Here is a 55984-nt window from a genome sequence, read left to right as displayed (position 1 = left end):
GCGTGCGCTTCGCGGGGGTCATCCTGGGACGGATCGTGCATCTCGCGCAGTTTGGGCTGACGGTACAGGGCGTTGGCGTCGATGTTGATCTTGCCGTCGAGGCAGTGCAGGTTGCCCTTGTCGGTGATGACCAGGGGGTTGATCTCCAGCAGGGCGAAATCGCAGTCCAGGAACATCTGGCCCAAGCCCATGAAGATCTTGGTGAACTGCTTGATCTGATCGCCGACCAGACCCAGCTTGAAGGCCAGCTCGCGGGCCTGATAAGGCTGCGGGCCTACCAGGGGATCGATGGCAGCCTTGTGAATGAGTTCCGGGGTTTCGTGGGCGACTTTCTCAATCTCCACACCACCTTCGGTGGAAGCCATGAAGACCACGCGGCGAGAGCCACGGTCGACCACAGCGCCCAGGTACAGTTCCTTGGCGATGTCGGTGCAGGACTCCACCAGGATCTTGGTAACCGGCTGACCATTGGCGTCAGTCTGATAGGTCACCAGGTTCTTGCCGAGCCAGTTCTGGGCAAAGGCGCGGATCTCGTCCTTGCTCTTGGCCAGCTTGACACCGCCCGCTTTACCGCGGCCACCGGCGTGGACCTGGCATTTGACGACCCAGGTGTTGCCGCCAATCTTGTCGGCCGCTTCGGCCGCTTCCTGCGGGGTAGCACAGGCATAACCTTCGGAGACCGGCAGGCCATACTCGGCAAACAGCTGTTTTGCCTGATATTCATGCAGATTCATAGATGCTCTATCCGTGTTGTAGGTATTTCCGTCCGGGGCTCGTGTTTCTCAATCCCCTGTGAATGGGGGCCTGGGCGGCCCCTCGTTATCTTTCAGTCACGCTTGCTCAGACATCCAGCAGCAGACGGGTCGGGTCTTCCAGGAGCTCCTTGATGGAGACCAGGAAGCCCACCGACTCGCGGCCGTCGATGATGCGGTGATCGTAGGAGAGCGCCAGGTACATCATCGGCAGGATCTCGACCTTGCCGTCGACGGCCATGGGGCGGTCCTGGATCTTGTGCATGCCCAGAATGGCGCTCTGGGGCGGGTTGATGATGGGGGTGGACATCAGGGAGCCGAACACGCCACCGTTGGTGATGGTGAAGTTGCCGCCAGTCAGCTCATCCACGGTCAGCTTGCCGTCACGGCCCTTGCCGGCCAGGTCTTTGATGGCCTTCTCGATGTCCGCCAGGCTCATGTTGTCGCAGTCGCGCAGCACCGGGGTCACCAGACCACGGGGGGTGGAGACGGCGATGCTGACGTCGAAGTAGTTGTGGTAGACGATGTCGTCACCGTCCAGCGCTGCGTTCACTTCCGGGTAGCGCTTGAGGGATTCGACCACGGCCTTCACATAGAAGGACATGAAGCCGAGCTTGATGCCGTGCTTCTTCTCGAAGATCTCGCCGTACTGCTTGCGCAGCTTCATGATGGGCGCCATGTTGATCTCGTTGAAAGTGGTCAGCATGGCGGTGGTGTTTTTCGCTTCCAGCAGACGCTCGGCGATGCGCTTGCGCAGACGGGTCATGGGCACACGCTTCTCGGTGCGACCAGCCAGCGGCGCAACCGGTGCGGCAGCCACGGGAGCGGCAGCAGTCGGCGCAGCCACCGGAGCCTTGCCCAGATTCTTGATGAAGGCTTCCACGTCTTCCTTGGTGACACGACCACCCTTGCCGGTGCCGGTCAGCTTGGCGACGTCGATGTCGTGCTCGGCCACCATGCGGCGCACGGACGGGCTCAGGCCATCGGCAGCGTCATCGGCCACGGCTTCCACCGGCTTCTCGCTGGTCGCTTCACCGGCAACGGGGGCCGGCTTGAGCATGGCGATCAGCTGGCGGGAGAGCACGGTCGCCCCTTCGCTCTGCAGGATGTCGCCCAGTACGCCGGCTTCCGGCGCGGGCACTTCCAGCACGACTTTATCGGTTTCGATGTCAACCAGCACTTCGTCACGGGCAACCAGATCACCCGGTTTCTTGTGCCAGGTCGCGATGGTGGCATCCGCCACTGATTCCGGCAGGTCCGGTACCTTGATCTCGATAGTCATGTAATCAGTTCCTTGTTACTTCTTGGCCAGCAGGCTTGTTCCAGGTCAGAGAGGGTCCCGACACGGGCCCTCTCATCCACAACTCGTTCATTCCAGGGTAAGGGCGTCTTCCACCAGGGCTTTTTGCTGCTTGGCGTGGACGGACATGTAACCGACGGCCGGTGAAGCCGACGCCGGGCGACCGGCATAACGCAGACGGGCATGGCTTGGCAGCACGCTGTCGTAGTGATGACGGGTGCTGTACCAGGCGCCCTGGTTCTGCGGCTCTTCCTGACACCAGACGAAGTCGGTGACATGGCTGTAATCGGCCAGGATGGCGCGCACTTCCTCTTCCGGGAAGGGGTAGAGCTGCTCGATCCGTACCAGGGCCACGTCCTGCTGCTCCGCCTTGCGACGGGCATCGAGCAGGTCGTAGTAGACCTTGCCGGAGCAGAAGACCACGCGCTTGACGCCTTTGGGATCCAGCGCATCGATCTCGCCGATGGCGTTCTGGAAGGTGCCCTCTGCCAGCTCTTCGAGCTTGCTCACCGCCAGCGGGTGGCGCAGCAGGGATTTGGGCGTCATCACGATGAGCGGACGGCGCATCGGGCGCACTACCTGACGACGCAGCATGTGGAACACCTGCGCCGGGGTGGAGGGCACGCACACCTGCATGTTGTGCTGGGCGCACATCTGCAGGTAACGCTCCAGACGGGCGGAAGAGTGCTCCGGGCCCTGGCCCTCGTAGCCGTGGGGCAGCAGCATGGTCAGGCCGCACATCCGGCCCCACTTCTGCTCGCCGGAGGAGAGGAACTGATCCACCACCACCTGGGCGCAGTTGGCGAAGTCACCGAACTGGGCTTCCCAGATGGTGAGACCGGCCGGTTCCGCGCTGGCGTAGCCATATTCAAACGCCAGTACCGCGTTCTCGGTCAGCACGGAGTCGTACACCTCGAACGGGCCTTGGCTCTCGTGCAGGTTGCACAGCGGGGTGTAGGTGCTGGCATCGGTCTGGCTGTGCAGCACGGCGTGGCGATGGAAGAAGGTACCGCGGCCGGAGTCTTCCCCGGTGAAGCGGATGCGGGAGCCCTTGTCCACCAGGGTGGCGTAGGCCAGAGTCTCGGCAAAGCCCCAGTCCACCAGCTTCTCACCGGCGGCCATCAGGCGACGGTCTTCGTAGATCTTCTCGACCTGGCGTTGCAGCACATGGGTGGCCGGGTACTGGCTGATGCGCTCACCCAGGGCCTTCAGATGATCCATGGGCACAGTGCTGTCATAGGCCATGGCCCAGTCGTGACCCAGATACGGCGTCCAGTCCACGGAGTGCAGCTCCATGGGGCGCCACTCCTTGCTCACCCGCTCGCCCCGATCCAGGGTATCGCGATAGTCGTTGACTAGCGTGGTGGCCAGCTCCGGCGCGATGGCTCCTTCGGCGATCAGCTGATCGGCGTAGATCTTGCGCGGGGTCGGGTGCTGCTTGATCTTCTGGTACATCAGGGGCTGAGTCGCGCTCGGCTCGTCGGCCTCGTTGTGACCGTGACGACGGTAGCAGACCAGCTCGATCACCACGTCGCGCTTGAAGGTGTTGCGGTAATCCAGGGCAATCTGGGTCACCAGCACCACGGCTTCCGGGTCATCCCCGTTGACGTGCAGCACAGGGGCCTGCACCGCCTTGGCGATGTCGGTGCAATATTCGGTGGAGCGCAGGTCACGGATATAGGAGGTGGTGAAGCCCACCTGGTTGTTGATGACGATGCGCACCGTCCCGCCCACGCCATAGGCACGGGTCTGGGACATGTTGAAGGTCTCGGCAACGACCCCCTGCCCCGCGATGGCGGAGTCACCGTGGATGGTGATGGGCAGGACGCTGGAACCGTCCTTGTCACCGCGACGGTCCATACGGGCACGCACGGAGCCGATGACCACGGGGTTGACGATCTCGAGGTGAGACGGGTTGAAGGCGAGCGCCAGGTGGACGTTGCCGCCCGGGGTCGCGAAGTCGGAGGAGAAGCCCATGTGGTACTTCACGTCCCCTGTGCCCCAAGATTCGCCGTGCTTGCCGGCAAACTCGTCGAACAGGTCCTGGGCGCGCTTGCCCAGCACGTTGATGAGCACGTTGAGGCGACCACGGTGGGCCATGCCGATGACGGCTTCCTTGCAACCCTGCTCACCGGCGCGGCGAATAAGCTCTTTGAGCATGGGCACCATGGCATCGCCCCCTTCCAGGGAGAAACGCTTGGCCCCCGGGAACTTGGCACCCAGGTATTTTTCCAGCCCTTCGGCGGCGGTCAGGCTCTCGAGGAAGCGGGTCTTCTCTTCGAGGGTATAGTTGCCCTTCCCTTCGATGGATTCCAGCCTGTCTTGCAGCCAGCGCTTCTCCTCGGTGGAGGTAAGGTGCATGTAGTCGGCGCCGATGCTGCCGCAATAGGTTTTCTTCAGCGAGGCATACAGATCGGAGAGCACCATGGTCTCGCGACCGATGGCGTAGGAGCCCACATTGAAGGTGGCCTCCATGTCTGCACCTTGCAGGTTGTGGAAGGCCGGATCCAGCTCGGCGACCGGCTCGCGCTGCCACAGACCCAGGGGGTCCAGGTTGGCGTTCTGGTGACCGCGGAAGCGGAAGGCGTTGATCAGTTGCAGTACGCGAACCTGTTTGGCATCCACCTGGGGATCGGAGACGGGAGCGCTGTAACGGGAGGAGTCCTTGGCCAGGCGGCGGAAATAGTCGCGAACCTGGGAGTGGGGTTGTTCTACTGCATGTCCGTTGACCTGGGGCAGCGACTGGAACAGGCTGCGCCATTCGTCGGCAACGGAGTCGGGGTTTTCCAGGAAGGATTCGTACAAATCCTCAATGTAGCTTGCATTCGCACCAGCCAGGTGAGATGACTCCAACCAGGCCTTCATCACGCCGTTATGCATTTCTATCCCTTGTACATCTTGTTCGCTGCACTGCAGCTTGTAGGGTCATAGCCATCCCGGGGCGGGATGGCTATCCAGAGGTCGGGCCCGGCGCAAGGCGCCCTGGCCCCGATACTACACGGCCCGGTTGAGCAACATCGACTTGATCTGACCGATGGCCTTGGTCGGGTTCAAGCCCTTGGGACAGACGTTCACGCAGTTCATGATGCCGTGGCAGCGGAACACGCTGAAGGCGTCATCCAGGTTGCCCAGTCGCTCACTGGCCGCAGTATCGCGGCTGTCCGCCAGCCAGCGATAGGCGGCGAGCAGGCCGGCCGGACCGATGAACTTGTCCGGGTTCCACCAGAAGGAGGGGCAAGAGGTGGAGCAGCAGGCACAGAGTATGCACTCGTACAGGCCATCCAGCTTGGCGCGCTCTTCGGGGGATTGCAGGTGCTCACGCACGGGCGGCAGTTTTTCGTCGTTGATGAGGAAGGGTTTGACCTTCTCCCACTGGGTGTAGAACTGGGTCATGTCGATCACCAGATCCCGGATCACCGGCAGACCGGGCAAGGGCCGAATGACGACCTTGCTGCCCTTCTTCAAGAGATCCGAGAGCGGCGTGATGCAGGCCAGACCGTTCTTGCCATTCATGTTGAGACCGTCAGATCCACAGACCCCTTCGCGGCAGGAGCGGCGGAAGGCGAGCGTGGGATCCAGCTCCTTGAGCTGGATCAGTGCGTCGAGCACCATCATGTCGGAACCTTCAGGAATATCAAGACGATAATCCTTCATATACGGGACGTTATCAACGTCCGGATTGTATCTGTAGACAGAGAATGTGACGTTCATTGTGCTTGGCTCCGCAATCAGTAAGTCCGGACCTTGGGCGGGAACGCCTCACGGGTCTTGGGTGACATGTTGACAGCGCGACGGGTCATGGACTCGGTGTCCGGATGATAGAGGCTGTGGCACAGCCAGCTCTCATCGTCACGCTCCGGGAAGTCGAAGCGGCTGTGGGCGCCACGACTCTCGGTACGGAAGTTCGCCGCCACCGCGGTGGCATAGGCGGTCTCCATCAGGTTGTCCAGCTCCAGGCACTCGATGCGCTGGGTATTGAACTCCTTGGAGGTGTCGTCCAGACGGGCGTTCTTGAGACGCTCGCGGATGAGTTTCAGCTCGGCCAGCCCTTCTGCCATGGCATCCCCTTCCCGGAACACGGAGAAGTTGTTCTGCATGCAGCGCTGCAGGTCCTTGCGGATCTGGGCCGGGTCTTCCCCGTCACGGTTGTTTTCCCAGCGGTTGAAGCGCTCCAGCGCCTTGGCGATGTCGGCGTCGGTGGCTTCCACGCCGTGCTCCATCGAGCCAAGGGTCTCCACCAGGTGCATGCCGGCAGCACGACCGAACACCACCAGATCCAGCAGCGAGTTGCCGCCCAGACGGTTGGCACCGTGCACGGAGACGCAGGCGATCTCGCCCACCGCGAACAGACCGACCACCGGCACGTCGTTGCCATCCTTGTCCTGGGTCAGGCACTGGCCGTTCACGCTGGTCGGCACGCCGCCCATCATGTAGTGGCAGGTCGGGATGATGGGGATGGGCTCTTTGACCGGATCCACGTGGGCGAAGGTGCGAGAGAGCTCGCAGATGCCCGGCAGACGGGATTCCAGCACCTCTTTGCCCAGGTGATCCAGCTTGAGCTTGATGTGCGGGCCCCAGGGGCCGTCGCAGCCACGGCCTTCGCGGATCTCGATCATGATGGAACGGGCCACCACGTCGCGACCGGCCAGGTCCTTGGCGTTAGGCGCATAACGCTCCATGAAGCGCTCGCCGTCCTTGTTCAGCAGGTAGCCGCCTTCACCGCGGCAACCTTCGGTCACCAGTACCCCTGCCCCGGCGATGCCGGTGGGGTGGAATTGCCAGAACTCCATGTCCTGCACGCCGACCCCGGCGCGCAGCGCCATGCCGACGCCGTCACCGGTGTTGATGTGTGCGTTGGTGGTGGACTGGTAGATGCGACCGGCGCCGCCGGTGGCGAGCACGGTGGCCTTGGCCTTGAAGTAGACGACTTCACCGCTCTCCATGTCGATGGCGGTACAGCCGACGATATGACCATCCTGGTTCTTCACCAGATCCAGGGCATACCACTCGGAGAAGACGGTGGTCTTGTTCTTGACGTTTTGTTGATACAGGGTGTGCAGCAGGGCGTGACCGGTGCGGTCGGCTGCCGCCGCGGTGCGGGCAGCCTGCTCACCGCCGAAGTTCTTGGACTGACCGCCGAACGGACGCTGGTAGACGGTACCGTTGTCAAAGCGGGAGAAAGGCAAGCCCATGTTCTCCAGCTCATAGATGGCCTCGGGGCCGGTCTTGCACATGTATTCGATGGCTTCCTGATCACCGATGTAATCGGAGCCCTTGACGGTGTCATACATGTGCCACTGCCAGTTGTCGTCGTGGGCATTGCCCAGGGCGACCGTGATCCCGCCCTGGGCGGAGACCGTGTGAGAACGGGTCGGGAAAACCTTGGATAACAGGGCGCAGCTCTTGCCGGACTGGGCAATCTGCAGCGCGGCGCGCATACCGGCGCCACCGGCACCGATCACGACCGCATCAAATTCACGAGTTGGAATAGTCACCTTACACACCCCACAGCACGACGAAACCAGTCATCACATAGACAAACAGCACCACCACCAGCACAAACTGCAGCGCACCGCGCAGTCCGACCGGCTTGATATAGTCGGTCAGCACCTGCCACAGACCGATCCAGGCGTGGATCAAGACGCATACGAGCGTCAGCAGGGTGAAGACCTTGGTGAAGGTGTTGGAGAAGAAGCCGGTCCACACCTCGTAGGTGATGTCGTTGAACGCGACAAAGCCAACCAGATAGAGGACGTAGCACGTCATGATGAGGGCGGTGGCGCGGATCAGGATGTAATCATGAACACCGCTGCGCCCGAAAGTTGCAGAATTGGTTACCATACCAGTACCCCCGCCAATACCGCCAAAACCGCGGTGATCACGAAGGCCACACGGGCACTCTGATTACCGGATTCCAGCTCTTCCCAATAGCCCATGTCCATGACCAGGTGCCGCAGACCGCCCACGATGTGGTAAGCCAGCGCGGTCAGGATCCCCCACAGCACGAACTTGACCAGGAAGTTGTCCATGATGGCAACGACCGATTCAAATCCTTCGGGAGAGGCGAGTGAAGTACCAAGCATCCACAGCAAGATGGCCAATGCCACAAAGGTGATGACCCCTGAGACACGATGCAAGATGGAAGCGATGGCGGTGACAGGAAAGCTGATCGTCTGTAGGTCGAGGTTTACAGGTCTCTGTTTGTTTTTCACGGCTTTGCCCACTCAGCTCCATTGAGCACGTTAGTTATTGTTTTCACACGCTTTGAGGGCGAGGAGTGGCATTTGTTAGGTTTTTGTTACCAAAACAACTCAGAAAAGCCAAAAATAACATTTTCGATATCACATCTGGCTTTGCGAAAGCGTTTCAAACACCGACGACCATCACCCACGTGGCGCAGTATATCGGCGGCCTTAACCAATGACAATCAAATAGCTACACAGAAAATCCAAAACCGTAAACCAGATCTCACAACAGCTTTAACAAGTCATTAATGATCATCCAGCAAAATTGACAAAGACATGGTTCTCTGGTTCAAATAAGGCGCTCCAGCCGCCGTGGTACGGGTAAGAACCTTTGCCAGCGTCATAACAGTCGTAATAAAGTAGGGCTGGAACCAAATTATAAAAGAGCAAAGGAGACGTGCTATGGCTGATAAGATAGCCACCCTACATCTGCCCGGAAAAGAGCCGGTTGAACTGCCGATCCTCTCCGGTACCGTTGGACCCGATGTGATCGATGTCAGAAAGCTGGGCACGCAAGGATATTTCACCTTCGACCCCGGCTTCATGGCCACCGGTTCTTGCAAATCTTCCATCACCTACATCGATGGCGACCAGGGTGTCTTGCTGCACCGCGGTTACCCCATCGCCCAGTTGGCCACCCAGGCCAGCTACCTCGAAGTCTGCTACATCCTGCTGTACGGCGAGGCCCCCACCAAGACCCAATATGCGGAATTTGAACGTCTGGTCACCCGCCACACCATGGTGCACGAGCAGATCGCCTTCTTCTTCCGTGGCTTCCGCCGCGACGCCCACCCCATGGCCGTCATGTGCGGCGTGGTCAGCGCACTGTCCGCCTTCTATCACGACGCCCTCGACATCAACAACGAGGAGCATCGCGAGATCTGTGCCTTCCGTCTGCTCTCCAAGATGCCGACCCTGGCCGCCATGTGTTACAAGTACTCCATCGGCCAGCCCTTCATGCAGCCGCGCAACGCCCTCTCCTATGCAGGCAACTTCCTGCACATGATGTTTGGCGTGCCGACCGAAGAGTACAAGGTCAACCCCATCGTCGAGCGCGCCATGGACCGGATCTTCACCCTGCATGCGGATCATGAGCAAAACGCCTCCACCTCCACCGTGCGTCTGGCCGGCTCTTCCGGTGCCAACCCGTTTGCCTGTATCGCTGCGGGGATCGCCTCCCTGTGGGGCCCGGCCCACGGTGGTGCCAACGAAGCCTGCCTCAAGATGCTCGAAGAGATTGGCTCCGTGGATCGCATTCCCGAGTACATCGGCCGCGCCAAGGACAAGAACGATCCGTTCCGTCTGATGGGCTTCGGTCACCGGGTCTACAAGAACCACGATCCCCGTGCCACCGTGATGCGCGAAACCTGCCACGAGGTGCTTACCGAGCTGCAGATCAAGGATCCGCTGCTGGACGTGGCCATGGAGCTGGAGCGCATCGCGCTGTCCGACCCCTACTTCATCGAGAAGAAGCTCTACCCGAACGTGGACTTCTACTCCGGCATCATCATGAAGGCCATCGGCATCCCCATGTCCATGTTCACCGTGATCTTCGCCATCTCCCGTACCATCGGCTGGATTGCCCACTGGAACGAGATGCACTCGGACCCGGATCAGAAGATCGGCCGTCCCCGTCAGCTCTACACCGGTCAGCCCCTGCGCGAATTCGTGCCCCTCGACCAGCGCTGAGCCCGATCTGTCATGGTTTGTTACAAAGGCGGTCATTGACCGCCTTTTCTTTTGCAGGTTTAATCGCGCCCTTTTACGCCAAGGACACTCATCATGAAATCTCCCCTGCTCCTCAGCTCCGCCCTCCTGCTCAGCGCCTGCCAGAGCGCCCCGACTACCGAAACTCTCTATATTCAGGACAAGTTGGCAGACTGCGTCGGTGTCGCCCCCATGAAGTGCATGCAGGTACGCAGTCAGCCGGGCGAGAGCTGGAGCCTCTTCTATCAGCAGATCGAAGGCTTCACCTTTGAACCGGGCTTTCGCTATCAACTGGAAGTGAGCAAGGAGCAACTTGCCGATGTGCCGGCCGATGCCCCTTCCTTGCGCTACCAGCTGATCAAGGTCGTGAGCAAGGAGCCGGTTCGCTGACGAGTCACTGACAGGTGACCCGGTTTCGTTTGTGTGCTCTCTGGGGTATGCTGTCACCCCTTTTTGCCACGGTTTGAGTACGGACCCGACCCGCATCATGATCACGATCCGCACCATCCGCACGCCAGACTGGCCCGCCATCATGGCCATCCAGCACGAGTGTTATCACCAGTTCGAACCCGAGCCCCTCGAGGTGATGCAGAACAAAACCGAGCTGGCCCCCGCCTCCTGCTGGGTGGCCGAGCGTCAGGGCAAGGTGCTGGGTTACCTGCTCTGCCACCCCTGGCGTGCCCACCAGCCCCCGCCCCTCTCGGTGCCGATGAAGGCGCTGGCCGGCCACGACGAGTTCTATCTGCACGATCTCGCTGTCTCGAGCAAGGCACGCGGCCTGGGTGTCGGACAGCGACTGCTGGCAAGGGCGCTCGCTTTCGCGAGCCATGCAGGATATCGCCATGCAGGCCTGGTGGCGGTTCAGGATGCCCCCGCCTTCTGGCGCAAGCAGGGGTTTGTGCCCGCCGACACCGGCAAATCGCTGGTGGAGTATGGTGACGGGGCAGTCTATATGCGGTTGCCCCTGGCTGACAGCGGTCCCAAACCGGGAACCATCAGCAGAATTCAATAAAAAGAGTTCAATAAAAAAGGCGCCTTTCGGCGCCTTTTTCTATTTCGCGTTGCGCTCCCCACAGGGAGATCAAGCCTTGAACTTGCTGAACACCAGAGAGGCGTTGGTACCGCCAAAGCCGAAGCTGTTGGACATGACGGTATTGAGGTCGGCCGCTTCGTATTCACGCACGATGGGCAGGCCCACGGCTTTCTCGTCCAGGTTCTCGATGTTGATGCTGGGGGCGATGAAGCCGTGTTCCATCATCAGCAGGGAGTAGACGGCCTCGTGCACGCCGGCGGCGCCCAGGGCATGGCCGGTCATCGCCTTGGTGGCGGAGAGCTTGGGTGCATTGCTGCCAAACAGGGTCTGAATGGCTTCCAGCTCCTTGGTGTCACCAACCGGAGTAGAGGTACCGTGAGTGTTGATGTAGTCCACCTTGCCGACACCCTGCATCGCCATCTTCATGCAACGCACGGCGCCTTCACCGCTCGGGGCCACCATGTCGTAGCCGTCGGAGGTCGCACCGTAACCGGTGATTTCGGCGTAGATGTGGGCACCACGGGCCAGGGCGTGTTCCAGCTCCTCGACCACCAGAATGCCGCCACCACCGGAGATGACGAAGCCGTCGCGGTCCGCATCATAGGTGCGGGACGCTTTTTCCGGGTTGTCGTTGTACTTGGTGGAGAGCGCGCCCATGGCGTCGAACTGGATGGTGGAAGACCAGTCCAGCTCCTCGCCGCCACCGGCAAAGATGATGTCCTGCTTGCCAAGCTGGATCAGTTCCAGGGCATGACCGATGCAATGGGCAGAGGTCGCACAGGCGGAGCTGATGGTGTAGTTGACACCTTTTATCTTGAACGGGGTGGCAAGACAGGCGGAGGTGGTGGAGGACATGGTACGCGGCACCATGTAGGGACCCACCCGCTTGACGCCCTTTTCACGGGCGATATCGGCAGATTCGGAGGTGTTCTTGCCGGAGGCGCCGCCGGAACCGGTCACGATGCCGGTACGCTCGTTGGAGACCATCTCTTCCGGCAGGCCGGCATCTTCGATGGCCTGCTGCATGGAGAGGTAGGCGTAGGCCGCGGCGTCACCCATGAAACGCATGACTTTACGGTCGATCAGTTCAGACGGATCGAGTTTGATGTTACCCCAGACACGGCTGCGCAGGTTGTACTGCTCGAACTGCTCGGAATAGGTGATGCCGGATTTGCCTGCTTTCAGGGAGGCCAGCACCTCTTCCTTGTTGTTGCCGATACTGGAGATGACGCCGATACCGGTGATCACTGCTCTTCTCATTAATTCATCTCGTCTGGAAAAACTGGCACCGAGTCTACCCGCTTTCGGCTGCCAAACTGGTCTGCTTTCACGTAGAATGCCCGCGATTTTGTGACGCGAGCCGAGGAAAACGTGAGTCAAACATCCTTACATCATGCCCGATTGGACTGGAACGAAGCGGGAACTCCAGTCTCCAGTGAGTTCGGGGATGTGTACTTTTCCAATGATAACGGTCTAAGTGAAACCCGCTACGTCTTTTTGCAGCAAAATCGACTGCCAGAGCGATTTTCGCACCACGATAGTGACAGTTTCGTGATTGGTGAAACAGGTTTCGGTACAGGACTTAACTTTCTTGCCACAATGGCCGCCTTTCTGGAACAGGCCCCCCTGTCCGGCAACGGATCCCGGCTGCACTTCATTAGCGTCGAGAAATACCCCCTTACCCAGGCCGATCTGCGCAAGGCCCTGGCCGCCTGGCCCGAGCTTGCCCCCTTGAGCCAGCCTCTCATCGACCAGTGGCCGTTGCCGGTCTCCGGCTGCCATCGCCTGCTCTTTGCCGATGGCCGCATCCGCCTCGATCTCTGGTTTGGCGACATCAAGGAGATGCTGCCTCAGGTGCCCCATCCGGCAACCGGTCTGGTGGACGCCTGGTATCTGGACGGTTTCTCCCCTGCCAAGAACCCAGAGATGTGGACCCAGGAACTCTTCGACGATCTCGCTCGCCTCGCCCGCCCCGATGCCACCCTCTCGACCTTTACCTGCGCCGGTTTCGTGCGACGGGGGCTGATTGCCGCCGGCTTTGCCATGAAGAAGGTGAAGGGCCACGGCAGCAAGCGGGAGATGCTGGCGGGTGTTCGGGAAGGCAAAGTGCCGCAGCAGAGCATCGCCCCCTGGTATGCCCGCCCCGCAGGGCGGGAGGGAGAGGTGCTCATCATCGGTGGCGGCATCGCTTCTGCCATGACGGCGCTCTCTCTGGTGGAGCGGGGTCGGCACGTCACCTTGCTGTGCGAAGACGGCGAACCGGCCAGCGGCGCCTCCGGCAATCGACAAGGGGCGCTCTACCCCCTGCTCAACGGTGAGCACGATGCCCTGTCGCGCTTCTATTCGCTGGCCTTCGGCTTTGCCAGAAACCGGCTGCTGGCCCTGGCAAAGCACCACCCCGTCGCCTTCTCCCTGTGTGGCGTCACCCAACTCGGTTACGACGACAAGTCCACCGCCAAGCTTGCCAAGATGAGCCAGGGCCCCTTCCCCCCCGAGCTGATGCACCCACTTTCGGCAGCGGAGGTTGAGCAGGTGGTCGGCCTGCCCTGCGATGCGGATGGTGTGAGCTATCCCCTGGGGGGCTGGCTCTGTCCGGCGGATCTCACCCGCGCCGCCATCAGGGAGGCGCAGGCCAGCGGGCGGCTGGAAGTGGTGTTCAATGCCGCTGTAACGCGTATTGCCGAAGAGGCCGATGGCTGGCACCTGGAGAGCCGGGATGGCCGCCAGTGGCATGCCCCCAATCTGGTGGTGGCAGCCGGGCATCAGTTGCCAGCCCTTCTCCCCTTCGCCGAGCTGCCGCTCTATCCGGTGCGCGGTCAGGTGAGCCATGTGCCGACCACGGCTGGCTTGAGCCAGCTCAAGACCGTGCTCTGTTACGATGGCTACCTCACCCCGGCCCACGACAGCGCGCACTGCATCGGCGCCAGCTATGGTCGCAACCAGACCGATCTAGCCTACCGCACCGACGAGCAGGACCAGAACAGGGCGCGGCTGCAAGCCTGTGTGCCCCATCAGCGCTGGCCCGCCGAGGTGGATGTGAGCGGTGCTCAGGCCCGTATCGGGGTGCGCTGCGCCAGCCGGGATCACCTGCCGGTAGCCGGGCCCGTCGCCCGGTTGGCGGCGCTGGCGGATCATGACGTCCACGCCCCCGCGGATCAGCAGAGCGCGCTGCCCCTGCACGCCGGCCTCTACGTGCTGGGGGCGCTCGGCTCCCGGGGTCTGTGCTCGGCGCCCCTGTGCGGCGAACTGGTCGCCAGCGAGATCTGCGGCGATCCCCTGCCGCTGGCCGCCGATCTGCTGGAGGCGCTCCATCCCGCCCGCTACTGGGTGCGAAGGCTGCGCAGGGGCAAGCCACTGCGCGACTAACTCCCCAGAAGCCGGGGCTGCCCGCCTCCACACCATTGGGCGCACCAATAAAAAACGGGCTCAATCAGCCCGTTTTTTATGTTTCCCATGAGCGTCCATGGGCCTGTACACGTGTCATCAGCCAGCCCTGGGCCAGACGACCCCCAGCTTGCGCCCCTGATCGGTCTGGCTGGCCAGGGTGTCGAACCGCGCCCGGGTGGCCTCCAGCACCGCCTGCCCTGCCTGCCAGCCCTGATGCTCCAGGGTTGGGCAATCCCGGGTCACCGGCAACTGGGCGAGGCGCGTGCCAAGCTGGCTCACGCTCTCCAGCAGGATGTCCTTGTGACGGCTCTCGTAGTCAAACATGGCGGCCACCAGCTTGTCCCACTTCTGGCGCTCCTTCGCGGGCGCACGGGCCTTGTCCATCCAGTTGGGCACCCTGACCTGGATGCGGGCACGGACGCTGGCCTGCTCCAGCTCGCAGCGCGCCGCCGTCGCCTTCGTCTGCAACTGCCAGGAGAGCTGATAGCTGGCCTTGCCGATGTGCCCGTCCGCCTGGGTGGGCGACAAGGCGGTGATCTGGCGCATCACGGCCCCCACATCGGCCCCGGAGACCCGATAGAACTGGAAGTCGACCTTGATATCGGGGGCGACCTTCACACCGGCATAGTGGGAAGGTACAGCACCGATTGAGGCGGCATAAATGAGGGCCACCGTCACCCCTGTCTTGCTGAAGAGTCCCATCTGTCCGCGGCTTTGCTCCTTGTGAGTCCCGGCTTAATTTCAATTAATAATCAATGAATTAATAACCCGATTGGGAGATTACCCCTGATCCAGCCCCCTGTCATCCGCTCTTGGCACCCGGTTGCTGCAAACGTGCGAGTCATCACCCCGGCTCAGGCGGGGATTTGCAGTCGAGATCACAAGCTGCCATCGAACGGATGGTGAAATACTCCTTAGTGGGTAATATCCGCAGTGTTTTTGTTGGCCGATGCCGGATAGTCCAGCGCAACCCTCTGGTGAGCCCTGGCAGGCCACCCCCTCATTTCAACTCTTGGGAAGGTTTTATGATAGAACTCCTGATCGGCACCCTGGTCACCCTGGCCGTGGGTCGCTACATCTTCAAGGGCTACTCCGCCACCGGGGTACTGCTCAGCGGCGGCCTGCTGCTGCTGGCGATCACCGCCCTGATGGGCAAGGCGGTGCTGCCGGCGAGCGTCCCCTCCACCGGCCACATGGCCACCGACATCTTCGAATACGTGCGCTTCCTGCTGGTCGACAGGGGGGGTGGCCTCGGCATGCTCATCATGGTGCTGTGCGGCTTTGCCGGCTACATGAGCCACATCGGCGCCAACACCATACTGGTGAAGCTCGCGAGCAAACCCCTCGGTGTCATCAAGTCCCCCTACATCCTGCTGGTGGCCGCCTATCTGGTCGCCTGCGCCATGTCGCTGGCGGTGAGCTCCGCAACCGGCCTCGGGGTTCTGCTGATGGCCACCCTCTTCCCGCTGATGGTCAACATGGGGATCTCCCGTGGCGCGGCGGCGGCGGTGTGCGCCTCGCCGGCCTCCATCATCCTCTCCCCCACCTCGGGGGACGTGGTGATGGCCGCCCAGGCCGCGAACATGGAGCTCATCGAGTTTGCCTTCAAGCTGACCCTGCCCATTTCCCTGGTGGCCATCGCCGCCATGGCGGTGACCCACTTCTTCTGGCAGCGTTATCTGGATCAGAAGGCCGGGGAGCACAACGCCGCGGTCGCCCCGAGCGATCTCGTCACCGACGCCCCCGGCTTCTACGCCATCCTGCCCTTCACCCCCATCATCGGTGTGCTGCTGTTTGACGGCAAACTGGGGCCCAAGCTCGATATCGTCACCATCATCGTCATCTGCCTGGTGCTGGCCGCCCTGCTGGAGCTGGTGCGCAAGCGCAACGGCCGCGAGCTGCTGGACGGACTGCAGGTGTGCTGGCGCAACATGGCCGACGCCTTCGCCGGCGTGGTGATGCTGCTGGTGGGTGCCGGGGTCTTTGCCCAGGGTCTGATGGGGCTCGGTTTCATCGCCAACCTCCTGGATCTGGCCCAGAGCTTCGGTACCGGCGGCATCGTCATCATGCTGGTGCTGGTGGTCATCACCACCCTGGCGGCCTTCACCACGGGTTCCGGCAACGCCCCCTTCTACGCCTTCGTGGAGCTCATCCCCCATTTGGCCACCAGCCTCGGCGTCAACCCGGCCTATCTGGTGATCCCCATGCTGCAGGCATCCAACCTCGGCCGCACCATCTCGCCGGTCTCCGGGGTGGTGGTCGCCTGTGCGGGGATGGGCAATCTCTCTCCGTTCGAGGTGGTCAAACGTACCTCGCTGCCGGTGGCCGTCGGCCTGCTGGTGGTGATCCTCGCCACCCAGATCATGGTTCCCGCCTGACTCTTTACCGGCCCGGCTGCCGCCGGGCTGGTATCCCCCCCACCCCATGCAGTAGACTCGGTGCTCTTTTTTCCTAAGGAGGACCGAGCCTTGAGTATGACGGTTCAACTTGCCCACTTCAGCGACTGCCACTCCCATTTCGATGGTGCCCCCATGCGCTTCTCCCCCGATGGCGAGTCCGAATGGCGCACCCAGTGCGGCGGCTATGGCCGCATCCTGACCCGGCTCACCGCCCTGCGCCAACAGGCCGAGGCAGCCGGCCAGACCTGCCTGCTGCTGCATGGCGGCGATACCTTCCAGGGGTCACTTTACTTCAACCGCTTCAAAGGGCGGGCCAATGCGGACCTGCTGGCCCTCTTGCGACCGGATGCCATGGTGATCGGCAACCACGAATTCGATCTGGGCAACGGGCCGCTGGTGGAGTTTTTGCGCCAGCTCGATTTCCCGGTGCTCGCCGCCAACATCGACAACCGTCAGGAGCCCGCCGATGCCCCGCTGCGGCTGCAGGGGCTGCCGCAGCTGTTTGACGCGAGCCGCCCCTGGCACAAGCGCGTCATCGACGACGTGCCCTTCGCCCTGCTCGGCATCACGCTGCCGCAGATGGCCGCCATCGCGAGCCCCGATCCCCACACCCGTTTCCACGGTATCGAAGAGACCTTGAGCCGCGCCCTCGTCGAGATCAAGGCCGCCGGCATCCAGCACATTATCCTGCTCAGCCACCTGGGTCTGGCGCAGGACAAGCGACTGGCGACCCGCTTCCCCGAGCTCAGCCTCATCGTCGGCGGGCACACCCACAGCCTGCTGGGGGATCTGGCGCCGCTCGGGCTCGACAGCGAAGGCAACTATCCCCTCATGGTGAACGGGGTGGCCATCCTGCACGCCGCCCACAGCGCCCTCTGTCTCGGGGTGTGCGAACTCACCTTCGACGAGCAGGGACGCGTGTGCCAAAGCCGCGGCCAGCTGGAGTGGTTACCCTGGGATCCCTGGCCCTTTGCTTCCCCGCCTCCTGCGGGGCTGCACTTCTGCGAACCGGCCCCCGAGCTCGAGCAGCATCTGACCAGACGCTATCGCCCCGAGCTCGAAACCATGACCCGGCGCGTGGTGACCCGGCTCGCTGATCCGCTCCATCACCAGCGCCTGCCCGATGCCAGCCTGCCCGCCGGCAGCCAGGTCGCCCCCCTGGTAGCGAGTGCCATGCTGGCCAGTGCCCGCGAACAGGTGGGTCAGGTGGACTTTGCCTTGCACAATGCCGGGGGCGTGCGCTGCTCCCTCGAGCCCGGCCCCCTGACCGAAGCAGACGTTGCCGGGCGCCTGCTGCCCTTTGCCATTCCCCTCACCCTCTACCGGGTGCACGGCCATGAACTGGCCGAGGCGCTGGAGGGGGCCATCGACAACGCCACCAACAACGGGGTGACGGGCAATGGCAGCGGCAGCTTCCCCTATACCGCCGGGGTGCGCTTCTGCTATCAGGCCGACAGGCCCAAAGGGGAGAGGATCACTCGCCTGGAATGGGAAGTCAGCCCGGGTCAGTGGCAGCACGTCGAGCCGGATGCCATCTATCGCGGGGTCTCCAGTGCCTATACCGCCTCCGGCAAGGAGGGCTACACGGCCCTTGCCCGTACCCTGACCCAGCACAATCAGGAGCTCGGCATTACCCTGGCGGATGCCTTCCTGCGCTGGGCACGCCACCTGCCGGAACTCAGCCCCCTGCCGGCCCTGGTGGAGTATCACGGCCAGTGAATCTGGCACCGACCCATCCCGGGTCGGTGCCGCCTTTCCCCCGCATAGGGGCATCCTGATCCGCTCCCAGGCGCAGGCCCCCTACCATGCAACCTCAGGCTGTGACGCCCGACTGCGCCAGCCCTGTCTTGTGATGGGGCCTGCCAGTGCAGCCAGAGGCGTGAAAACGATACTTTTACGAATTATTTCAGGTGCCTACACTTCTTCCATTGCATCGTGCAGCCCGGCTCGGCAAGATAAGCCCGCTTTTTCAGTCTTTCCCGCAGGAACAGGTCACCCATGAATCATGCCATCCGCTTTACCCCGCACCGCCACAATCCCGGGATCAGGCCGTCGGTCATCTTGCTCACCGCCCTGATGGCTCTGCTGTTCTGTCTGCGCAATCCGCTGTTCCACGGCATGGCCCCGGGATTTGATGCCTCCCTGTTTGCGGTGATGGGCAAGATGTGGAGCGAGGGGGGCGTACTCTATCGGGACATGATCGACATCAAGGGTCCCATGATCTTCGCCCTCGATGCACTGGGCTATGGCCTTGGTGGCTTCTTCGGGATCTGGCTGCTGGAGTGGGTGCTCTGCTGGCTGGGCCTCATGGCGAGCTGGCAGGCTTTTTCGCAGCTCGGGCTCTCGGTGCGGGCGCGACTTGGCAGCATGCTGGCCCTGCTGGCGCTCTACAGCACTCGCTACTACTACGGCAACATGACAGAGGACTGGACATTCCATCTGGCCCTCATCGCCCAGTGGGCTTTCATCACCATGCTGCTGGACAAGCGATTCAGCTGGGGACCGGCCCTGGTCGCCGCACTCACCTTCGCCATCGTGGCCTGGATGCGCACCAACAACGGCGCCTTCTGGGGGGCCTGGTATCTGGTGCTCTTCTGTCACTGGTGCCTGCGTGAGCAGTGGCGCTGCGCCTTTGCCCTGCTCTTTTCCAGCCTGCTTGGACTGGCCCTCGTCGGCGGCCCGCTCTATGCCTACTTCCAGCACCACGACGTGCTGGCCGAGTTCAAATACTACGCCTTCGGCATCTTCTTCGAAGGGAGCTACGGCAACGGCTTCTCTCCTGGGGTGGGCGCCGTAGGTCTGCTGCGCACCGGCCTCATCATGCTGCTGCCCGCCTTCCTCGTCCTGATGCTCGGGCGCCGCCAGGAGTGGTATCTCCCCGCGCTGTGCGCCACCCTCCTGGGTGTGCTGTTCACCCTGATCGCCAACTCGGTCTCCGGCCATGTGTTCGATCACTATGACGTGCTCTATCTGCAGCTTGGCCTGCTGCCGCTCTCCTGCCTGCTGGATAGAAGCGAACAGCGATCCGATGGCCTGGGGCTGCTTTGCATCTCCCTGGTGGTGCTGACCGCCAGCTGGCTGCTGGCCCAACAGCTCGGTTACGGCTGGAGCACCAAGGAGTGGTCTCTGGAGCGGGTGCGCGAGGTGCTCGGCAACAGCCTGCTGTGGGCCTTGCCCGTACTCATTCTGGTCCCGCTCTGGCGCGCCTGGGACGTGCGAAGCGCCACCCCCTGGCTCGCCTCGCTGGCCATGCTGGTACTGTTGGTCAACAACGCCTGGGAAGGCAATCTCAAGGGCAGGCCGTTCAATCCACCCGCCCAGGTCAGGGTTGACCGTATCCTCGCCGAGACGGCGCCTACCGACAAGATCTGGGTCGATGGCATCCAGCCGCAATACTACCTCTGGACCGATCGCCAGCCGGCTTCCGCCTATCTGTTTTTTGCCAACGTCAACCCGCCCTACGATGTGCGCGAGCGGGTGCTGGCTGACATCCAGCGCCAACAACCCAAATTCATCATCGCCAAACCGGAGCGGGTGGCACAGGAGCTCAAGACTCCGACCTCCCCCTCCCACCTTGCCTTCTACCAGTATCTGGCAGGTCAGTATGAAGAGGTGGACCCGGGCCTGTACCGGCGCCGCTAATCAGGCACACAGAAGGGGCCATCCTGGTGATGGCCCCTTTTCGTTGTCGTCATAAAGAGGGGGCCGACCATGTTCAAGGGGCCCCATCCTGACTACAATGGCGCTCTTTTTTGCGGCAGAGGGAAGAATCATGGCGGAGCTGACTTATCTGGGGGGCTATCCGGAGCCACTCAAGGCTCAGGTGCAGCAGTTGATTGCGACGGGCAAACTCGGCGAGATGCTGGCCAAACGCTACCCGCAAACCCACCTCGTCCAGAGTGACAAGGCGCTGCTCGCCTATACCATGGAGTTGAAGAACCGCTACCTGAAAAGCTCGGCGCCACTTTCCAAGGTGATCTTCGACGGCAAGATCAACGTGATCAAGGATGCCCTGGGACTGCACACCTATGTCAGCCGGGTGCAAGGCAGCAAGCTCAAGGCCAAGAACGAGATCCGCATCGCCGCCCTGTTCAAGGAGGCCCATCCCGCCTTTCTCAAGATGATAGTGGTGCACGAGCTGGCCCACCTGAAGGAGAAGGATCACAACAAGGCTTTCTACCAGCTCTGCCAGCACATGGAACCGGACTATCATCAACTGGAGTTCGATCTCAGGCTCTGGCTCACCTGGCGTGATATCGAGCGTACCACCCGCTGATCCCCTTGCAAGGAGGCAAGATGCGCCCATGGCACACACCTCTCCAGTCCGTTCGCCATGGGCACTGGTTGCTCCCGGGGCTGATGCTCTGGCTCTTCTCCCTGCCGCTGTCGGCCACCGAACGCTGGCAACGTGATGACTACCTTGTCCAGAGCTTCATGGAAATCGCCATGAAACGGGAGTATGGCCATGAACAACAGGAGCACTTCTCCCGCTGGCCGGGCCCCGTGCGTCTCAAGCTCGTCAACGAATTCGGCGACAAGCCGCTACAGGCCGAGGTCGTCAAGGTACAGACCCGTCACCTGAGCAGGATCACCGGTCACCCCATCGAGATTGTCAGCGACAACCCCAATCTCACCCTCATCATGACCCAGCACAAACAGATGGCGAGCTGGGCTGCACGCACCATGCGCCAGGACGAGTCGGTGCGCATCGCCCTCAAGGAGGGGATCTGCCTGGCCAATTTCGCCACCAACGCTCGCTACGAGATCACCCGTGCCACCATCATCATTCCGGTGGATTACAGCCGGGCAAAGGGCCGTTTTCTGGATTGCGTGGTGGAAGAGCTGAGCCAGGTGATGGGGCTGCCCAACGACTCGGACAAGGTGTTCCCTTCCATCTTCAATGACAGCAGCATCGACAGCTTTCTGACCGGGCTCGATTATGTGTTGCTCAGGCTTGCCTACCACCCGGCATTGCAACCGGGCATGACGGCGGACGAGGTACGCGCGGCGCTCCCCACCGCCCTCAAGGCACTGCGTGCCAATGGCGACATCGCACAGGCCACCCAACGGGTGCAGGTCGACAGCCTCAAGCGTTGGGCGGGACTCTGAACGCAGCCAGAGACATTACTCTTTCGCCTTTCGCCTTTCGCCTTTCGCCTTTCGCCTTTCGCCTTTCGCCTTTCGCCTTTCGCCTTTCGCCTTCATGGTCATGCGCTTACCCCATCAACGCAACACGCAGCCCATGGCTGCGTGTTTTGAAGAGCGGTTCGGCAAAGCCGGTACAGGGATCATCACCCGACTGGAGGTTCCTCCTCGCGCCCTGGTGGATCACGACGATGTTTGCCGCTGAGAGCTTATCTTCAGGCCTCCAGAGCCTCTTCTTCCGGCATCCAGCTATCGGCGTTTTCCCACACCTCCTGCACCATGGCTTCGGCCAGCTCCTTGTCTTCCTTGCTGGCGCGACTGACCGTCAGAGCCATGGCACTACCCGGTGCCACCCGCACATGCAGATCGGGAAAGCGCTCACCCAGTTGCTTGAGCAGCTCCTGGCGCAAGGCCTCCATGGTCGAGGTGGGGATCTGGTGTTTTCTGTCGATGATGATTTCCAGGCGCATAGGGTACGTCTCCATGATAGTTTACTGTATTTTTATACAGTAATTTTAAAAAGTAAAGATGGTGGCTGCACATAGGCCCTCACCGCTCACACCTTCTCGCTGACGATGTGCAGCCGAACGGCCCCGATTTTCCCCCATCGCTGTCATCATGGAAAAAACAGTTGATATTGATTCTCATCCATCGCATTATCCACCACTTGTTATAACATAACAAAAGAGGCAATCATGCGCCCCCATATTCACCCTGAATACCGCAAGGTTCTGTTCCACGATCTCGCCAGCAATACCTACTTTCTGATCGGCTCCACGCTGGCCACCGATCGCACCAGAGAGTGGGAAGATGGCAACACCTACCCCTATGTGACGCTGGATGTCTCCAGCGCGTCCCACCCCTTCTATACCGGCAAACAGAAGCAGGTCGGCAAGGAAGGTCAGGTCGCTCGCTTCGGCCAGCGATTCGGTCAGTTCTTCAGCAAAGGAAAAGAGAAACAATGAAAGTCCTCGCCTCCCTGAAATCCGCCAAGTCGCGTCACCCGGACTGCCAGATCGTGCGTCGTCGCGGCAAGCTGTTCGTCATCTGCAAGAGCAATCCCAGGTTCAAGGCTCGTCAGGGCTGATTGCGCATCCGCCCCTCATGGATAACAAAAGCCCTCGTCATGAGGGCTTTGTCATCTCTGGGCTCTGCTCACAGCGGGGTGGCGCACTTGCGGTATTCGGTGGGGCTGACCCCCACCCGCTTTCGGAATACCCGCGAGAAGTAGAGCTGATCGTCATAGCCCACCTGCTGGCCTATGGTGGCGACCGACAGCGGCGTGGTCTGCAGCAGCAGCTTGGCCCGCATGATGCGCTGATCCTCGCGCCAGCGCACTATGCTCACCCCCACCTGCTCGCGAAACAGGTGCGCGAGGCGCGAGGGGGACAAGAACACCTGCTCCGCCAGCGCTTCCACCGAGATCTCGGCCGAGAGGGACTCGCTCAGGATCTGGCACGCCTCGTGGACCCGGTGATCGATGGCTGGATAGGCATTCTGGGACGATGCCTCGTAGCAGCGGATGAGCAACCGCTCCAAGAGGTTCATAGCCAGTTGCTCCGACATGGGCCGCAGCTGCTTGTGGGTCTCCTCGATGTCGAGGAAGAGGGTGTCGAATTCGGTGAGCAGCTGGTTGTCCGCTAGTTGCAGTCGCCCCACCTGCTCCGTCACCTGGGGCCACTTGAGCCAGTCAGCCCAGTAGGCCCGCGGCCGGAAATAGACCCAGCGGTGATACCACTCCCGGGCATCCGGCGCCCGGCCGTAATGGTGCACCGCCGCTGGTGGAAAGAGCAGCAGGTCGCCGGGTTCCACGGTGAAGGCCTTGTCCCCCTGAAAGATCTGTCCCTTGCCCTTGATGGTCAGATTGACGATGAACCCCTTCATGCCGTGGGGCCTGTCGATGGTGAAATCCAGCGCGCTCCCCTGCTCGATGGGAGTCATCCCCGAGACCAGGAAGACGTCGAAGGCGTAGCCAGGCAGCAGGGGATTGAGTTGTTTCGGCTTCTCTTTTTGCATCGAGGACATGGCGGAAAACAGGGTTTCGGTAAAAAAGTCGACATGGGCCATTGTAGAGATCCGGCGTAGGAACCCCCTATGTTCGCAAGCTGTTCGTTGTGAAATTGTTGAACTGGCTCACAGCTTGCCGGGGAAAACACCGGGCCGGCGCGAGGCCGGCCCGGTGACGAGGAAAGACATTGCTCAGATACGGGCTTTGCGCACCTGCTTGTAGCGGTCGAACAGCACGGCGGCGAGCAGGATGAGGCCACGCACCACGTACTGGGCAAACGGGGAGATGTTGAGCAGGTTCATGGCGTTCTCCATCAGCCCCAGGATCAGCACCCCGGCGATGATGTAGGAGATCTTGCCGATCCCCCCCTTCATGGAGACCCCACCCAGCACGCAGGCGGAGATCACCACCAGCTCGAAGCCGATGGAGGTCATGGGCTGACCCGAGGTCATGCGGGATGCGAGGATGATGCCGGCGAGCGAGGCGATGAGCCCGGTCATGGTGAAGATGATGATCTTGGTGCGCACCACGTTGACCCCGGCCAGACGTGCCGCTTCCTCGTTACCCCCCATGGCCAGGGTATTGCGCCCGAAGGTGGTCTTGTTGAGCAGCAGCCCGAACAGCACGAAGCAGACAGCCGTCAGCCAGATGGGCGTCGGGATGCCGAGCAGGGCGGAGTTGCCAAGCTCGAAGAAGCCCTCCTCCACGATGCCCACCGCCTTGCCGTCGGAGATGATGTAGCCCACCCCGCGCGCCATCTGCATGGTGGCAAGGGTGGTGATGAGGGCGTTGATCTTGAATTTGGCCACGACGATGCCGTTGATGAGGCCAAAGACAAGGCCCACCGAGAGACCAGCCAGAATGCCGAGGGGGATGCTCTCGGTGGCGTTGATGCCCACCGCGCAGGCAACCCCGGAGCAGGCCACCACAGAGCCCACCGACATGTCGAACTCGCCGGAGGCGAGGCAGAACAGCATGCCACAGGCCACCATGCCCGACATGGAGACGGCAAGCCCGAGCCCCCGCATGTTGATAAGGCTGGCGAAGTTGGGGACCAGCACGCAGGCGAGCAGGAACAGGATGGCGAAGATCACCAGCATGCCGTACTGATCCCAGATGCGGGTCAGTTGCAGGCGGGTACCGCTCGCCGCGGTGTCGTTGGCGGCTTGGCCGACCGAGGTAGTAGTTGTCATGGTATTTCTCCTGAAAATTCCGGGTGCTATCTCGTTGCGGTCAGCAGATCAACGGGCCGGCATGGCCAGATTGAGCGCCTTGACCTCGTTGGCCTCGTCGTGGGAAAGCTCGCCGGCGATCTCCCCCTCCCGCATGACCAGGATCCGATCCGCGATGCCCAGCACCTCCGGCAGCTCGCTCGAGACCACCACCACGGCAATGCCCACCTTGGCCAGATCGTAAATCACGTTGTAAATCTCGTTCTTCGCCCCGACGTCGATGCCCCGGGTCGGCTCGTCGAGCAGGATCACTTTCATGTCTTCCGACAGCCAGCGCCCCAGAATGGCCTTCTGCTGGTTGCCGCCGGAGAGGTTCATGATGGCCTGCTGGGGAGACGGGGTCTTGACCCGCATGTCGCGGATCCGCAGCCTCGCGTTCTCGTCTTCCCACTTCTGGTTGATCCAGAAGCCTCCCCACGCGTGGTGGCGGCGGGCGCTGATGTTGATGTTCTCCTGCACCGAATGGATGGGGATGATGCCGAGCGCCTTCCTGTCTTCGGTGCAGAGCATGATGCCGCTGCGAATGGCGTCGATGGGGCTCTGAATGACCACCTGTTTGCCAAACACCGATATCTCGCCCCCTCGAGGTGTCTCGGCGCCGAAGATAAGCTTCATCAGCTCGCTGCGCCCGGCCCCCACCAGCCCGAAGATGCCGAGGATCTCCCCTCTCTTTACCTCGAGCGACACCGGCGCCTTGAGGCCGGGCCCCATCAGGTGCTCCACCTTGAGGCCCGCCTCGCCGAGCGGCCTTGGGCTGTAGCCATAGATGTCGGTCAGCTCGCGCCCCACCATGGTCTTGACCAGCAGATCCCGGTCCACCTCGGCCATGGAAGCGAAGGTGCGCACGAACTGGCCATCCTTGAACACCGTGATGGCATCGCACAGGGCGAAGATCTCATCCATGCGGTGGGAGACGTAGAGAATGACCTTGCCCTCGTCCCGCAACTGGCGGATGACCCGAAACAGCTGCTCAATCTCGCGGGACGACAGGCTGCTGGTCGGCTCGTCGAAGGCGATGACGCTGGCGTCCCGGGTCAGGGCCTTGGCGATCTCCACCATCTGCCACTGACCCAGGGACAGGTACTTGAGCGGCGTCTCGGGGGAGACATCCATCCCGAGGCGTGCCAGCTGCCTGGCTGCATCCTGATAGAGCTTCTCCCGATCGATGACGCCGCGCCGGGTCGGCAACTGCCCCAGGTAGATGTTCTCCGCCACGCTCATTTCAGGGACCAGGTGCAGCTCCTGATAGATGATGGCAATCCCGCTCTCAAGGGCATCGACCGTGTTTTGGAACACTTTCTCCTGACCCGCCAGCTTCACCACCCCGCGGGTGGGCGCCTGAAAACCGCTCAGGATCTTGAGCAGGGTGGACTTGCCGGCCCCGTTCTCTCCCATCAGCGCGTGTACCGTGCCCTGCTGGCAGGCGAAGGAGACGTTCTGCAGCGCCTTGACGCCGGGAAACTCCTTGCTGATGCCGCAAAACTCCAGATATGGAACTTGATTCATGAGATGACTCCAGCCAGCCGGCACGGCGCACTCCGCCATGCCGGCATGGGTATCAAGGGATGGGGATCACAGCCCTTTCTTTTGCAGCTCGGCCTTGAAGTTGTCGCGGGTGATGAGCACCACGTCGGTCACCTCGGTGAACTTGGCTGGCTCGGCGCCGTTGACGACCCAGTCATGGAGCATCTGGATGCTCTTGTAGCCGTGTACGTCCGGGCTTGGCAGCAGGGAGCCGAGGAAGCCGGTGGCGCTGGACTTGGAGAGCTCGTTCACCGCATCCACCCCGTTGATGCCGATGCCGATGACGTTCTCCGCTTTGAAGCCCTGCCCTTCGGTGGCGCGCACGCCGCCGAGCACCGTGTTGTCATTCATGCCGACGATGAGCCAGTTCTTGACCTCGGGGTGTTGCACCAGCATGGAGTTGGCGGCATCCAGCGCCCCTGGAATGTCATTGCTCTTGGTGGGCGCGCGGAAGATCTGGCCCTCGGGGAAACCGGCGGCCTTGAGCGCGCTCAAGGAGCCCTCGACCCGGCGACGGGCGGTGTCGAGCTCGTCGGCGGTGATGGCCAGCACCCCGGTCGCTTTCACGTCCCACTGGCGTTTTTGCATCTCCTTGTAGAGCTCCTGCCCCTGACGCTCGCCAATCTTGGTGGCGGCCATCATCACCAGGGGCACTTGCTCCATGGGCTGGCCCTTGGCATTGACGAACTGGTCATCCACCGTGATGACCTTCAGATCCATGCTGTTGGCCTTGGCCATGATGGCGGCACCGAGTTTGGGATCCGGGGTACAGATGACGAAGCCCTTGGCGCCATTCGCCGCCAGACTGTCGATGGCATTGAGGGTCTTCTCCCCGTCGGGGACGGCTATCTTGATCACCTCGAAGCCCAGATCCTTGCCCGCCTTGTCGGCGAAGTTCCACTCGGTCTGGAACCAGGGCTCCTCGGGCTGCTTGACCAGGTAGCCCAGCTTCAGCGCTTCGGCCGAGAAAGCAGAATTTGCCATACCAAGGGCGAACCCCATCGCGATCATGCCTTTAACGATTTTGTTCATGCGAATGTCTCCAACGGTTCTATCAATCCATGTATCCACGCAGTGCTGCTCGTTGAGTCAATCAAGTCGCAGCCATATAAAAACATGCTTAAACAGGACGTTATTGTTGTTGCTGGTTGAGCGAACCAAGTTGTAATCGTTTTCACAATTAAAAATGGAGAGCAGGATCACGCCATGAGATTGCAGCCATTTCGTCTATATAATTAGCAATTTCGTCACATATTGAATTTTAGAGAGCCGTCACCCTGTCGCACTGACAGCGTTAAAATCCATATTTCCAGCAGCCAATGGCTAACCGCCCCTCCTGCCCATCTCCTATGGTTCCCCCCAGTCACCCCTCATTGATGGTCAGGAGCACTTATGTCTGAGCACATCGTCATCGGACTCGATTTCGGCAGCGACTCGGTCAGGGCACTCGCCGTGCGCTGCCAGGACGGCGCCGAGCTGGCGACCCATGTCGTCTATTACCCGCGCTGGCAGGCTGGCCACTACTGCCAACCGGTCAACAACCAGTTCCGCCACCACCCCCTCGACTATCTGGAGTCCATGGAGCAGGCGGTGGTGGCGGTGGTGAGCCAGCTCACGCCGAGTCAGCGCACCGCCGTACGCGGCATCGGGGTGGACAGCACCGGCTCCACCCCCGCCCCCATCGACAGAGAGGGGCGCGTGCTGGCCCTGCGTCCGGAGTTTGCCGACAACCCCAACGCCATGTTCGTGCTGTGGAAGGATCACACCGCCATCGAGGAGGCGGAGGCCATCACCGCCCTGTGCCACGGCGGCCAGTTCCCCGACTACAGCCGCTACATCGGCGGCATTTACTCCTCCGAGTGGTTCTGGGCCAAGATCCTGCACGTCTCCCGGGCCGATGCCGCCGTGCGCGCCGCCGCCTGCAACTGGGTCGAGCTGTGTGACTGGGTACCCGCCATCCTGAGCGGCACCCAGGCCCCGGCCACCCTCAAGCGCGGGCGCTGTGCCGCCGGCCACAAGTCCCTCTGGCACCCGAGCTGGGGCGGCCTGCCCCCCGCCGACTTCCTCAATGCCCTGGATCCCCTGCTGACGGAGGATCTCGACTTCCCCCTCTTTACCGACAGCTGGACCGCCGATCTCCCGGTCGGCACCCTGACCCCGGAGTGGGCGGAGCGGCTGCACCTCTCCTGCGAGGTGGTGATTGCCGGCGGCGCCTTTGACTGCCACATGGGGGCGGTGGGGGCCGGGGCCGGCAACAATGCCCTGGTGAAGGTGATAGGCACCTCCACCTGCGACATCTTGATCGCAGACGAGGCCACCATCGGTGATCGGGCCATTGCCGGGATCTGCGGCCAGGTGGATGGCAGCGTGGTGCCGGGCATGGTGGGGCTGGAGGCGGGACAGTCGGCGTTCGGTGACATCTATGCCTGGTATCAGCGCCAGCTCGGCTGGCCGCTTGACAGCCTCGCCGCCCAGTATCCGGAGCTTCGAACCGCCATCGAGCGCCACAAGCAGGCCCTGTTACCCAGCCTTGCCGCCGCCTGGGATCAGCAGCGCGACCTGGCGCACCTCCCGGTGGTGCTCGACTGGTTCAACGGCCGGCGCACCCCCTATGCCAACCAGCGCCTGCAGGGCACCCTCACGGGGATCAACCTCGGCACCGATGCCCCCGATCTCTTCGGCGCCCTGGTGGCCTCCACCGCCTTCGGCGCCCGCAGCATCATGGAGTGCATGACCAGTCAACAGGTGCCGGTGGAGCAGGTGATCGCCCTTGGCGGCATCGCCCGCAAGTCCACCACTGTGATGCAGACCTGCGCCGACGTGATGAACAGGCCTATCCAGGTGGTGGCCTCGGATCAGTGCTGCGCCCTGGGGGCGGCCATCTTTGCCGCCGTGGCGGCCGGGATCCATCCCGATGTGGCCAAGGCCCAGCACCACATGGCGAGCGCCGTGGAGCGCACCCACCAGCCACACCCCGAGCGGGTCGCCGAATACGAGCGCCTATACCAGCGCTACCTCGCCTGGGGCGCCGCCGCCGAACCGCTCTACAACCGGGGGGTGCCGGCATGAGCCTCAAGACCCTCAAGGAGCAGGTGCTCGCCGCCAATCTGGATCTGCCGCGCCATGGCCTGGTGACCTTCACCTGGGGCAACGTGAGCGGCATCGACCGAGAGCGCAATCTGGTGGTGATAAAGCCAAGCGGCGTCAGCTACGAGCGGATGCGGGTCGAGGACATGGTGGTGCTGGATCTGGCGGGCAAGCAAGTGGAGGGGGACCTTCGCCCCTCCTCCGACACCGCCACCCACCTGGTGCTCTATCGCGCCTATCCGGAGCTTGGCGGCGTGGTGCACACCCACTCCACCCACGCCACCGCCTGGGCCCAGGCGGGGCGTCCCATCCCCATTTTCGGCACCACCCAGGCCGACTACTTCCACGGCGAGATCCCCTGCTCCCGCCTGCTCACCCCGGGCGAAGTGGAGGAGGACTACGAGGGGCTGACCGGTCATCTCATCGTCGAAACCCTCAAGCAGACCCCCATCCTCACCATGCCGGGGGTACTGGTGGCCAACCACGGCCCCTTCAGCTGGGGCAAGAGCGCCGAGGATGCAGTACACAACGCCGTGGTGCTGGAAGAGGTGGCCCGCATGGCCTGGCTCACCGGCCAGATCAACCCGGGGGCCCGCCCCCTGCCCGATTACCTGCTGGAGAAGCACTACCAGCGCAAGCATGGCAAACACGCCTATTACGGCCAGACAAAAGCCTAAAAGAGGACAAACTCATGGAATTGATGAAACAGCTGGAAGTGTGGTTCCTGGTCGGCAGCCAGCACCTGTATGGCGCCACCACATTGAAGCAGGTGGCCGATCACGCCCACACCATCGCCAGCCAGCTCAACGAAGGGGCGAACCTGCCCCTCAAGATAGTGCTCAAACCCACCGGCACCACCCTGGATGAAATCAGCGCGGTGGCCCGGGATGCCAACCACGACCAGCGCTGCGCCGGGCTCATGGTGTGGATGCACACCTTCTCCCCTGCCAAGATGTGGATCCCGGCGCTGAGCCAGTTGCAAAAGCCCCTGCTGCAGTTCCACACCCAGTTCAACCGGGATCTCCCCTGGAGCGAGATCGACATGGACTTCATGAACCTGAACCAGACCGCCCACGGCGGACGCGAGTTCGGCTTCATGGGGGCCCGCCTGCGGCTGCCACGCACCGTGGTGGTGGGTCACTGGCAGGATGAAGAGGCCAGACAGAAGATTGGCAACTGGATGCGCATCGCCGCCGCCATCCACGACAGCCGCCACCTGAAGATCGCCCGTTTTGGCGACAACATGCGCAACGTGGCGGTCACCGAGGGCGACAAGATTGAGGCCCAGATCCAGTTCGGCTATCAGGTGAACTACCACCCGGTCGGCGATCTGGTCAAGGTGATCGATGCCGTGCCCGAGAGCGACATCGAGGCGCTGCTGGCCGAGTATGAGGCGACCTACACCCTGACCGAGGCGGTGCAGGCGGGTGGGGGGCTTCGTGCCTCCTTGTACGAGGCGGCGCGCCAGGAGCTGGGGATGAAGAAGTTCCTCACCGACGGCGGCTTTGGCGCTTTCACCACCACCTTCGAAGATCTCTATGGTCTGCACCAGCTGCCGGGCCTCGCCTGCCAGCGCCTGATGGAGCAAGGCTTCGGTTTTGGGGCAGAAGGGGACTGGAAGACCGCGGCCCTCTTGCGCACCCTGAAAGTGATGGGCGCAGGCCTGCCGGGAGGCGCCTCCTTCATGGAGGACTACACCTACCATCTGGAGGCGGGCAACAACCTGGTGCTGGGGGCCCACATGCTGGAGGTCTGCCCCTCCATCGCCGCAGGCAAACCCGTGCTGGACGCCCAGCACTTAGGCATAGGCAAGAAGGCCGATCCGGCCCGCCTGCTGTTCGCGGCCCCGGCGGGCAAGGCGGTCAACGCCAGCCTCATCGATCTCGGCAACCGCTTCCGTCTGGTGGTCAATCAGCTGGAAGTGGTGGACCTGCCAGAGGCCATGCCGAAACTCCCGGTGGCCAGCGCCCTGTGGAAACCCCTGCCGGACCTGCAGACCAGCGCCGAGGCCTGGATCCTGGCGGGCGCCGCCCACCACTCGGTGTTCACCCAGGCGGTGGACATCGAGCAGCTGCGCACCTTCGCCGACATCATGGGCATCGAGTTTGTGGTCATCGACGAGCACACCCGCATCCCCACGCTCAAGGAGCAACTGCGCTGGAACGAGGTCTACTACAAGATCTGCCAGTGACCCTTTAATCGGCCAGCGGCCATCACCATGACTGTATGGATATGGTATTCGCCTGACAACAGCCCCGCCCGCGGGGCTGTTTCATTTCGCGTCCCCTCAGGGATGACCCTCCCCCTCCAGCAGCCAGTGACAGACTCGCTGTACCCCGTGGCGCCGGCTGTCGGGGCGGGCGAGCAGGGCGTATTCGTGATCCGTCTCCAGCACGGGGGCGAAGGGAGCGACCAGGGCGCCGCTCTCCAGCTCCTCGGCCACTATGGTGGGATCCCCGAGAGAGAGGCCAAATCCCTGCAGCGCAGCATTCATCGCCAAGTCCAGGGTATCGAACAGCTGCCCCCCCTGGGGCTGCCAGGGGATGTCGAGGAAGGCGGCAAACCAGTTGCGCCAGTCCCGCCTATCGGCGCTGGCATGGATGAGGGGCAGCAGGGGCAGCTCGTTCAGGTCGCGCTCGAACAGATGATGCTTGGCAGCAAACGCCGGGGCGCAGACCGGGGTCAGCCGTTCCCGAAACAGGGGCTGGCTGTGGGGATAGCGCCCCAGGCAGGGCTGGTAGACGATGGCGAGATCGAAGGGCTCCCGGGAGAAGTCGATGCCATGGCTGTGGCTGCCACGCACCTCCACCGCCTCCCCCTCGAACGCCTGCAACCGCCGCAGCAGCCAGCGGCTGGCGCAGGAGGGCACCTTGATGCTGATCGCCTGTTCGTGGGGCAGGGTCTGCAAGGCGCTGAGCCCCTCCCCCATGCGGGCCAGCCCTTCACGAACGAAAGGCAGCAGCCGCTCGGCGGCGGGGGTCAAGGTGAGACAACGGGTGCCGCGCACGAACAGCAGGTGGCCCAGGCGCGCCTCCAGCTGGGCGATCTGCTTGCTCACCGCCCCCTGGCTCACGCACAGCTCGTCGGCAGCCAGGGTAAAGCTCAGGTGGCGGGCAGAACACTCGAAGACCTGCAGGCCATAGAGAGGCAACTGAGTACGCGGCTGGGTGGACAACATGACAAGCCTCCATGCTTGAGAAAAACTCATGCGTACCATGCCGAATAATCCGTTGTCCGGCAAGCCTTGGGGGGGCTAAAAAGGGACCTCTTTCACACACGCAGGTGACGGCCCCATGTCCATCCCCCAGGTTTCCAGCAAACTGCCCCAGGTGGGCACCACCATCTTCACCGTGATCGGGGATCTGGCCGCCCGCCACCCCAGCATCAACCTCTCCCAGGGGGCGCCGAGCTTCCCCTGCGATCCCGAGCTCATCCGGGTGACCCACGAGGCCATGCTGGCCGGTGAAAACCAGTACGCCCCCATGACGGGGCTGCCTGCCCTGCGCGAACAACTGGTGGCCAAGATTGCAGCCAGCTACGGCCATCGCTATGACGCGGGCGACGAGATCACCATCACCGCCAGCGCCAGCGAAGCCCTGTTCTGCGCCATCACCGCCCTGGTTCACCCCGGCGACGAGGTGATCATGTTCGAGCCGGCGTTTGACAGCTACCGCCCCATAATCCAGTTGCAGGGAGCCACCCCTGTGGTGATCGCCCTCAAGGCTCCCCATTTCGCCATCCCCTGGGACGAGGTGGCCGCCCGCATCACCCCCCGCACCCGCATGATAGTGCTCAACACCCCCCACAACCCCACCGGCACCGTCTGGCAGGCAGGGGATCAGGAGCGCCTCGCCCGCCTGGTGCGCGGCACCGACATCCTGATCCTCTCGGACGAGGTGTACGAGCACGTGGTGTTCGACGGCGCCCTGCACCAGAGCGTCATCCGCTATCCGGAGCTGGTGGAGCGCTCCGTCGCCGTCTTCTCCTTCGGCAAGACCTTCCACGTCACCGGCTGGCGGGTGGGCTACTGCGTGGCTCCCCGTCCCCTGATGGAGGAGATCCGCAAGGTGCACCAGTTCGCCATGTTCGCCGCCGACACCCCCATGCAGTACGGCTTCGCCCACCTGTTGCAGCAACCGGCCCACTATCAGGGGCTGGCAGCCTTCTACCAGCGCAAGCGCGACCTGCTGACCTCGGCCCTGGCCGGTTCGCGCCTGACCCTGCTCCCCTCGGCGGGCAGCTTCTTCATGCTGGCAAGCTACGAGCGGGTAAGCGACGAGCCGGACAGCCTCTTCGTGCAGCGGCTCATCCGCGATCACGGGGTCGCCACCATTCCGGTCTCCGCCTTCTATCACGACGGCACGGATCAGCGGGTCATCCGCCTCTCCTTCTCCAAGGATGACGACACCCTGCTGGCGGGCGCCGAGCGCCTGTGCGCCGTCTAGGGGGCACCATGGATTCACTGCGCGTTGCCGTCCTCCAGATGGTCTCCGGGGATGACCTTGACCACAACCTGGCCCAGGCCGAAGCGCTGCTGCGTCAGGCCGCGGCCGAGGGGGCCGAGCTGGCCCTGCTGCCCGAATACTTCTACCTGATGCCGGTCGATGAGCGGGCGCGAGTGGCCCTGGCCGCCCCCGTTGACGATCACCCCCTGCTTGCCTGGGTACAGGGGCTGGCCCGGGAGCTCGGCGTCTGGATCCTGGCCGGCACATTGCCGCTTGCCAGCCACGAGCCCGGCAAGATGCACAACAGCAGCCTGCTCATCGACCCGCAAGGGCAGCTCGCAAGCCGCTACGACAAGCTGCACCTGTTTGGCTTTTGCACCGGGCAGGAGCAGTATGACGAGGCCGCGACCATGACCCCGGGCCGGGAGGTGGTGAGCCATCCCCTGCCCTGGGGCGTGCTGCGCCTCGGGATCTGCTACGACCTGCGCTTCCCGGAGCTGTTTCGCCTGGGGCCCGCCCCCGATTTCATCGCCCTGCCCGCGGCCTTCACCCACACCACCGGGCTCGCGCACTGGGCGCTGCTGCTGCGGGCCCGTGCGGTGGAAAACCTGGCCTTCGTGTTTGCCAGTGCCCAGGGGGGGCATCACCCCGGTGGGCGGCGCACCTTCGGCCACAGCATGATCATCGATCCCTGGGGCCGGATACTGGCCCAGGTAGAGGAGGGTCAGGGCATGGCCATCGCCACCCTGGATCTGGCAGCACAGCGCACGGTGCGCAGCCAGTTGCCGGCCCTCACCCATCGCAAGATAGCCGTCGGCCCTTGAGGTCGGCACCCTTTAGCACGCTAGGAATGACACCACACTTCAAGGGACTGACCATGAAACTCAACACACTGATGATGCTGATGGCCCTGGCCACCGCCGGCCAGGCCGCCGCCAAACCCCTGGTGATCGCCACCGATGCCACCTATCCCCCCTTCGAGATGGTCGACAGCAACGGCCAGCTCGGCGGCTTCGAGGTCGATCTGGCCTATGCCCTGTGCGCGGCCATGAAGACCGAGTGCGAGGTGATCAACCAGCCCTGGGATGCCCTGTTGCCGGGCCTGCAGGTGCGCAAGTACGACGCCATCATGTCCTCCATGAACATCACGGACGAGCGGCGCCAGAAAGTGGACTTCAGCCAGGTCTACTACATGATGCAGAACCGCTTCGTGGGGCGCAGCGACAAGGCAGCCGACTTTGCAGACGATCCGGCCCACTTCAAGGGCAAAGTGATCGCGGTGCAGGAGGGCACTCCCCAGGACAACTTCATCACCGCCCGCTATGGCGAGGTGGCCAAGATCAAGCGCTACGTCAACGCCCAGTCTCCCATGCTGGATCTGCAGTCCGGCCGCGCCGACTACACCTTCGGCAACATGGTGCAGTTGAAGGTGGGCTTCCTCGACAAGGAGATGGGCAAGCAGTTCGCCTTCGTCGGTCCCCAGTTCAACGGCACCCAGGACAAGATCCTGGGAGAAGGGGTGGCGGTGGCCCTTCGCAAGAACGATGACAAGCTCAAGGCCCGCTTCGATGCCGCCATCGAGAGCGTCAAGGCCGACGGCACCTTCAACACCCTGCTCAAGAAGTACCAGCTCGAAGATCTGCTCTGATCCCGGCATGCCGGCCCCCTGGACAGTTGCAAGGGGCCACGGCAACAGGGCGGCCATTGGCCGCCCTGTGTCGTTTTCCCGGCCTCTCGCCGTTATTGGGCCAGGCCCAGGTGCCCGGCAATCTCCTGATACAGGGTCTGGTAGTTGTCGTCGAAGTGGTGGGAGCCCGGCAGGGTCACCGTCGTCACATTCGGCTGCTGCAAGCGCGGACAGAGTTTGACCGGGGAGTCGTCCTCCGCTCCCTGCACGCAGAGCAGCGGCAGAGTCTGGATCCGTGTCACTTCCGGCAGGGTGGGATAGCGGCCCCCCTTGTCGTGCACCACCATGTCGCTGACGTGGATCTCGAAATCCGATGCTGTCGAGGGGGAGAGCATCACGGCGCCCGCCAGGCTGTCGCGATAGGCTGGCGGCAGACGATTGATGACGAAGGGCACGATCTCGGCACCAAAGGAGAAGCCCACCAGCAGCCAGCGCTGGCGCCCCCAGCGGGACTGGTACTCGGTGAGGATGCGCACCAGATCCGCCGTCGCCTGCTCCGGCGTCTTCTTCTTCCAGTAATAGGAGAGCGAGCTCCAACCCACCACCGGCATGCCGTGGGCCTGCAACTGGGCGCTGAGCCCCTTGTCCAGCGCCGCCCAGCCGCCATCCCCGCTCATGAAGACCACCATGGGGGAAGACGAGGCTTGCGCCACCGGCAACTCCACCAGCCCCAGATCCGCGCCGACCCGCCCCGGCTGGGCGGCCACTGCCGGCAAGGTGAACGAAGAGACGAAACAGCAAATCAACAGCAACAACATGGCTCTCATGGGCCAACTCCTATTTTTTCATGAGCCCGAAGGGGCCGCGACTGATGAGGGAGACAAGGTGGGTCAGGGTGCGGGGCAGCACCAGATGACCGGTACAGAGCAGGTAGCGGGGCTCCCACCTTGGGCCGAACTTCTCCTTGTAACGCCGCAATCCCTGGAAGTTGTAGAAACGGCTGCCCCGGGTGAACAGGGTGTTGCCAAGGCGGGCCCAGTAACCGCCGAGGGGGTTGTCGTTGAAGCCCGACATGGGGGCCATCCCCAGGTTGAAGCTGGCATACCCCTCCTGCTTGCCCCACAGCAGCAGCTCGACAAACAGGAAATCCATGACGGGCGCCGCCCCCGTGTCCAGGCAGTAGCGCATCAGATCAATGGAGAGGCTCTCCTTGTTGTCGCAGGTCCATAGGTTGGCAAACCCGACGATCTGCCCCTCCCGCCGTACCAGCGCCATCGGGTTGAGGGTGAGGTAGGCGGGATCGAAACTGCCCACGGAGAAGCCCTTCTCCCTGCCCTGCTTGCTGTGCAGCCAGCTGTCGGAGATCCCCTTCAACTCGGGCAGCAGGGGGGCAATCTCACCGGGAGCCACCACCTCGAAGCGCAGCCCTTCCCGCTTGCCCTTGGCGTGGCTCTGGCGCAGGTTGCGCAGGCGACTGCCGGCGAGATCGAAGCTCGGCAGATCCACGATGGCCTCCTCCCCGAGCTTGAAGGGGATGAGCCCGAGATCCAGATAGACAGGCAGATAGCGGGCCGACACCTGGTAGAAGACCGGGTTGACGTCGTGCTCGTCACAGCGCTCGCGAAACTGCCAAAGCAGCTCCTCCACGAGGGAGGGCTGGCCGACGGGATCCCCCATCACAATCCAGCTGCTGCCCTCTGCCCCGTACATGAGGAAGGCCTCGCCGCTTGGGTGGAACAGCAGGGACTTGTCCCCGAGCTGGGCCAGGTAGCCGTGGCCTCCCCCTGCCCGCATCACCAGCCCATGGGCACGGGAGAGCGCCTCGGCATCCGGCTTGCAGGCGGCGAGGCGCAAGGGGGCCAGCAGATGGGCCACCCCGACCACCGCCAGCACGCCGATGACGCTCCCCATGGCGCGCAGAGCGCGGGAGGCGGCCCCGGGCCCGTGGGCCGAGACGTGCAGCCAGAGGGAGGGGTCGTACTCCACATGGCGATAGGAGAAGAGCAGCAACCACAAGGCCCCCAGCAGCACGGCCCCCATCGACATCAGCCAGGAAGGGGTGAACCGGGCGTGAAGCAGGGAACCCTTGCGATAAAAGAGAGGGCGGCAGGGGGTGATGATGAGCAAGAAGCCCCCGAGCAGCAGAGCGGACTCCCAGTCAAACCCCTTGAACAGGGAGAACAGCATGCCAAGCCCCAGCAGCCACTGGGTGATCCTGAATGCCCCGTCATGACGGCGGTAGAGGCTGTGGGCCAGCAACAGCAGCAACACGCCGCTGACGCTGCCGAGCACATGGGAGAGCTCCAGCAGGTGCAGGGGCAGCACCTCCAGGAAGGCTTCGATCCGCCCCCTCATGGTGGGGATCATCCCGGAGCAGAGCAGCAGGGTGCCCGCCGCGAAGGTACCCATGCTCACCAGGGCGGGCACAAACTCCCGGGTCGCCATCATCACCCCCTGCAGCCGGTGCAGGCGGGCCCGCTGTTGCAGCAGCTCCTGACCTGCGAACAGCAGCAGGGCACAGAGGAAGGGCAGGAAGTAGTAGACGCAGCGGTAGATAAGCAGGGAGGCGAGCAGCTTGTCCACCGGCAGATAGTGGGTGAGCAGCAGGCTCATGCTCGCCTCGAAGACCCCGATGCCCCCCGGCACATGGGCCAGCACCCCGAGCAGACTGGAGAGCACGAAGGCACTGAGCAGCACCGGATAGGGCACGCTGCCCGATGGCAGCAGCACATAGAGCACGGCGGCGGCGGCCATCCAGTCAAGCAGGGCGATGAGCAGTTGCAGCAGGCGGTATCTGATGCGCGGCAAGAACAGCGGGTGTCCGCGCCAGACCAGGGCAGCCCCCGGCCACACCAGATACGCCAGCACCGTCAGCAGGGCCAGGCCCCCCGCCAGTTGCAACAACCCGGTCGCCCAGCGGGGCCAGTCCACCAGCAGAGCCGCCCCCTGCCCCAGCAGCAGGGCGCTGCCCCCCCAGCCCAGCAGACCGAGGAAGAAGGTGATGGAGCAAAAGAGGATTACCCTGGCCACCTCCCCGGTGCCAAGCCCCAGGGAGGAGTAGAGCCGGTAGCGTACCGAGGAGCCGGTGAGCAGCGCAAAGCCCAGGGTGTTGGAGAAGGTGTAGGCGATGAAGGAAGTCATCCCCACCTGCTGCCAGGGCAGTCGCTTGTCCAGCACCTTCAGGGCCAGCAGATCGTAGCAGCAGAGGCAGCCATAGCTGAGCAGGGTGAGCAGCAGGGCCCCCCCCAACTGCGGCAAGGGTTGTGACCAGATGGCCTGGCGGATGTCGTGCCAGTGCCACAGGTGGGTCAAATGATAGAGGACGGTCAAGGCCGCCCCCAGCAGCAGCAGGCTGCACAGGGGGCCTATCCAGATCAACAGCTGACGCCGCATTCAAGATTCCTGTCAAAAAGCGTGGAGAAAGAGAGCCTCCGAAAGCGGGCGGACAAGGCGCCCTCCCGGAGTGACTCCCCCACAGGCAGCGCGTGACGCCGCACGTTCACGGGGGCAATCCTATGATTTACCAGGCCCTGCCCGCTCGCCACTTTTCTTCTGTAACCTTATGTACAGGCAGACAAAACATCCCCGTCCGGGATAGAGGCAAGAGACGCCATGACACCCTCCCCCCTGATAAGACGCTTCCCCCAAAACGCCCAGGGACGCGATCTGGCCGTCGGCGACATCCACGGCCACTTCGCCCTGTTGCAGCAGGCCCTCGACACCCTGGATTTTGATCCCGCCCGGGACCGTCTCTTCAGCGTCGGGGATCTGGCGGATCGCGGGCCCGAGTGCAGCGAGGTGATCCACTGGCTGGCCAGACCCTGGTTTCACCCGGTCTGCGGCAATCACGACGACTACGTCTGCCGTTACGAGAGCTGCGATCGGGAGAACTGGATCCGAAACGGCGGCGGCTGGTTTCAGCACCTGACCCCTGCCGAGCAGGCGGCGTTCGCCGTCCACTACCGCAGCCTGCCCCTGGTCATCGAGGTGCAGACCACCCAGGGCCCCGTCGGGCTGCTTCACGCCGATTGCCCCTTCTCCTCCTGGCAGGGGCTGCTGGACCAACTCGATGCCGGGGTGAGCGGCGGACGGCTTCGGGCCATCAAGAACGTCTGCCTCTGGTCAAGGCGCCGTATCGAACGGCTGGACGAGAGCGGGGTCGCGGATCTCGCCGCCCTGGTGGTGGGCCACACTCCGGTGAGGGTGCCGGTGCGCCTTGGCAACGTCCACTACATCGACACCGGCGGCTGGTATCCCGAGGAGGGCGGCTACTTCACCCTGCTGGACCTCAATACCCTGACTCCTCACTTTCCCCTGCCCTGAGCCGGACCGATGGGATGACCAGGCTCACGGACAACGCCCACTGCCCATTAAAGCGCCAGGCGAACGCCCCGGACTTCGCTCTGCCAGCGCGATGGTTTACCATGCAGGCAATTGCGGTGCATGGCACCCCCACCCAGGCGCCAGGCGCCGCCGTCATCGGATACTCCTTTCGAGCAACATGAGCACATCAGCGCACCCGGCCAGCGGGCCCACGTTCTACTTCCACGTTTTGCAATATGTATTTTTTAATAGCCTGATTTATAAAGGTTTATGGCTCTAACACTGATGATAGTGGTACACAATTGGGACGTGGTAAAATTTGAGGGGCATTGCTACAGATAGTAACAGTCTTCGTCCGAGCAACTTAACCGACAGAACTTCACCCGTTTTTGCCGTAATAGAGCCAAGCCAGACCCGTCCAGCTGTTTCATATGTGAAACACAACATGCAGAAGTTCGTGCACATAAACTGCAGAAGTTCATTTTCCTGTTATATTTAAGTTACTTGCTGAAGAATTCAAACAACCTCACTTGAGCCTGAAAGGCTCCCCCATGTAGAAAGCACCCACCAGCAGACCATAAACAAACCGCACTCGCTCATCCCTGCCCAGCAGCACACCGAGTAGCACTTCGCCGCTTGCCAAATCGTCACCATGCCAGAAGCACCAGAGGGCTGCTTCTACCACATCCGGCAAAGAGAGATGTAAATAAGAAAGGCTCTCGGCATGCCGGGAGCCTTGACTCAATGATCCAACCCAAAATGTCAGGATGTAGTGGTCAACTAAATCCGGACATTTGGTTAGGCCGAGTCTCGGCTTGTGCTGGCGGTATTCCACCATTGTATTGATGTGGACACTGAATCGCCCCTACTTTCCTAGACACCTCAAGAGCCTCAAACTGAGGTCAATCAGGAGGTGTTATGAGCAAGCAGCAACGTTACACGGAAGAATTCAAACTGGCCGCCGTCAAGCAGGTGACTGAGCGCCATTACCCAGTGGCAGAGGTCGCTGAGCGACTTGGTGTTTCCAGCCACAGTCTTTACGCCTGGATCAGGCGCTACAGCCAGCCCGCCGTGCAGCAACAGCATGACTCCAGCCAGCAAGCCGAAATTCGGCGCCTCAAGGCTGAACTGCGCCGCGTCACCGATGAGCGAGATATCTTAAAAAAGGCCGCCGCGTACTTTGCCAAGCTGTCAGGGTAAGGTACGCCTTCATCCGGGTGTACGCGTCCACACATCCCATCCGCCGACTGTGTCGGATGATGAATGTCCACCCGAGCGGTTATTACGCCTGGCAGCACCAGCCTTTATCTGCCCGCGCACTTGAAGACCAACGCCTCCTGGGCCAGATCAAGCAATGTTGGCTAGAAAGCGGGGGCGTCTATGGCTATCGCAAGATCCGGGATGACCTGCGAGAGATGGGCGAGACCTGTGGGAAACACCGGGTGGTGCGATTAATGCGTCATGAAGGTTTGCGTTCACAAACCGGTTATCGTCGCCGTCCCGGTCATTATGGTGGCCGGCCAACGGTGGTTGCACCGAATCATCTTGAACGCCAGTTCGATGTGACTGAGCCAAATAAGGTCTGGGTAACGGACATCACTTATATTCGAACCCATGAAGGCTGGCTCTATCTGGCCGCGGTATTGGATTTGTTTTCACGACAAGTCATTGGTTGGTCAATGGGGCCACGGATCGACCGAGAGTTGGCCATCAGCGCGTTACTGATGGCAGTGTGGCGACGGCGACCCGAGCAGGAAGTGCTGGTTCATTCTGACCAAGGGAGCCAGTTTAGCAGCTATGACTGGCAGGATTTTTTGCGGGAGCACCGGCTCAAGGCCAGCATGAGCAGACGTGGCAATTGCCATGATAACGCGGTGGCGGAGAGTTTCTTCCAACTCCTCAAACGCGAGCGGATCCGACGTAAAACCTATGCAGATCGGGAGGAGGCCCGGCAGGATGTGTTCGATTACATTGAAATGTTTTACAACCCCAAGCGTCGGCACAGTTTCAACAATGGGCTATCGCCAGTAGAGTGTGAGAAGCAATATTTCGAGCGGCTCGAAAGTGTCTAGAGAAGCCGGAGCGATTCAGTCCTTGCACGCCAGCCAGGCGTCGTAGTCATCCGGCGGCATGATGACTAGGCTACGCTTCTCGTCTCCGGGCTTGTGCATACGCCGCAGCAGTGGGTGGGTATCGGCATTGATGGTGAGCTGGGAGAAACTGAAGGTGTAGCCCTGTTCCTCCTGCCATGCCCGCCAGATGCCGGCCACCGCGAAGGGCGTGCCGTCGGCCATGCTGATCCGCCAGCGCTCGGCCTTGCCGCTCTCGTAGCAGGGCTCGAAGAAGCCGGTCATGGGCACCAGGCAGAGATGCCCCTGCAGCCAGGCACGGCGGTAGGTCGGCTTTTCCCCTACCGTCTCGGCCCTGGCGTTCATCGTGGTGTAGTGCTTGTTGCCTAGCTGCACCTTCCTCTTCGGCACCATCCCATAGCTGGCGATCAGCGCCTGCCGCCGGCCGTCTCGCTGGATCAGGATCGGGGCCTGGTAGTCCTGCCACACCTCCTCCTTCCAGTCATACCCTGGATCATCAACCCCGAAGTATTCCACCAGCACCGCCCTGGTGGTCGGGATGTAGTTGATGCACATGCGCAGCCCCTCCATCGTATGAGAGCCCAAACTCACCAGGTCGGCCTCTGCCAAGCATAATTGGCCGCGACCCCCTTGCCTTGCCAAGACCCGAACGCCGACCAGTGATCTTTCCAGATCCCTCGGCTAGAATTACTGTATGTTCATACAGTGATGATTACCATGATCCCCCACGCTACCGATGCACCTCTCATCGAAATCCCCCTGTACCTCACCCCTGCCGCCTGCGGGTTCCCCTCCCCAGCCCAGGACTATGTGGAACAGACCATCGACCTCAACCAACATTGTGTCTCCCACCCGGCAGCCACCTTCTATGTGCGAGCCAGCGGACACAGCATGGTCGGGGAAGGCATCAATGACGGCGATATGCTGATCATCGACCGCGCCATCACAGCTCGCCACGGCGACATCGTGCTGGCCTGCCTGGATGGCGAGTTCACCGTCAAGAAGCTGCAGGTGCAGCCCGTCCCCGCCCTGCTGCCAGGCAACCCCGATTTTCCGCCGATCTACCCGCAAGAAGGGCAAGAGCTGGATATCTTCGGCGTCGTCACCTTCGTCCTGCACAAAACCCGGCGAGGATAGGCCATGCCAACCGCCATTGCTCTGGTCGACGTGAACAACTTCTATGCCTCCTGCGAGCGCCTGTTCCGCCCCGACCTCAGAGGGGTGCCGATCGTCGTGCTCTCCAACAACGATGGCTGCGTGGTTGCCAGATCGGCAGAGGCCAAAAGTTTGGGGGTCAAAATGGGGGTGCCCTACTTCCAGATCAGCGAGGTCTATGAGGAGTTGGGTGGCATCTGGTTCAGCTCCAACTATGCCCTTTATGGCGACATGTCGAGCCGGGTGATGACAACTCTGGAGGGCATGGCGCCGACGGTGGAGGTTTACAGCATCGATGAAGCCTTTATCGAACTGAGCGAGTCCTGGGCCGGTGATCTGCTGGAGTATGGCCGCCTGATCCGCCAACGGGTGCAGAAGTGGACCGGCCTAACTGTTGGGGTCGGCATCGGCCCCACCAAGACGCTCGCGAAATTGGCGAACTACGCAGCCAAGAAGTGGCCCGCCACCGGGGGCGTGGTGGATCTGCGGGATGAAACGCGGCGCACCAAGCTGATGGCTATTACCCCGGTTGAGGAGGTCTGGGGGATAGGGCGCCAGCTCACCGCCAAGCTGGCAGCCCAGGGGGTCAATACCGTCGCCGAGTTGGTCGCAGCGGATCCCAAGAGCCTGCGCCGCCAATATGGGGTGGTCGTGGAGCGCACAGTACAAGAGCTGCGGGGACTCCCTTGCGCCGACCTGGAGCCCCTGGCCAAGGCCAAGCAGCAGATCATCTGCTCGCGATCGTTCGGGGCACGCATCTGCGAGTTCGGCCCCATGCACTAGGCATTGGCCGGTTACATGGAGCGGGCAGCCGAGAAGCTGCGCGCAGAGGGGCAACGCTGTCGCCATGTCACCCTGTTTATCCGGAGCAGTCCCTTCGCGGAGCGGGAGGCTTATTACGGCAACCAGATATCTACTAGGTTGCAGACACCCACCTCAGATACCCGTGACCTACTGGCACTAATTGAACCACTGCTGCACCGGATATGGCGGGATGATGTCCGTTATATGAAGGGAGGCGTCATGCTGGCAGACTTCACCCCTGCAGGCATGCAACAAGGTGATCTGTTCACCGAGCAGCAGGATCCCCGTAGCGAGGCGCTCATGCAGGTGATCGACAAGATCAATCAGGGGCGGATGGGAAAGGTTTACTTTGCAGCCCGTGGCCGGGATTCGAGGGAGTGGATGATGAAGCGGGATCAGCTCAGTCCTTGCTACACCACAAACATCAACGAAGTCCCACTAGGAAAGGTGTGAGGCTCTCATGTTTTAGTAGCAGCAGTTGCCTCCCCTCAAGGCCATCCCTCCCAAAATAACCGCGATGCAAGTGACGAAATTATCTATCTCACATAAGAGCCCAATAACCAAAAGGCATAAAAAAGCAGCGATTGCACCGCTATTGATTGACTACTCTTTTAACCTGATGAAATTGAAATGTGACCAGAAGGAACTGGAATATGAAACGATCATTGAAGATGGCTCTCACCCTGGTTCTGGGCATTACACTATTTTCGTGTGGCGGTGATGGCAGTGATGGCAGTGATGGCAGTGATGGCAGTGATGGCAGTGATACTGCGATGCCAACCACGACATCCAAAGTCGGTGACGCAACTATCACAAAAACCTTCCAACCAAATGTAATTCAATTGGAGCCAAGCCAAGCAACTGCAACCAGCAAGTCTGAGTTGGTTATAAATAACCCGCCAACCGCTATAAAAGCTGGCTCCGTCATTACATGGAATGATAGTGCATACGTTATTGAATCAATTAATACAGACTCCAATGAAGCCATGCTTGTTTCCACACGTACGGCCGAATTCAACGAGGTTTTTTCAGATCTAGTAGTCGTTGGCGATCTACAAAGTGCTGATTTTGACTTTACTAGGATGGGGTTAGCAATCGCGGATTCCTCTGCTAAGCAGGCCAATGGGTCAGTGGCAATACAAAAAATGACCACTTATGCAGCTGGTCCCTGTACCGCAGACGTAGGAGAGCCCTCATTAGGGGAGTCCACAACAGCATCATGTACCGTCAAAATCCCATATCAGTCGTTTAGCTTCAACATCAAAGCTGGATTCAAGGATGCGTTGCTAACAGGTGTCGATATCCGATACCTTCAAGCAAAATTCAGTGTAGATAAGATGAAGATAACCCCATTTTCCCGAGTAGATCTTGCAATGATTGGCACCGATAACAAACCAACTACCATAGGGAAAAGCGACCTGCCAATAGTGTACTTTCAAGTCCCCGTCAAAGAGACAGCTGGATTTCTACGTTTAGACATTCCACTGCGGTTAGATTTTTCACTTCCACTTTTCCAGTTCAACGCAGGTGTAGAAGTTGCGTTCCCCTATTCATCGGCAGATGGCTGGTCAATGACGCCATCCATTGATACCCCAGTAGCTACTATCGGAAGCGGCCAGGTATTTAAATACGAGGCGAAACCACATTTTTATGCTGTGGCAGGGGCTGAATTAGTATTGGCCAAGAGTTTAGTACTTGTCCCTAACGTCCAATGGTTCCAAGCAAACTCTCCGGATCGGCTTTTTTCAGTCGGAGCTTTATTCAAAGGGGGGGTAGATGGTTCTTTTTCAGTAAAAATAGACGACCTTCAAACAAAGCCCTGTTTTAATTGGAGCTTACAAGGAGTCGGTGGCGCTGCATCAGATATTAAGATTGGTACTGATCGTTTAAATACGCTGGGAGTTCTACCGATGAAAAATTTTGGCCCCCCCATTACCGGCTCATCCGGTTGTGAGAGTATGGGATTTTGGAGCGGGACCGCTCAAATCACAGATTGTACGATTAAATATAATACCGTCTGCAATTTTCTTACTTTTAATTTAAATCTCCCAGAAGTAGCAGGGCTCGCATTTAGGACGGGAAACGAGTCACTAAATTTACGTCTTGACCAACAGTATGGATGTGTCGGCGCAACAACTGTAATCCCAGAAGACCCTGTAGTGGGAACAACCTGGTCTTATACATTGAACTCAAGCTCGCCGTATGCCAGTGGCTATCCATTCACTACTACATACAGCGTCACTAACCGATCCGCAAATTCGATAAGTGGAACTTTAATGGTTTCATTTAGCGGTGGTTATTTAGGAGATGGTTTAGGGAATACCCCAGCAGGTACAGCAACTGGGGTTTGGAGTGTACAGAAAAGAGATATGTCATTTCCAAAGTGCTTATCTCCATCACCATCGACTGCTTATACATCCAATACACCTAGTTTCTTCTGTTCAAACTTCAATGTGACCGACGATCCATATGGATGTGACTTTGAGTCGATTGGGTTTGAAGGTCGTAAGGACGAATGGCAGGCCAGATAGCTATTAAAAGTAACTGAGCATCACACTATCAACTGCCGGTAATTGGCCTGGGCCTCGCTCTCCTGCTGGTGGCACCAGGCCAGGACCGCCAGATAGAGCGGATACCAGCCCCGCTCCCATTGGCCGCGGGTCAGTCCACCAGCCAGCGGCTCAATGGCACGTCTGATCTGGGTGCCCGGGATGGGGCGCAGCCCGGTACCGCCACAGCGTGGGCACACCTTGTCGACGGCCTTACCATGCAGGCGGCTCAGCTCCAGATCGCGGATCACTCCCCTCCCCCTGCAGAACTGCGGGTGACAGGCCGCCCCCGGCGTGTCCACCGTGCGGCAGTAATGTTCCAGGGCCAACTCGGCCACCCGGCGCAAGGCCATTCCGTGGCCACGTTCCTTGTTGCCCCCCACATAGCGGGGAGCAATCTTGGTGCACTCAGCCTGCACAGCCAGCAGGGCCTTCTTGGCATCCCCCAGGTCTTTGCAGTAACGCGCCATCACCAACGCCATGCCGGCACCATTGTGCTTCTGAACCATTCCCAATGCCGTCATCACATCACTCTTTGTCAGATGAGAACGCCCCGTAGACTGGGCCTGATAGGCCTGCAGCATCACAGAACGCGGATCCCCAACGGTAATTGCATATTCAAAGCGCACTCATCACCTCCACCGTTACCGACACCATTCCCCCTTTCACTACCGGCCCGCGATCCACCAGCAACAGGTCGATCTGGCTATCGTCCAGCCACACCCCGGCGTGGGTCAGGGCGTCTTGCACCGCCTTCACCGTGTTATCCAGATCCCGGGCTCGCCGGTCAGGGGCCTGCACCACCAGCCGCAGGGCCAGCCGATCGGGAATCTGCTTGCCGGCCAGCTTGGCAGCCAGGCAGGCATCGGCCGCAGCCTTGCGATAAACCCTCCCCTCCTGGCTCAGCAACGTTCTGGGCTTGCCGCTCACGGCCACATTGCGCCAGATCCGGTTGGTTGAAGGGGGCCATGGCAGGGTCATTGTCCATGAATCAGCTTTTGGCATTGAACACTCCCAAGGAGCATGCCAGCTCCAATGTGTTGATAACGTGCTCCAACTGCGAACCGTGCTGGGCTTCCCAGGCCTTCCACCCGATCCGGTGCAACTCCATGTGTGGCTGGTGGGCGAGCGGGAACACCATCAGATCGTGCGCCTTACTGCCCATCACACTCATCCCATGACCCACGACATGGTGCGCCTCGATGCCCTCGCGCTGGCCCGTCACCACACAGGGCAACTGCCGTACAAAGGCCAGGTAGGCTGCACACTCCCAACGCTGGCGCTTGGGCTTGCCAAGGTGGAGGGCTGCGGGTTCTGGGTCGATCTGACGAATAGCCGGTTTGGCATTGATGCGGGCCCGCAGATCGGCCAGCGGATCACGTTCGACTACCTCAAGGCGATGATCACGATAGCGGGCATCGGTCTCCCGATTACCGCGGGGTGACCACATCCGATCCGGCTCGATGGGAGCCAGGCGGCAGGCAGAGCGCAGCAGCGGATCCGGCAATGAAGGCAGCACCTTGTAGACGGTCGCCCACCAGCACAGATCCCGGGCAGTCAGGTCAGCAGCGGCCACCCCGCACCACCCGGCAACCCGCTGCAGCACAAGCTGCGCCAGCCACCCGGCCACATCAGCGAGGCGGATCGGTAACTGCCCATTGCGGTGCTCGTTGTCGTGATGCCAGCACAAAGGCAGATGCACCCCCTCCACTTCTGCGGTGACGGTTTCCCCGATGCAGCCATCGGCTATCACGCAAGCCGTGGCATTGGCGGTCAGCAGCTCCCCACCGGCGACATTGACCACTGCGGCGCAGGCCAGGGCCGACACCAGCTCAGGGAACTGGACCAGCAGGTCAGCCCCCTGATCGCGCACCAGGCGCACCGGCTTGCCAGCCAGTTGGCGCCTCACCGCTGGCAGGCTGTCGCCCAGCGGTACCAGGGCCAGCCCCAGCGCTTCGACAAACACGGCGTTACCTGCGCTCACGCTTGCCCCCTGATCGCGTTCAACTGTTGGCGAAACCACTCACGGTGCTCTTCATCCACCTCATCGATGGCGGCCACCACAACCTCACGCCCGATCTCGTTGCGGCGACGGCGCCACACCAGCAGGTGCGCCTGCTTGATCAACTCGATGCGCTGCCGTTCAGACGATGGCAACAGGGCCAGGTTGTGACTCATGCCGCCACCCCGCGCAGGATACCGTCACGGATCAGTCGCTCCACCAGCCACTGCTGGCCCTTGCCGGTGATCAGGGGGGTGAAGCTGATACGCCGCTCGCCGTTGCTGTCAAACGAGCTCTCCCGGGTCGCGAACAGCCCGCGGTCCACATACTCCTGCATCGGCAGGTTCCAGCGCTCCCCACGGCAACTCATCAAGATCTTGCGTTCCCTCAGCAGGGAAAACAGGGTATTGGGGCCAAGGCCCACCGTCTTGGCGAAAGCCGACAAGGTGATCCCCTTCTCCACACTGGCGATCTGCTTGGCGAACTCCACCGCCGGGGCATCCATCGCCACCTTCTGTTCCAGCGCCATCTTCTGCTCGGCCAGCTCGGCAGCAAGGCGCAGAGCCTCCGGCAGCGACTGGGGGATCACCAGAGCGTTCTGATTGCCCTGCTGCTCCAGCTCCTGCCAGCGGCGAATAATGCGGATCCGCAACTGGGCGCTGTAACCGGCCACCAGGCAAAGACTCTCGTCTTTGTCCAGCAACAGGCACGGTTGGGCACGGCCCAGGCTGTCCTGGTACTCGGCTGGCTTTTCAGCCGATTGAATCTCCACCAGCATCCGGCGAATATCGGCCAGCACGTTCTTGTGCTCCTTGCCGGTCAGCTCAGCGATTTCCACGCTGGTCATCGTCAAAGGGGTCACGCCCCTCATCATCAACTCGATCTCTCTACCCCCATCGAAACATTGGCGGCCAGGTACAACGCCAGACCGACGAGCAACAACAGCATCAACGCCGGCATCACGAGATCGCGCATGGGATCATCTCCAGCGTGGCGGGCCGCTGTTGCTGGCCGCGCAGGGCGTTCACCGCCTTCATCACCTCAGCCAGTTCGGCACCCTGCACCAGGTAGTGCTCGGCCCGGTGGGTCTTCGAGGTGAACCCCAGTTGCCGCGGGCAATCCGACACCTCAAGGCGCATCTGCACCGGCAACCAGTCCTTCACCTCCGGGTACACCGCCACCCGCACATACCGGGCGCGGCGAATGTCCCGCTCACAGGCATCACTGAACGTCACCGCCATCACGCCATCCTCCCGGTTATCGTCACACCCTCGCGGCGCAGTTGGGCCAGCAGTTGCTGCAGCTCAGCCTGAACCGCCTCATCGGTCACCTCGCGATCACGCACATAGACACGGGCCTCCGCCTGCATCTCGCAGACTCGCAAAGAGACCTGGCGGCCAACAGGGGCAGACTTCGGTACCGGATTGCGCTGCAGGATGGTGGCCTTGACCTCGGCCGGGCGCGGGGCGAACTGGCGGCCGGCGTCATCGGCCAGCTCCAACACCGCCTCGCGGATCTGCTGGGCGGTGAATCCGCGCAGTTGAACACCCCAGGCCATTGCCACGCCGCGGGCATTGGCATCCAACTGGCTGGCACTGGCGGGCCAGCACCCGGCCATCAGCGGCAGCAACTCGTCCGCCAGGAACATCGACATGCCGGTGCTCACCTGCAGACTGGCCTGATTCACGGGCAGACTGGTCACGTTAGAGGGGAGTGTTGTCGTCATAATCGACTCCCGCGGCTCGCAGGGCCTGGGCCTGCTGTTGGGCTTGCGCCAGATTGGACAGAGGGCGCTGGTGGCCGGCAGACGGATTGCCGCGCTTGGCCTGCAACCGATCCCACTGCTGGCGCAGCTTCTGCGGGGCCAGGATGTTGGTGCACCAGAACGCATCCCGGCTTACCCAGTCATACAGCTCGCAAATATCGCGATGGCTGCGCTGGTCAAGCTCACGCATCAGCCGGATCACGTTGGACCACTGCGCCCAGTTCGGCTCAAGAGCGGTCGGGTGATCAGCTGCACTCGACGAAACATCCACTTCGCCGTCATCAGGTCATCGCTGGTCCCCCACGCCTTGCCGTTCGGAGTCTGGATGGCCGCCTCGGGAATGACCCGGCTCTTGGACTTGGGTTCGGGAACGGCAACCTCCAGAGCGGCGGGCTTATCTCCAACCTGGTCGAAAGTCGCGTCAGCGAGTTGCGACGAAGAGTCTTTAAGATCTTTGTTTGTTTTGTTGTTTATCTTGTTTAGATCTTCGGCGTGATACTCCGCGCCTAACTCCGCGCCATCAGATTGCGATACACCCTCAATCCCCTGCCCTGATGCGGGTTGCAACTCCGCGCCCAACTCCGCGCCAATGTGTTCTGAAACTCCGCGCTGGTAAGGGTCGTAGTTGAGCAAGGTGACCAGGGTGTAACCCCGGGTACCCTGCTTGCTGGTGCGACTGATCATCCCCTCCTGCTCGAAGGCCTCCAGGGATCGGGCCGAGCCCACAATCTGCCCACGCTGCAGCAGCAGACGATTACCGTTGAAGGTCACCTCACAGCGCTCATGCGCGGCCTCCAGCAGCAGGTGCAACCACAGTGCCTTGCGCACCGGGTCACGGTAGAACGGGGCCTCCTTCAGGCTCTTGTAAAGCAGCACAAACCCGCTGCGGCGGTTGTCGGCCACGTTGCATCCTCGTGAAACTGGGGCGGCCACCGGGGCCGCCAGTCTGACTACCTCACCCATGGCTCATCTTCTTCAATCGCGTCGGCTTGGCCGCCTTCTTGGCGTCCCTCTCCTGCTGGCGCAGCTTGCGCTGCAGCAACTTGGCCATCTTCTTTCCCTCCGCCAGGCACTTGGCAAAGGCCTGCCCCTTGGCAAAGCACGGCGTGGTGCGAAAATGCCGCAGGGCTGCCTGGGTTGCGGTGTGCACCACATCCGGGGTGTATCCCCCCGCGGTCAGGATCTGCGCCACGTTGCGCTCGATAAACAGCTCAGGATGCATGGGCCACCTCCTGCAGGTGTTGCTGCAAACAGGCCAGATGGCGTTGCACCTGCTCGGCCGTGGCCGGGATGCGCAACCCGCTGTAGACCAGAAAGGCCCCCCGGGAGCCCACCACCAGCTTCGGCAACATGGGCGGGATGCACGAACGGCGACTGCCTTGCGCCCTCGGCGATTGTTGGGTACGCTTGTTCACGTTGTTTTCTCCGCGAAAACCAACCTCGGGTCGGGCTGTTACAGCAGCGCCGGCCCACTCTTTTTGTGCTTCCTTCATCACTTCTCTCCTTGTGCATGTGGCCCCGGGAACGGGCGCACCTGACTGGCTACCGACTCTTCCAGGCTCAACAGCTCCTTGATGGCCCGGTGCACTGCCGCCGTGATGGACTGCCGTTCAATCGGGTCGATCACCCCGTCTTGCCGCGCCTCCCGCAGCTCGCCAAACACCGCCGCTACCACCTCGCCCACCAGCATCACCTGGTCGGCCAGCTCTTCTTCGGTCACCGTGCTATCCGGCAGGGCCACCAGCGTATGGCCGCGGGCCAGCGCCCAGGCCTGCAGGATGGCGTTATCACCGGTCAGCTCGGTCACCGCCATCGCCTCGGACAGGGTCAGGTGGTGGTCTTCGCAAGCAGGGTTGAACTTGTTGTTCAGGGTGGTCGGGCGCTTGGAGCCCATCAGGCGGGCCAGATCGGTGATGTTGTAACGGCGGCTCAGCTGATAAGCGGCGTCAATAGGGTCAGAAAGGTGGGAATGTTCCCGCTTCACTCTCGTGGTTGTTCTGGTGGGTTTTGTCATGATGGTTTCACCTGCCCCACAGGCTCGACTTTCAACCGCCCTTTGGTGACAAGCTGCACCTGACAAGCTCGTCCATATGGGATCTCTTCTCCCCACAGGGACACCGCAGACTTGCTTATGCCTAGTGCTTTTGCGGTCTTTGTCACCCCGCCAAAGAAAGCGATGACATCTAGTTTCTTCATAGTCCCTCCTGTAGACACAGCAAGGTTAAGCAAGCACAACAAACCAGTAAAGCACAATTAACCCCGAAAGGTTTAAATTACTTAACTATGAACATTGGAGAACGCATCAAGCTGTCTAGGTCGCGCCTGAAAATGACCCAACAGCAACTTGGCGATAAAATAGGCGCAAATAAAGCATCCATTTCTCAGTGGGAGAATGGTGTATACACTCCTGACGCGAAAAACATAGCTGAGCTAGCCAAAGCACTAGGAGTAACAGTGTTTTGGTTGATTGATGGTAAGGGGGATCCTGTTGGGAGTAATGTTGTACCTGCATCAAAGAGTTTTCTATTGGTGCCACTACTAGATTTCGTGCAAGCAGGTCTTTTTTGCCAAGGTAATTGGACACCAGATGGACAGGATGAGGACTGTGTTCGCTATGCGTGTCCAAATCCCAAAGCTGGTCCCAACACCTATGCGTTAATGGTACGCGGCGAGTCAATGACAAACCCCTTTGGTTCACGTTCATACCCAGAAGGAACAATTATATTTGTTGATCCTGATGTACCCGCAAAACCTGGGCATAGAGTTATAGCCGCATTACAAGATGGGAAATTGACATTCAAAGAGCTAGCAGAAAATGAGCAGGGAGAGAAATATTTGAGAGCTCTCAACCAACGTTATACTATCAGTGAATATGGCGAGCCGGTGAAAATCTGCGGTGTTGTTATTGGTTCATATATGCCTGAATGATTATTTATCATATTAATTTTAATGGGAAAATAAAATTTTATTATATTATCAAGACCAACCCAAATAAATTATTATATTAGTATTGTATATAAAGAATGATGAGGATGGTTACCTAGCATGAAAATTGAATCAATAAAACTTAAAAACTTTAAAGCATTCCGAGATGTACATTTAAAAGACATTCCATCTTTTCTCGTTGTTGTTGGAGCCAATGGGGCAGGCAAATCAACTTTATTTGATGTGTTTGGATTTTTACATGACTGCCTCAAGGGGAATGTGAGACAAGCGTTAGATAAAAGAGGCCGATTTTCAGAGGTTCTCAGTAGAGGCTGTAATGTTAAAGAAGACTCTATATTAATAGAACTACAATATCGAATGGAAATTACCAATGTTGAAAGGTTAGTTACTTATTCTATTGAGATTGGTGAGAAAAATGGTATCCCGATTGTACTTCGTGAACTGCTTCGATATAAGCGTGGCCGTTATGGAAGTCCATTCCATTTTCTAAACTTTACTAAGGGTGAAGGTTACGCAATTACAAATGAAGAGGAATTTCACAAGCAGGAAGAAGAGCTAGACCGTGAATATCAAAAAGTTGCCCCAGATACATTAGCGATAAAGGGATTAGGTCAGTTTGAGAGATTCAAAGCAGCAAACGCTTTTAGACGATTAATTGAGCACTGGCACGTTTCAGATTTTCACATAAATTCCGCCAGAGGTAGAAAAGATGCATCGGGGGATACAGAGCACCTATCAGAGATGGGTGAAAACTTACCCTTAGTTGCAAGATATCTTCATGAACAGCATCCTCATGTTTTCAATAACATACTGAAAACTATGGCCCGCCGAGTTCCAGGAGTATCATCCGTAGAACCAAAGCTAATGGATGACGGGTATCTCACATTAAGGTTTCAAGATGGTTCATTTAAAACGCCATTTTTGGATCGCTATGTATCTGACGGTACAATTAAGATGTTTGCATATCTGGTTTTGTTATATGACCCACAGCCGCACCCATTGCTATGCGTAGAAGAGCCAGAAAACCAATTGTATCCACAGTTAATGTCTGAGCTTGCTGAGGAGTTTCGTAATTACTCACTTAGGGGCGGTCAAGTCTTTGTATCAACACATTCGCCAGATTTTCTAAATGCTCTTGAATTAGATGAAGTATGTTGGCTTGTCAAAAAAGATGGTAAAACAGAAATTCATCAAGCAAAAGAAAATCCACAAGTCAAGGCTTACTATGAAGATGGGGATAGACTCGGATACTTGTGGAAGCAAGGATTTTTTGAAGGAGTCGATCCTCAATGATTAAAGAACTTGTTTTCATGCTAGAAGAGCCATCAGCTAAAGCAATGCTTGAATCAGTACTACCACGATTCTTAGACGACACAATAACAACTAGAATCTTTTATTTCGAAGGAAAACAAGATTTAGAAAAAAATGTGGTGAGGAAAATCCAGCTTTATCAAAATCCCAACGCTCGATTTATTGTCATTCGCGACCAAGATAGTCAACCTAACTGTATGGTAACAAAAAATAAACTTTTGGATTTATGCAAAAAAACAGGAAAGTCGCATCATTGCTTAGTTAGAATTGCGTGTAGAGAACTTGAGACCATTTATTTGGCAGATCTTCAGGCGGTTGAGAAAGGCTTAGATATTAAAAACATTAATAAACTACAAGAAACAAAAAAATTTAGATCTCCAGACCAACTTGAAAACCCCAAAAAAGAACTGAAAGTTCTAACCAACAACAAATATCAAAATATTTCAGGCTCAAGGGAGATTGGCAAACACCTAGATTTGAACAATACCCGCTCACCTACTTTCAAGAATATTCTTGGTGCAGTTAAAAAATGGGAGGCAGATCTGCTTTCAGTATGATAAACGACTCATAAGCCATATTGTGCTTGTAAGTATCAACAGTATACAACCACATTGCAGATTACTTTTTATGCCGTCACATCGTATCAAGAGGCCATATCAATAACTATTGGTTATATAAAATGAGCTACACCAAATCGCTTCATGAAGGTTAAGCAATCACAACAACAAAGTTTACCTTTTGTTTGGCTGACTTAACATGGCTTTACTCAGCACTAGCTGGATAAGCCATGTTCAACCAACACCAGAAACGCATCTACATCGCTGGCCCCATGTCCGGCCTGCCTGACTGCAACCGCCCCGCCTTCCATGCCGAGGCCAACCACCAGCGTGAGCGCGGCCATATCCCGCTCAACCCTGCCACCCTCCCCGAGGGCCTGACCCAAGCCGAGTACATGGCCTGCAGCCTGCCCATGGTCATGCTCGCCGACGAGCTGGTCATGCTCCCGGGCTGGCGCGATTGCCAGGGCGCCACCGCCGAGTTCCACCTCGCCATGAAGTGCGGCAAAGTCATCTGTAGTGGTCTAATCATCCCGGACACCGTTTTAGGTGGTACAGTCGCCACCATTATTTGAGGTGTTCAATGACAAG

At 60.6% G+C, this 55984-nt stretch carries 57 protein-coding genes and 1 pseudogene (1 of these 58 cut by a window edge); 26 read left to right on the top strand and 32 right to left on the bottom strand.

What is annotated here, in order from left to right; translation table 11 throughout:
* From sucC to sdhC, 7 genes are all read right to left on the bottom strand, one after another.
* Window positions 1-734, bottom strand: partial view of an ADP-forming succinate--CoA ligase subunit beta gene (gene sucC, locus OKC41_RS18420; protein ID WP_005300220.1) — the 5' portion only. It extends 433 nt beyond the left edge of the window; only the first 734 of its 1167 coding nucleotides appear in the window; the start codon lies at window positions 732-734; the stop codon falls past the left edge of the window.
* A 106-nt stretch (window positions 735-840) separates the two neighbouring features.
* The gene (gene odhB / locus OKC41_RS18415; RefSeq protein WP_042863770.1) at window positions 841-2034 is read right to left on the bottom strand and encodes a 2-oxoglutarate dehydrogenase complex dihydrolipoyllysine-residue succinyltransferase; all 1194 of its coding nucleotides are present in this window, start codon (window positions 2032-2034) and stop codon (window positions 841-843) included.
* A gap of 87 nt (window positions 2035-2121) precedes the next feature.
* Window positions 2122-4932 carry a 2-oxoglutarate dehydrogenase E1 component gene (gene sucA, locus OKC41_RS18410; protein WP_052816295.1) on the bottom strand — a complete coding sequence of 937 codons (2811 nt, stop codon included), beginning with the start codon at window positions 4930-4932 and terminating at the stop codon, window positions 2122-2124.
* Window positions 4933-5046: 114 nt separating this feature from the next.
* On the bottom strand, window positions 5047-5763 hold the full coding sequence (locus OKC41_RS18405) for a succinate dehydrogenase iron-sulfur subunit (protein ID WP_010674497.1): 717 nt from the start codon (window positions 5761-5763) through the stop codon (window positions 5047-5049).
* Window positions 5764-5780: 17 nt separating this feature from the next.
* Window positions 5781-7547 carry a succinate dehydrogenase flavoprotein subunit gene (gene sdhA / locus OKC41_RS18400; RefSeq protein ID WP_029314421.1) on the bottom strand — a complete coding sequence of 589 codons (1767 nt, stop codon included), beginning with the start codon at window positions 7545-7547 and terminating at the stop codon, window positions 5781-5783.
* A 1-nt stretch (window position 7548) separates the two neighbouring features.
* Entirely contained in the window at window positions 7549-7893 is a 345-nt protein-coding gene (sdhD, locus tag OKC41_RS18395; RefSeq protein ID WP_010674495.1) for a succinate dehydrogenase, hydrophobic membrane anchor protein, read from the bottom strand.
* Window positions 7887-8276 (bottom strand): succinate dehydrogenase cytochrome b556 subunit, encoded by a 390-nt coding sequence (sdhC, locus tag OKC41_RS18390; protein ID WP_029314418.1) that lies wholly within the window; start codon window positions 8274-8276, stop codon window positions 7887-7889. Before sdhC ends, sdhD begins: the two co-directional genes overlap by 7 nt.
* Before the next feature lie 423 nt (window positions 8277-8699).
* On the opposite strand from sdhC, the gene OKC41_RS18385 reads away from it, so the two are divergent.
* The 3 genes from OKC41_RS18385 to OKC41_RS18375 all read left to right on the top strand — a co-directional run bounded on the left by OKC41_RS18385 (window position 8700) and on the right by OKC41_RS18375 (window position 11016).
* Complete coding sequence (locus tag OKC41_RS18385) at window positions 8700-9986, top strand: citrate synthase (protein ID WP_010674492.1); 1287 nt, start codon at window positions 8700-8702, stop codon at window positions 9984-9986.
* Window positions 9987-10079: 93 nt separating this feature from the next.
* On the top strand, window positions 10080-10394 hold the full coding sequence (locus tag OKC41_RS18380; protein ID WP_041215298.1) for a DUF4377 domain-containing protein: 315 nt from the start codon (window positions 10080-10082) through the stop codon (window positions 10392-10394).
* A 97-nt stretch (window positions 10395-10491) separates the two neighbouring features.
* Window positions 10492-11016 carry a GNAT family N-acetyltransferase gene (locus tag OKC41_RS18375; protein WP_010674490.1) on the top strand — a complete coding sequence of 175 codons (525 nt, stop codon included), beginning with the start codon at window positions 10492-10494 and terminating at the stop codon, window positions 11014-11016.
* A 69-nt stretch (window positions 11017-11085) separates the two neighbouring features.
* Here OKC41_RS18375 and fabB read toward each other — a convergent pair whose 3' ends face one another.
* Window positions 11086-12297 (bottom strand): beta-ketoacyl-ACP synthase I, encoded by a 1212-nt coding sequence (gene fabB / locus OKC41_RS18370; protein WP_029314417.1) that lies wholly within the window; start codon window positions 12295-12297, stop codon window positions 11086-11088.
* Window positions 12298-12387: 90 nt separating this feature from the next.
* Here fabB and mnmC point away from each other — a divergent pair, with 90 nt between their 5' ends.
* Entirely contained in the window at window positions 12388-14403 is a 2016-nt protein-coding gene (mnmC, locus tag OKC41_RS18365) for a bifunctional tRNA (5-methylaminomethyl-2-thiouridine)(34)-methyltransferase MnmD/FAD-dependent 5-carboxymethylaminomethyl-2-thiouridine(34) oxidoreductase MnmC (RefSeq protein ID WP_201894207.1), read from the top strand.
* 117 nt (window positions 14404-14520) lie between these two features.
* On the opposite strand, the gene OKC41_RS18360 is transcribed toward mnmC, so the two are convergent.
* Window positions 14521-15126, bottom strand: coding sequence for a DUF922 domain-containing protein (locus OKC41_RS18360; protein WP_010674487.1), 606 nt, complete (start codon window positions 15124-15126; stop codon window positions 14521-14523).
* A gap of 323 nt (window positions 15127-15449) precedes the next feature.
* Between OKC41_RS18360 and dcuC the strand changes: the two genes are divergently transcribed.
* The 5 genes from dcuC (at window position 15450) to OKC41_RS18335 (ending at window position 21932) form a co-directional block, all read left to right on the top strand.
* A complete protein-coding gene (dcuC, locus tag OKC41_RS18355; protein WP_201894209.1) occupies window positions 15450-16802 on the top strand; it encodes an anaerobic C4-dicarboxylate transporter DcuC in 1353 nt (450 codons plus the stop codon).
* Window positions 16803-16892: 90 nt separating this feature from the next.
* Entirely contained in the window at window positions 16893-18542 is a 1650-nt protein-coding gene (locus OKC41_RS18350) for a bifunctional UDP-sugar hydrolase/5'-nucleotidase (RefSeq protein WP_201894211.1), read from the top strand.
* Window positions 18543-18821: 279 nt separating this feature from the next.
* Window positions 18822-20465 carry a hypothetical protein gene (locus OKC41_RS18345; protein WP_201894214.1) on the top strand — a complete coding sequence of 548 codons (1644 nt, stop codon included), beginning with the start codon at window positions 18822-18824 and terminating at the stop codon, window positions 20463-20465.
* Between the two features lie 130 nt (window positions 20466-20595).
* Window positions 20596-21099: a M48 family metallopeptidase gene (locus tag OKC41_RS18340; protein WP_041211354.1), complete on the top strand. Its 504-nt coding sequence runs from the start codon at window positions 20596-20598 to the stop codon at window positions 21097-21099.
* Window positions 21100-21119: 20 nt separating this feature from the next.
* Complete coding sequence (locus OKC41_RS18335; RefSeq protein WP_234922226.1) at window positions 21120-21932, top strand: DUF2927 domain-containing protein; 813 nt, start codon at window positions 21120-21122, stop codon at window positions 21930-21932.
* Between the two features lie 251 nt (window positions 21933-22183).
* Here OKC41_RS18335 and OKC41_RS18330 read toward each other — a convergent pair whose 3' ends face one another.
* Window positions 22184-22438, bottom strand: coding sequence for a DinI family protein (locus OKC41_RS18330; protein ID WP_010674481.1), 255 nt, complete (start codon window positions 22436-22438; stop codon window positions 22184-22186).
* Between the two features lie 225 nt (window positions 22439-22663).
* Here OKC41_RS18330 and OKC41_RS18325 point away from each other — a divergent pair, with 225 nt between their 5' ends.
* Both OKC41_RS18325 and ykgO read left to right on the top strand, forming a co-directional pair.
* Window positions 22664-22933, top strand: coding sequence for a type B 50S ribosomal protein L31 (locus OKC41_RS18325; protein WP_039040091.1), 270 nt, complete (start codon window positions 22664-22666; stop codon window positions 22931-22933).
* Window positions 22930-23055, top strand: coding sequence for a type B 50S ribosomal protein L36 (gene ykgO, locus OKC41_RS18320; RefSeq protein ID WP_010674479.1), 126 nt, complete (start codon window positions 22930-22932; stop codon window positions 23053-23055). Before OKC41_RS18325 ends, ykgO begins: the two co-directional genes overlap by 4 nt.
* 68 nt (window positions 23056-23123) lie before the next feature.
* Here the strand turns inward: ykgO and araC are convergent, their stop codons facing one another.
* The 4 genes from araC to OKC41_RS18300 all read right to left on the bottom strand — a co-directional run bounded on the left by araC (window position 23124) and on the right by OKC41_RS18300 (window position 27764).
* On the bottom strand, window positions 23124-24035 hold the full coding sequence (gene araC / locus OKC41_RS18315) for an arabinose operon transcriptional regulator AraC (RefSeq protein ID WP_048207522.1): 912 nt from the start codon (window positions 24033-24035) through the stop codon (window positions 23124-23126).
* 132 nt (window positions 24036-24167) lie between these two features.
* Window positions 24168-25169 (bottom strand): L-arabinose ABC transporter permease AraH, encoded by a 1002-nt coding sequence (gene araH, locus OKC41_RS18310; protein WP_010674477.1) that lies wholly within the window; start codon window positions 25167-25169, stop codon window positions 24168-24170.
* A gap of 48 nt (window positions 25170-25217) precedes the next feature.
* Window positions 25218-26714 (bottom strand): L-arabinose ABC transporter ATP-binding protein AraG, encoded by a 1497-nt coding sequence (gene araG, locus OKC41_RS18305; RefSeq protein WP_010674476.1) that lies wholly within the window; start codon window positions 26712-26714, stop codon window positions 25218-25220.
* 66 nt (window positions 26715-26780) lie between these two features.
* Complete coding sequence (locus OKC41_RS18300; RefSeq protein WP_045524711.1) at window positions 26781-27764, bottom strand: arabinose ABC transporter substrate-binding protein; 984 nt, start codon at window positions 27762-27764, stop codon at window positions 26781-26783.
* A 360-nt stretch (window positions 27765-28124) separates the two neighbouring features.
* Between OKC41_RS18300 and OKC41_RS18295 the strand changes: the two genes are divergently transcribed.
* The 3 genes from OKC41_RS18295 to araA are packed head-to-tail and all read left to right on the top strand — an operon-like array spanning window position 28125 to window position 32010.
* Window positions 28125-29801 carry a ribulokinase gene (locus tag OKC41_RS18295; protein WP_113724936.1) on the top strand — a complete coding sequence of 559 codons (1677 nt, stop codon included), beginning with the start codon at window positions 28125-28127 and terminating at the stop codon, window positions 29799-29801.
* Entirely contained in the window at window positions 29798-30496 is a 699-nt protein-coding gene (locus tag OKC41_RS18290) for an L-ribulose-5-phosphate 4-epimerase (protein ID WP_201894215.1), read from the top strand. Before OKC41_RS18295 ends, OKC41_RS18290 begins: the two co-directional genes overlap by 4 nt.
* A 14-nt stretch (window positions 30497-30510) precedes the next feature.
* A complete protein-coding gene (gene araA / locus OKC41_RS18285; protein ID WP_201894221.1) occupies window positions 30511-32010 on the top strand; it encodes an L-arabinose isomerase in 1500 nt (499 codons plus the stop codon).
* 96 nt (window positions 32011-32106) lie between these two features.
* On the opposite strand, the gene OKC41_RS18280 is transcribed toward araA, so the two are convergent.
* Window positions 32107-32997 carry a LysR family transcriptional regulator gene (locus OKC41_RS18280; RefSeq protein WP_201894223.1) on the bottom strand — a complete coding sequence of 297 codons (891 nt, stop codon included), beginning with the start codon at window positions 32995-32997 and terminating at the stop codon, window positions 32107-32109.
* A 115-nt stretch (window positions 32998-33112) separates the two neighbouring features.
* Between OKC41_RS18280 and OKC41_RS18275 the strand changes: the two genes are divergently transcribed.
* Genes OKC41_RS18275 through OKC41_RS18265 form a run of 3 tightly spaced genes read left to right on the top strand, consistent with a single transcriptional unit; the run spans window position 33113 to window position 35912 of the window.
* Complete coding sequence (locus OKC41_RS18275; protein ID WP_201894224.1) at window positions 33113-34264, top strand: methionine aminotransferase; 1152 nt, start codon at window positions 33113-33115, stop codon at window positions 34262-34264.
* Window positions 34265-34272: 8 nt separating this feature from the next.
* Entirely contained in the window at window positions 34273-35088 is an 816-nt protein-coding gene (locus OKC41_RS18270; RefSeq protein WP_114522983.1) for a carbon-nitrogen hydrolase family protein, read from the top strand.
* A gap of 53 nt (window positions 35089-35141) precedes the next feature.
* Window positions 35142-35912 (top strand): ABC transporter substrate-binding protein, encoded by a 771-nt coding sequence (locus OKC41_RS18265; RefSeq protein WP_201894225.1) that lies wholly within the window; start codon window positions 35142-35144, stop codon window positions 35910-35912.
* Between the two features lie 92 nt (window positions 35913-36004).
* Here the strand turns inward: OKC41_RS18265 and OKC41_RS18260 are convergent, their stop codons facing one another.
* Window positions 36005-36718: an AcvB/VirJ family lysyl-phosphatidylglycerol hydrolase gene (locus OKC41_RS18260; protein WP_171864823.1), complete on the bottom strand. Its 714-nt coding sequence runs from the start codon at window positions 36716-36718 to the stop codon at window positions 36005-36007.
* A gap of 10 nt (window positions 36719-36728) precedes the next feature.
* Window positions 36729-39284, bottom strand: coding sequence for a bifunctional lysylphosphatidylglycerol flippase/synthetase MprF (gene mprF / locus OKC41_RS18255; protein WP_201894226.1), 2556 nt, complete (start codon window positions 39282-39284; stop codon window positions 36729-36731).
* A 219-nt stretch (window positions 39285-39503) separates the two neighbouring features.
* Here mprF and OKC41_RS18250 point away from each other — a divergent pair, with 219 nt between their 5' ends.
* Window positions 39504-40214, top strand: a complete 711-nt coding sequence (locus tag OKC41_RS18250) for a metallophosphoesterase (RefSeq protein ID WP_201894227.1) — start codon at window positions 39504-39506, stop codon at window positions 40212-40214.
* 526 nt (window positions 40215-40740) lie between these two features.
* Here OKC41_RS18250 and OKC41_RS18245 read toward each other — a convergent pair.
* The gene (locus tag OKC41_RS18245) at window positions 40741-40959 is read right to left on the bottom strand and encodes an ADP-ribosylglycohydrolase (protein ID WP_270672252.1); all 219 of its coding nucleotides are present in this window, start codon (window positions 40957-40959) and stop codon (window positions 40741-40743) included.
* Window positions 40960-41132: 173 nt separating this feature from the next.
* Between OKC41_RS18245 and OKC41_RS18240 the strand changes: the two genes are divergently transcribed.
* A protein-coding gene (locus OKC41_RS18240; RefSeq protein WP_201894228.1) for an IS3-like element ISAeca4 family transposase occupies window positions 41133-42286 on the top strand; the annotation gives its coding sequence in 2 pieces (ribosomal slippage) (window positions 41133-41370 and window positions 41370-42286; 1155 coding nt in all).
* A 15-nt stretch (window positions 42287-42301) separates the two neighbouring features.
* On the opposite strand, the gene OKC41_RS18235 is transcribed toward OKC41_RS18240, so the two are convergent.
* Complete coding sequence (locus tag OKC41_RS18235) at window positions 42302-42859, bottom strand: SOS response-associated peptidase (protein WP_201894236.1); 558 nt, start codon at window positions 42857-42859, stop codon at window positions 42302-42304.
* Between the two features lie 162 nt (window positions 42860-43021).
* On the opposite strand from OKC41_RS18235, the gene umuD reads away from it, so the two are divergent.
* From umuD to OKC41_RS18220, 3 genes and pseudogenes are all read left to right on the top strand, one after another.
* Window positions 43022-43441, top strand: a complete 420-nt coding sequence (gene umuD / locus OKC41_RS18230) for a translesion error-prone DNA polymerase V autoproteolytic subunit (protein WP_201894238.1) — start codon at window positions 43022-43024, stop codon at window positions 43439-43441.
* Between the two features lie 3 nt (window positions 43442-43444).
* Window positions 43445-44716: pseudogene (gene umuC / locus OKC41_RS18225) on the top strand (translesion error-prone DNA polymerase V subunit UmuC).
* A 200-nt stretch (window positions 44717-44916) separates the two neighbouring features.
* Complete coding sequence (locus OKC41_RS18220; RefSeq protein ID WP_270672251.1) at window positions 44917-46794, top strand: hypothetical protein; 1878 nt, start codon at window positions 44917-44919, stop codon at window positions 46792-46794.
* A gap of 20 nt (window positions 46795-46814) precedes the next feature.
* On the opposite strand, the gene OKC41_RS18215 is transcribed toward OKC41_RS18220, so the two are convergent.
* The 13 genes from OKC41_RS18215 to OKC41_RS18155 all read right to left on the bottom strand — a co-directional run bounded on the left by OKC41_RS18215 (window position 46815) and on the right by OKC41_RS18155 (window position 52775).
* Window positions 46815-47336 carry an antitermination protein gene (locus tag OKC41_RS18215; RefSeq protein ID WP_234922227.1) on the bottom strand — a complete coding sequence of 174 codons (522 nt, stop codon included), beginning with the start codon at window positions 47334-47336 and terminating at the stop codon, window positions 46815-46817.
* A gap of 94 nt (window positions 47337-47430) precedes the next feature.
* The gene (locus tag OKC41_RS18210) at window positions 47431-47793 is read right to left on the bottom strand and encodes a RusA family crossover junction endodeoxyribonuclease (protein ID WP_201894242.1); all 363 of its coding nucleotides are present in this window, start codon (window positions 47791-47793) and stop codon (window positions 47431-47433) included.
* Window positions 47794-47803: 10 nt separating this feature from the next.
* On the bottom strand, window positions 47804-48796 hold the full coding sequence (locus OKC41_RS18205; protein ID WP_270672250.1) for a DUF968 domain-containing protein: 993 nt from the start codon (window positions 48794-48796) through the stop codon (window positions 47804-47806).
* A complete protein-coding gene (locus tag OKC41_RS18200; RefSeq protein WP_041211153.1) occupies window positions 48793-48990 on the bottom strand; it encodes a DUF3283 family protein in 198 nt (65 codons plus the stop codon). Before OKC41_RS18200 ends, OKC41_RS18205 begins: the two co-directional genes overlap by 4 nt.
* Complete coding sequence (locus OKC41_RS18195; RefSeq protein ID WP_234922228.1) at window positions 48987-49685, bottom strand: phage regulatory protein/antirepressor Ant; 699 nt, start codon at window positions 49683-49685, stop codon at window positions 48987-48989. The genes OKC41_RS18200 and OKC41_RS18195 overlap by 4 nt, the downstream gene beginning before the upstream one ends.
* Window positions 49686-49773: 88 nt before the next feature.
* Window positions 49774-50049, bottom strand: coding sequence for a hypothetical protein (locus OKC41_RS18190; protein ID WP_201894244.1), 276 nt, complete (start codon window positions 50047-50049; stop codon window positions 49774-49776).
* 5 nt (window positions 50050-50054) lie between these two features.
* Window positions 50055-50540, bottom strand: coding sequence for a hypothetical protein (locus tag OKC41_RS18185; protein WP_201894246.1), 486 nt, complete (start codon window positions 50538-50540; stop codon window positions 50055-50057).
* Window positions 50518-50769, bottom strand: coding sequence for a hypothetical protein (locus OKC41_RS18180; RefSeq protein WP_201894248.1), 252 nt, complete (start codon window positions 50767-50769; stop codon window positions 50518-50520). The genes OKC41_RS18185 and OKC41_RS18180 overlap by 23 nt, the downstream gene beginning before the upstream one ends.
* An 8-nt stretch (window positions 50770-50777) precedes the next feature.
* The gene (locus tag OKC41_RS18175; RefSeq protein WP_201894249.1) at window positions 50778-51482 is read right to left on the bottom strand and encodes a hypothetical protein; all 705 of its coding nucleotides are present in this window, start codon (window positions 51480-51482) and stop codon (window positions 50778-50780) included.
* Window positions 51483-51534: 52 nt separating this feature from the next.
* Window positions 51535-51801, bottom strand: a complete 267-nt coding sequence (locus OKC41_RS18170) for a hypothetical protein (RefSeq protein WP_201894250.1) — start codon at window positions 51799-51801, stop codon at window positions 51535-51537.
* Window positions 51791-52072 (bottom strand): hypothetical protein, encoded by a 282-nt coding sequence (locus tag OKC41_RS18165; RefSeq protein ID WP_234922229.1) that lies wholly within the window; start codon window positions 52070-52072, stop codon window positions 51791-51793. The genes OKC41_RS18170 and OKC41_RS18165 overlap by 11 nt, the downstream gene beginning before the upstream one ends.
* Window positions 52072-52593 carry a phage regulatory CII family protein gene (locus OKC41_RS18160; protein ID WP_076362762.1) on the bottom strand — a complete coding sequence of 174 codons (522 nt, stop codon included), beginning with the start codon at window positions 52591-52593 and terminating at the stop codon, window positions 52072-52074. The genes OKC41_RS18165 and OKC41_RS18160 overlap by 1 nt, the downstream gene beginning before the upstream one ends.
* Window positions 52590-52775 (bottom strand): Cro/CI family transcriptional regulator, encoded by a 186-nt coding sequence (locus tag OKC41_RS18155; RefSeq protein WP_045525005.1) that lies wholly within the window; start codon window positions 52773-52775, stop codon window positions 52590-52592. The genes OKC41_RS18160 and OKC41_RS18155 overlap by 4 nt, the downstream gene beginning before the upstream one ends.
* A gap of 87 nt (window positions 52776-52862) precedes the next feature.
* Here OKC41_RS18155 and OKC41_RS18150 point away from each other — a divergent pair, with 87 nt between their 5' ends.
* The 4 genes from OKC41_RS18150 to OKC41_RS18135 all read left to right on the top strand — a co-directional run bounded on the left by OKC41_RS18150 (window position 52863) and on the right by OKC41_RS18135 (window position 55968).
* The gene (locus tag OKC41_RS18150) at window positions 52863-53507 is read left to right on the top strand and encodes a LexA family transcriptional regulator (protein ID WP_268843101.1); all 645 of its coding nucleotides are present in this window, start codon (window positions 52863-52865) and stop codon (window positions 53505-53507) included.
* A gap of 117 nt (window positions 53508-53624) precedes the next feature.
* Window positions 53625-54818, top strand: a complete 1194-nt coding sequence (locus tag OKC41_RS18145) for an AAA family ATPase (protein ID WP_201894252.1) — start codon at window positions 53625-53627, stop codon at window positions 54816-54818.
* Window positions 54815-55393: a DUF4276 family protein gene (locus OKC41_RS18140; protein WP_234922230.1), complete on the top strand. Its 579-nt coding sequence runs from the start codon at window positions 54815-54817 to the stop codon at window positions 55391-55393. The genes OKC41_RS18145 and OKC41_RS18140 overlap by 4 nt, the downstream gene beginning before the upstream one ends.
* Window positions 55394-55623: 230 nt before the next feature.
* Window positions 55624-55968: a DUF4406 domain-containing protein gene (locus OKC41_RS18135; RefSeq protein WP_201894254.1), complete on the top strand. Its 345-nt coding sequence runs from the start codon at window positions 55624-55626 to the stop codon at window positions 55966-55968.
* Window positions 55969-55984 lie beyond the last annotated feature (16 nt).

This window comes from Aeromonas sp. QDB17 (genome assembly GCF_027705305.1).
Taxonomy (GTDB): domain Bacteria; phylum Pseudomonadota; class Gammaproteobacteria; order Enterobacterales; family Aeromonadaceae; genus Aeromonas; species Aeromonas caviae.
The sequence above is the reverse complement of the archived record's forward strand: the minus strand, read 5'-3'. Positions and strand labels throughout refer to the sequence as shown.

Excerpts from the sequence above, each read along its gene's own strand:
- sdhD (WP_010674495.1), bottom strand. The coding sequence starts at position 7,893 with ATGGTAACCAATTCTGCAACTTTCGGGCGCAGCGGTGTTCATGATTAC.
- sucA (WP_052816295.1), bottom strand. The coding sequence starts at position 4,932 with ATGCATAACGGCGTGATGAAGGCCTGGTTGGAGTCATCTCACCTGGCT.
- OKC41_RS18340 (WP_041211354.1), top strand. The coding sequence starts at position 20,596 with ATGGCGGAGCTGACTTATCTGGGGGGCTATCCGGAGCCACTCAAGGCT.
- OKC41_RS18155 (WP_045525005.1), bottom strand. The coding sequence starts at position 52,775 with ATGAAGAAACTAGATGTCATCGCTTTCTTTGGCGGGGTGACAAAGACC.
- OKC41_RS18330 (WP_010674481.1), bottom strand. The coding sequence starts at position 22,438 with ATGCGCCTGGAAATCATCATCGACAGAAAACACCAGATCCCCACCTCG.
- OKC41_RS18210 (WP_201894242.1), bottom strand. The coding sequence starts at position 47,793 with ATGACCCTGCCATGGCCCCCTTCAACCAACCGGATCTGGCGCAATGTG.
- OKC41_RS18140 (WP_234922230.1), top strand. The coding sequence starts at position 54,815 with ATGATTAAAGAACTTGTTTTCATGCTAGAAGAGCCATCAGCTAAAGCA.
- umuD (WP_201894238.1), top strand. The coding sequence starts at position 43,022 with ATGATCCCCCACGCTACCGATGCACCTCTCATCGAAATCCCCCTGTAC.
- odhB (WP_042863770.1), bottom strand. The coding sequence starts at position 2,034 with ATGACTATCGAGATCAAGGTACCGGACCTGCCGGAATCAGTGGCGGAT.
- OKC41_RS18380 (WP_041215298.1), top strand. The coding sequence starts at position 10,080 with ATGAAATCTCCCCTGCTCCTCAGCTCCGCCCTCCTGCTCAGCGCCTGC.
- OKC41_RS18200 (WP_041211153.1), bottom strand. The coding sequence starts at position 48,990 with ATGAGTCACAACCTGGCCCTGTTGCCATCGTCTGAACGGCAGCGCATC.
- araA (WP_201894221.1), top strand. The coding sequence starts at position 30,511 with ATGGAATTGATGAAACAGCTGGAAGTGTGGTTCCTGGTCGGCAGCCAG.
- OKC41_RS18185 (WP_201894246.1), bottom strand. The coding sequence starts at position 50,540 with ATGACGACAACACTCCCCTCTAACGTGACCAGTCTGCCCGTGAATCAG.
- OKC41_RS18300 (WP_045524711.1), bottom strand. The coding sequence starts at position 27,764 with ATGAACAAAATCGTTAAAGGCATGATCGCGATGGGGTTCGCCCTTGGT.
- OKC41_RS18250 (WP_201894227.1), top strand. The coding sequence starts at position 39,504 with ATGACACCCTCCCCCCTGATAAGACGCTTCCCCCAAAACGCCCAGGGA.
- OKC41_RS18375 (WP_010674490.1), top strand. The coding sequence starts at position 10,492 with ATGATCACGATCCGCACCATCCGCACGCCAGACTGGCCCGCCATCATG.
- OKC41_RS18360 (WP_010674487.1), bottom strand. The coding sequence starts at position 15,126 with ATGGGACTCTTCAGCAAGACAGGGGTGACGGTGGCCCTCATTTATGCC.
- OKC41_RS18145 (WP_201894252.1), top strand. The coding sequence starts at position 53,625 with ATGAAAATTGAATCAATAAAACTTAAAAACTTTAAAGCATTCCGAGAT.
- OKC41_RS18405 (WP_010674497.1), bottom strand. The coding sequence starts at position 5,763 with ATGAACGTCACATTCTCTGTCTACAGATACAATCCGGACGTTGATAAC.
- OKC41_RS18170 (WP_201894250.1), bottom strand. The coding sequence starts at position 51,801 with ATGCATCCTGAGCTGTTTATCGAGCGCAACGTGGCGCAGATCCTGACC.
- OKC41_RS18165 (WP_234922229.1), bottom strand. The coding sequence starts at position 52,072 with ATGAAGGAAGCACAAAAAGAGTGGGCCGGCGCTGCTGTAACAGCCCGA.
- OKC41_RS18180 (WP_201894248.1), bottom strand. The coding sequence starts at position 50,769 with ATGCGTGAGCTTGACCAGCGCAGCCATCGCGATATTTGCGAGCTGTAT.
- OKC41_RS18195 (WP_234922228.1), bottom strand. The coding sequence starts at position 49,685 with ATGAGGGGCGTGACCCCTTTGACGATGACCAGCGTGGAAATCGCTGAG.
- OKC41_RS18275 (WP_201894224.1), top strand. The coding sequence starts at position 33,113 with ATGTCCATCCCCCAGGTTTCCAGCAAACTGCCCCAGGTGGGCACCACC.
- OKC41_RS18295 (WP_113724936.1), top strand. The coding sequence starts at position 28,125 with ATGTCTGAGCACATCGTCATCGGACTCGATTTCGGCAGCGACTCGGTC.
- OKC41_RS18325 (WP_039040091.1), top strand. The coding sequence starts at position 22,664 with ATGCGCCCCCATATTCACCCTGAATACCGCAAGGTTCTGTTCCACGAT.
- OKC41_RS18290 (WP_201894215.1), top strand. The coding sequence starts at position 29,798 with ATGAGCCTCAAGACCCTCAAGGAGCAGGTGCTCGCCGCCAATCTGGAT.
- OKC41_RS18215 (WP_234922227.1), bottom strand. The coding sequence starts at position 47,336 with ATGACGGCATTGGGAATGGTTCAGAAGCACAATGGTGCCGGCATGGCG.
- OKC41_RS18220 (WP_270672251.1), top strand. The coding sequence starts at position 44,917 with ATGAAACGATCATTGAAGATGGCTCTCACCCTGGTTCTGGGCATTACA.
- OKC41_RS18335 (WP_234922226.1), top strand. The coding sequence starts at position 21,120 with ATGCGCCCATGGCACACACCTCTCCAGTCCGTTCGCCATGGGCACTGG.
- OKC41_RS18150 (WP_268843101.1), top strand. The coding sequence starts at position 52,863 with ATGAACATTGGAGAACGCATCAAGCTGTCTAGGTCGCGCCTGAAAATG.
- araG (WP_010674476.1), bottom strand. The coding sequence starts at position 26,714 with ATGAATCAAGTTCCATATCTGGAGTTTTGCGGCATCAGCAAGGAGTTT.
- araH (WP_010674477.1), bottom strand. The coding sequence starts at position 25,169 with ATGACAACTACTACCTCGGTCGGCCAAGCCGCCAACGACACCGCGGCG.
- mprF (WP_201894226.1), bottom strand. The coding sequence starts at position 39,284 with ATGCGGCGTCAGCTGTTGATCTGGATAGGCCCCCTGTGCAGCCTGCTG.
- dcuC (WP_201894209.1), top strand. The coding sequence starts at position 15,450 with ATGATAGAACTCCTGATCGGCACCCTGGTCACCCTGGCCGTGGGTCGC.
- OKC41_RS18385 (WP_010674492.1), top strand. The coding sequence starts at position 8,700 with ATGGCTGATAAGATAGCCACCCTACATCTGCCCGGAAAAGAGCCGGTT.
- OKC41_RS18160 (WP_076362762.1), bottom strand. The coding sequence starts at position 52,593 with ATGACAAAACCCACCAGAACAACCACGAGAGTGAAGCGGGAACATTCC.
- OKC41_RS18270 (WP_114522983.1), top strand. The coding sequence starts at position 34,273 with ATGGATTCACTGCGCGTTGCCGTCCTCCAGATGGTCTCCGGGGATGAC.
- OKC41_RS18345 (WP_201894214.1), top strand. The coding sequence starts at position 18,822 with ATGAATCATGCCATCCGCTTTACCCCGCACCGCCACAATCCCGGGATC.
- araC (WP_048207522.1), bottom strand. The coding sequence starts at position 24,035 with ATGGCCCATGTCGACTTTTTTACCGAAACCCTGTTTTCCGCCATGTCC.
- OKC41_RS18265 (WP_201894225.1), top strand. The coding sequence starts at position 35,142 with ATGAAACTCAACACACTGATGATGCTGATGGCCCTGGCCACCGCCGGC.
- ykgO (WP_010674479.1), top strand. The coding sequence starts at position 22,930 with ATGAAAGTCCTCGCCTCCCTGAAATCCGCCAAGTCGCGTCACCCGGAC.
- OKC41_RS18260 (WP_171864823.1), bottom strand. The coding sequence starts at position 36,718 with ATGAGAGCCATGTTGTTGCTGTTGATTTGCTGTTTCGTCTCTTCGTTC.
- OKC41_RS18135 (WP_201894254.1), top strand. The coding sequence starts at position 55,624 with ATGTTCAACCAACACCAGAAACGCATCTACATCGCTGGCCCCATGTCC.
- fabB (WP_029314417.1), bottom strand. The coding sequence starts at position 12,297 with ATGAGAAGAGCAGTGATCACCGGTATCGGCGTCATCTCCAGTATCGGC.
- OKC41_RS18280 (WP_201894223.1), bottom strand. The coding sequence starts at position 32,997 with ATGTTGTCCACCCAGCCGCGTACTCAGTTGCCTCTCTATGGCCTGCAG.
- OKC41_RS18235 (WP_201894236.1), bottom strand. The coding sequence starts at position 42,859 with ATGTGCATCAACTACATCCCGACCACCAGGGCGGTGCTGGTGGAATAC.